Raw genomic sequence first — 57067 nt, 5'->3', positions numbered from 1 at the left:
CGCGCCGTACCTGACCGCCGAGGTGGAGTGGCTGCCCGAGCCGGCCGGCGCCGACGAGGTGGCCGACCTGCTGGCCGCCCGGGTGATCTCGGTCTTCCGGCAGTACCTGAGCCTGGTCCGGCCGGACCCGCAGGAGATCTCCGAGCAGCTCCCCGAGGACCCGACGGTGCTGTCGCACCTGGTCGCGGCCACCGCGGCGCTGACCGTCGACGACCGGCAGCGGCTGCTCGCCATCGACGACACCGCCGGCCGGCTCCGGGCCGAGCTGCGGCTGCTGCACCGGGAGACCACCCTGCTGCGCGAGGTCCGGGCCGTCCCGGTGCCGCTCAGCGAGCTGGCTGGTCCCCCGGCTCCGAACTGATCCCCGGCCCGCCGGGCGCCCAGCCGCCGTCCCACTGCGGCTCCGGCCGCAGCGACGGCCACCGCGACCAGCCGGCCAGCAGGGTGTACGTCACGGCCGCGCCGAACGCCGCGAGCAGCAGGTTGCCGTGCGGGACGGGCAGCGGCCCGTACCAGTCGATGCCGCCGGCGCGCAGGTCGGCGGGCTTGGTGAAGTCGGTGCCGGGCGGCGCGGTGTCCAGCAGCCGATGGAAGGTGCCGAGCCCGATCCGGCGGCCCACCTGCCAGGCCACGACCGCCGCGCCGAGCCCGCCGAGCGTGCCGGCGACCAGGCCGGCCGGGCCACGCCGGCGGCGCAGCACCACCCACAGGGTGATCGCGGCGAGCACCCCGAAGCCCAACGCGAGCAGGCTGAACCAGCCGTCCGCGGCGATCGGCTGCTCCGGTTGCGGGGTGGCGTAGACGGCCCCCTCGGCGGTCATCCGCACCGGCGTGCCGGGGGCCACCAGCGCCCAGAGCAGGCCCAGGGGCGCCCCGAGCACGGTCAGCAGCAGCGCCGCGCCGAGCGCGACGGCGGCGGCCCGGCCGCCGGCCCGCCGGGTGGCGGCCGGCACGCCGGGCACCTCCCCGACCACGCCGGGATAGCCGGCGAGCGGGTCCGCGCCGGGCGCGGTCACCGGGGTGCCGGCGGGCACCGGCAGGCCGCCGGGCCAGCCGGGCGGCTCGCTCTCGCCCGGGGACCGGGCGGGCAGGTGGCCCTCCGTCCCGGCGGTCGGGGAGCTTCCCGTGTCGCCGGTCGGGGCGTGCTCCGCGCCGGCGGGCGGGCGGGCGGCGGCGCCGGGCGCGCCGGGACCGTCGGCGACCCGCTCGGGATCAGAGGTGTCCGGACTCACCCGGTGATCCTCTCAGGCGGCGGGGCGGCGCGGGGCGGCGGTGGCGGCGGTGGCGGTGGCGGTGGCGGTGGCGGTCAGCGGGCGAACGGTTCCAGCATCACCGAGGCGGCCGTGAGCCAGCGCTGCCGGGTCTCCGCCTGGAGCTGGTGGTACTCGATCGAGGAGCCGGTCTCCAGCGCCGGGTCGTAGGGCACCACGGCCACCGACCGGGTGCGGGTGGCGAAGTGCCGCTCCAGGTCGTCCTGGAGCGGCGTGCGACCGGGGGTGGGGCAGGAGATCAGGGTGACCGCGTTGTCGGCCAGCTCGCCCATGCCCTCCTCGTGCAGCAGGTCGAGCATCCAGTCGGCGCTGAACGCGGCGTCCTCGCGGGGCACGGTGGTCACCACGAGCTGGTCGGCGGCCTGCATGACGGTGCGCCAGTTGGGGCTCTCCACGTTGTTGCCGGTGTCCACGCAGACCACGTCGTGGGTGCGGCGCAGCAGCTCCAGCACCCGTTTGACGGTGAACTGGTCCAGGCGCTGGGCGAAGCGCGGGCTCTCCTCGCCGGCCAGCACGTCGTACGAGCCGTCGGAGGCGTGCCGGAGGTAGTCGTCGAGATGCTCCAGCAGGGTGGCGCCCTCCAGGATCTCGATCTGCGCGAGGTCGTGGATCAGGTGCCGGATGGTGCGCGCGTGCCGGGCGCTGCCGGCGCGCAGGCCGAGGGTGCCGCGCAGCTCGTTGTCGTCCCAGGCGAGCACCCCGCGCCCGCGGACGCTGCCCACGGTGGCCGCGGCGAGCACGGTGGCGGTGGTCTTGTGCACGCCGCCCTTGGGGTTGGCGAAGGCGAGCACCCGGGGCGCGCCCAGCTCGCGGCGGAGCACCCCGGCCGCGCGCTCCAGCTCGGTCTCCGGCTCCGGGGCGCGCCACTCCACCCGCGCCGGCTCGATCCGGGGCGGCTCGATGCGGGCCGGCTCGGGAACGGGATGGGCCTCCGGGCGGTAGCGGCCCCGGTCCAGTAACGCGTAGCGGGACTCCGCCGGGGGCGGGTCGGGCTGGTAGCCGCCGTCGAGCAGGGCGTACCGGGACTCGACCGAGGCGGTGCCGCGGCCGCGCGGCGGAGGCTCGGGGTAGCCCGGCTCCGGCGGGCGGACCGGCTCGGCCCGCCAGGACGGCTCGGCGCGCGGCTCCGGCTCGGCGCGGTAGGCGGGCTCCGCCTGGTACGCCGGCTCGCCGCGGTAGGCGGGCTCCGCCTGGTACGCCGGCTCGCCGCGGTAGGCGGGCTCCGCCTGGTACGCCGGCTCGCCGCCGTAGCGCGGGTCGACCCGGTAGGTCGGCTCCACCCGGTAGGTCGCCTCGACCCGGTAGGCCGGTTCGGCCCCGAACGACGGGTCGGCGGGGCGGGCGACGGCCTGCGCCCGGCCCGTCCAACCGGTGCCGGCGGCGCGGCGGGGCAGCGTCTCCGGGGGCGGCGCCGGGGTCTCCTCGGCGCGGTGGTCGACGTCGTGGTGCTCGGCGCCGCGACCGGCGAGCCGGGCCCGGTCGAGCAGCGCCCGCCACCGTGGGGCGGGCTCAGCCTGCCGACCCCAACCGGTCTCGCTGCCGTCCACGGCCTCGCCCCTCCCCAGCCCATCGATCTCCGCCTGACAGGCTACGAACGAAACCCTATTCGGACCACACCCCGCTTGGCACATCCCCCGGTGGCCCTCCTCACCGCTGGCCGGGCCCCGACGCCGCCCACCAGCACGTCTCAGGAGGTGGGAGCGGGATTGGGCGGTCCCGCTCCGGCGCCGGGCCGGCCGGCGGTCGGTGAGGATCCGGTCACCGTCGGTGCGGCTTCCGACGAATCGCCCATACCGGCGCTCGGCGCGAGTCCGGTGTCGGCCGGCGGTCGGGCCACGTCCCGCTGCTCCGGCAGCGGCGGGGTGAACACCGTCCGGTCCAACCGGGTCACCTCCGGGGCGGGGTCGACCGCGCGGACGCCGGGTCGGGCGGCCAGCGCCCGCAGGGCGTCCGGGGCGTCCCGGACCACGGCGGCGTAGACGCACGCGCAGCCCGCCCGGTAGCCGGCCGCCTCCCGCGCCGCCACGGCGGCCCCGGTGTCGTACACCCGGCGCAGCTCGGGATCGGCGGTGGCGGCCGGGGCGGCGGCGCGCGCCCGGTAGTCGGCGGCCTCCCGGTCCTTGCGCCCGGCCACCTCGGCCATCCCGGCGACCACGTCGTCGGGCAGGCGCAGCGCGGCGATCCGGACGATCTCGGTCTGCCGCCCGGGCACCGGCACCCGGGCCACCACCGCGGAGACCGGGGCGCCGCCCAGCGCGGTCGCCACCTGCGCCGGCGTCAGGTACGCGGCGAACGAGACCAGGGCGTAGCCGCCGGGCGCCGGGGCGTCGAGGCGGGCCAGTTCGTCGCCGGCGGCGCGCAGGTAGGCCGGGACGGAGGCGCCGTCGGCCACCCCGACCCGGGTCACCTCGCCCACCGTGCGGTCCCCCACCGGCCGGTCCCCCCGCTGCGCGAGGGCGACCACCAGCACCACGAGCGCGCAGGCCAGGGCGAGCCAGGTGAGCGCGGCGGAGCGCGACCGGCGCGACGGCTCGGTGTCGGTGCTCATCGGCGGGTCAGTCGCGGAGGATCTCCAGCGCCCGGGCCAGGTCGTCCGGGTATTCGCTGACGAACGTGACCTCGTCACCGGTGCGCGGGTGCAGGAAGCTCAGCGAGCGCGCGTGCAGCCACTGCCGGCTCAGGCCGAGCCGGGCGGACAGGGTCGGGTCGGCGCCGTAGGTGAGGTCGCCCACGCAGGGGTGCCGCAGCGTGGAGAAGTGCACCCGGATCTGGTGGGTACGCCCGGTCTCCAGCCGCACGTCGAGCAGGCTGGCCGAGGGGAACGCCTCGAGGGTGTCGTAGTGGGTGATGCTCGGCTTGCCGCCGGAGACCACCGCCCAGCGGTAGTCGTGGTGCGGGTGCCGGTCGATCGGCGCGTCGATGGTGCCGCGTAGCGGGTCCGGGTGGCCCTGCACCACGGCGTGGTAGCGCTTCTCCACCTCGCGGTACTTGAACGCCCGCTTCAACGCGGTGTACGCCTGCTCGCTCTTGGCCACCACCATGACGCCGGTGGTGCCCACGTCGAGCCGGTGCACCACGCCCTGCCGCTCGGCGGCGCCGCTCGTGGAGATCCGGTGGCCGATCCCGGCCAGCCCGCCGATCACGGTCGGGCCGGTCCAGCCGGGGCTGGGGTGGGCGGCCACCCCGACCGGCTTGTCCACCACCACGATGTCGTCGTCGGCGTAGACCACGGTGAGGCCGGGCACCGCCTGCGGCACCACGGTCGGCGGGGCGGCCGGCGCGGGCAGCGTGACCTCCAGCCAGGAGCCCGCCTTGACCTTGTGCGAGTTGGGCCGGACCGCGCCGTCGACCAGCGCGTCGCCGGCGTCGACGAGCGCCGCGGCGGCCGTGCGCGACAGCCCGAAGAGCCGGGAGACGGCCTGGTCCAGCCGCATACCGTCGAGCCCGTCCGGGACGGGGAGGGACCGGTGATCGCCGCCCGCGGCGAAGGCGGAGGTCACGCGCGCTCCCGCTGCTCGGCGGGGGCCTCGTCGCCGGACCGCTCGGCGGGGGCCCGGGAGCCGTCCCGCTGCCGGCCGGTCAGCTCCAGGAACACCGCCAGCAGCACGCCGCAGACCAGCGAGCTGTCGGCCAGGTTGAACACCGGCCAGACCTGCCCGTACGGGTCGAAGAGGCTGACCATGTCGACCACGTGGCCGACGAAGTGCCCGGGGGCGCGGAAGATCCGGTCGGTGAGGTTGCCCAGCGCCCCGCCCAGGACCAGCCCGAGCGACACGGCCCAGGGCAGCGACCGCAGCCGCAGCGCCATCCAGGCGATCCAGGCGACCACGCCGATGGTGATCAGCGGGAAGACCCAGGTGTGGTCGGAGCCGATGCTCCACGCGGCGCCGCTGTTGCGGGTCAGGCTGAGGTAGACCGCGCCGCCGAGCAGCGACACCGGCCCCCGCCCGGTCAGCTCCGAGAGCGCGAGCTGCTTGGTGACCAGGTCGGCGACGAGCGAGGCCAGGGCCACGCCGAGCAGCAGGCCGGTCGCCTTGCGGCGGGGCGTGCCGGTGCCCGGGTCGGCCGTGCCGGACCCGGCGGGCGGTGCTGCGGTCATCTGCTCCCCATCGACGCTCGCGACGGTGGCGGTCACCGTCTGCCGTACGGCCGCCGGGGAACGGACGTCAGCGCCGCTCCTCCAGCTGCTTGCAGCTCACGCAGAGAGTGGCCGACGGGAAGGCGGCGAGCCGCTCCACCGGGATCGGGTTGCCGCACCGCTCGCACCAGCCGTAGCCACCCTCGTCGAGCCGCTCCAGCGCGCGCTCGACCTGCGTGATCCGCTCCTTGATGCTGTTGGCGAGTGAGATCTCCTGCTCGCGCTCGAACGTCTTGGTGCCGGTGTCGGCCTGGTCGTCCCCGGCCGAGTCGGTCAGCCGGTCGCGCTGCAGCTCGGTGATCTCGCTCAGCGTCTGATCGTACTCGGCGTTGAGCTCGTCCCGCCGTGCCGCCAGGGCGGCCCGGATCTTCTCGGTCTCCGCGGCGCTGCGGGTGGCCTTCGCCACCGGCTTGCGGCCGGCGGTCCTGGTGTCGGCTGGCTTCGCCATCGTCAGCTCCCTCAGCCGCGTGCCGCGGCGGTCAGCGTGCCTGGGCGGGGACGGCCGGCATCGGCGTCCCCCCTGTACAGAACGGGCGCGCGGCGACAAGGCCGCGCACTCCGGAGGGTGGCAAGAATACGGAACGTACAGGCGTCCGACAACGTGCCGCACCGTCGCACCGCGATTCAGCCCCGAACAGCCACCAATTGGGGCAAAAGGAACGCTAGCAGATCAGGTCGTCCGGTCCTCGCCGTACTCGCCAAACCACCGGGCCAGCCGACCCCGCCGGCTCACCGCCCGCAGCCGCCGCTCCGCCTCGTCCCGCACCTCCGCCGTGGCCACGATGAGCAGGCTGTCCCCGACCTTCAGCCGGGTGTCCGGGCCGGGCACGAAACCCACCCCGTCGCGCAGCACCAGGGTCACCGAGGCGCCCACCGGCAGCCGCAGCTCGTCCACGTGCACACCGCCCAGCCGGGAGCCCGGCGGCACCTCCAACTGGAGCAGGTCGGCCCGCATCCGCTCCAGCGGCGCCGTCTCCAGCAGGATCTCCGCCGCCTCGGCCGGCGCGGTCACGCCGAGCCGGCGGGCCGCCGGCGCCAGGGTCCCGGCCTGGAGCAGCGTGAAGATCACCACCAGCACGAACACCGCGTCGAAGAGCCGGTCGGCGCCCGGCACCCGCAGCGAGAGCGGGATGGTGGCCAGCACGATCGGCACCGCCCCGCGCAGCCCGGCCCAGGACAGGAAGAGCTGCTCGCGCAGCCGGAACCGGAACGGCAGCGCGGAGACCGCCACCGACAGCGGGCGGGCGAGCAGCAGCAGGGCCAGCCCGGTCACCACGGCCGGCAGCACCGCGGCGGCCAGCCGGCCCGGCGACACCAGCAGGCCGAGCAGCACGAACAGGCCGATCTGGGCCAGCCAGGCCAGCCCGTCGGCGAAACCCAGGATGGCCTGCCGGTGCGGCAGCCGGGCGTTGCCGAGCAGGACGCCGGCCACGTAGACGGCCAGGAACCCCGAGGCGTGCAGCACCGAGCCGGCCGCGTACGCCAGCACCGTGAAGCCGACCACCGCGATCGGGTAGAGGCCGGCGGACGGCAGGGCGGCCCGGCGCAGCGCGTACCGGCCGGCGATCCCGGCGGCCACCCCGACCGCCGCGCCGGCGCCCAGCTCGTAGGCGACCAGGAGCACCTCCTGCCACCACGGGTGGGCGGCCTCCACCCCGGCCCGGGACAGCAACAGCACCAGGATGACCACGGGGGCGTCGTTGATCCCGGACTCGGCCTCCAGCGTGGCCACCAGGCGGGGCGGCAGGCGCAGCCGGCGCAGGGTGGCGAAGACGGCCGCCGCGTCGGTGGACGAGAGCACCGCGCCGTAGAGCAGCGCGAGCCGCCAGTCGAGGCCGAGCAGCAGGTGCACCACCGCGCCGACGACCAGGATGCTCACCACCACGCCGACCGTGGAGAGCGCGGCGGCCAGACCGAGCACCGGCCGCAGGGTGCTCCACCGGGCGCTCAGCCCGCCCTCCGCGATGATCACGATGAGCGCGCAGAAGCCGAGCACCCGGGTCAGCTCGACGTCGTCGAAGCGGATGCCCAGGCCGGCTTCGCCGATGGCCACCCCGAGCGCCAGGTAGACCAGGAGACTCGGCACGCCGAGCCGGGTGGAGAACCGCACGGCCCCCACGGCGACGAGCAGGACGCCCGCACCGACCAGGAGCGCGACGTCGAGCCCCGGCGTCATGCGGGGCCGGTCCGGAGGGTCCTCACCCGGCCGATCCGTCGCGCAGACGCCGGAGCACGTCGGGCAGCCCGGGGGCCGGGTGCTCGACCAGGAAGAGCTTGTCCCGGCTGGCCGCGCCGGACCGCAGGGAGACCGCCGCCGGCCGGATGCCGAGCGCGTCGGCCAGGGCCCGGCGGGCCGCCTCCGTGGCCCGGCCGTCCACCGCGGGCGCGTTCACGGCGATGACCAGGGCCGGCCCGTGCGGGCCGTCGAACCGGCCGCCGACCCGCGCGCGGGAGGCCCCGGGTTTCACCCGTACGGCGACGGTGAGCGTGTCGTCCATGGTCACCATGATCAGTGCGGCCGGGCCTCGGCGAGCAGGGTGGTGGCCGGTGCGCAGCCGGCACACGGGGTGAAGCCCAGCCCGACCGCCTCGGCGACCGGCAGCGGCTCGTCGACCCGGCCCACCAGGTGGGGGCAGCCGGGCAGGTGGAAGCGGGGATGGCCGTCGACCACCCGGACCTCGCCGTCGAGCCGGACCAGTTGGGCGACCTCCCCGGGGGAGAGGAACTCGGCGGGCGGGTCCCCCTCGAACGGGCCGTCCGGCGCCGGCGAGGTGGGCGCCGGGGCGTCGAACGCCGTCTCGGTGCCCGACGGGCCGCGCGGTGCGGGAGGCGAGTAGGGCTCAGCCGGTGAGTAGGGCTCAGCCGGCGAGTAGGGCCGGGCCGGCGGGGCGAGCGGCGGATCCAACCGGTCGGCCGGCGGGGCGAACCCGGCGGTCGCCGGATCGATCGTGGTGGCCGGCGGGTCGAACGGGTCGGCTGCCGGTGGCTCGGGTGGTTGCCGCCACCCGGGTCCACCGGCGCCGACCGTCGACGGAACGTGCGGGACCGGAATTTCCGACCCGTCCGGGGACGGGCCGGTCGGCGCGGTCCGGCGGCGCGGCCCGGTCTCCCGGCCCGCCGTGGCCCGGGCGGCGGCCGCCTGGCGGGCGAACGCCACGAGGGCGACGGCGGCCAGCAGGCTGGCCGCGATGGAGGTGATCAGCAGCGGGCTGGACCCACCGGCCAGCCCGGCCACCAGGAGCACGACCGCGACGAGGATGAGCAGGATGCTGGCGGCTATCACGGCTCACCCCCGGCCGCGTCGTGTCGGTCTGCGCGGTCGGTGGCCGCCCCGGGGACGGCCACCGACGGCGGGATCAGCGGCCGGACTCGAGCGAGCCCGCGCGGCCGCCACCGTAGGAGCCGGCGAGGCCGGCGGCGGCGAGGCCGTTGCTGCCGCCCGCGGCACGGTTGCCCTCGGAGCGGGTCATCTCGGCCTCGAGGCCCTGGCCGCGACCGTCGAGGTCACGCAGCTGGCTCTCCAGGTACGCCTTGAGGCGGGTGCGGTACTCGCGCTCGAACTGCTTGAGCTCCTCGATGTGCTTCTGCAGCGCGGTGCGCTTGGCGTCCAGGCCGCCCATGGCCTCCTGGTGCCGCTGGCGGGCGTCCCGCTCGAGGGCGTCGGCCTTGGCGCGGGCCTCGCGGGTGACCTCCTCGGCCTTGGAACGGGCCTCGGAGAGCAGCTGGTCGGCCTCGCGGCGGGCGTCGGACACGTGGTCGTCGGCGGTGCGCTGGGCCATCATGAGCACCCGCAGCGCCTGCTGCTCGCCGTCGGCGGCGGAGGTCGCCGGGCCACCCTGGGCGCGGACCTGCTCCAGCTCGGACTGCATCGCCCGGGCCGCCTGCTCGGCGGCCGCCTTGTCGCGCTGCACCCGGTCGAGCTGGGCCTTGACGTCGTTGAGCTCCGCGGCGAGCCGGGCGTCGCCGCCGGGGCCGGAGGGAGCGCCACCCCGACCGCCGCGCTCCACCTGGGCGCGCAGCTCGTTGTTCTCCTCGATCAGACGGGCGAGCTCGCGCTCGACCTCGTCCAGGAAGGCGTCGACCTCCTCCTCGTCATACCCCCGCTTGCCGATCGGCGGCTTTTTGAAGGCGACGTTGTGGACGTCAGCCGGGGTCAGCGGCATCGAAACTCCTCGGGTCAGTTGCGGCCGCGAAAGCAGTCTGGTCAGGCGAAAGCTCTGATCAGTTGCCCTAGCACGAACTCCATCAGCACGAACAGGATAACCAGGAGCACAAGGGAGGCCAGGTCGATGCTCACGGTACCAATTCGCAGCGGTGGGATCACACGCCTCAACGCGCGCAGGGGCGGATCAGTGACGCTCCACACGACTTCCAGTCCCGCCGATGCGCCCCGGCCCGGTTGCCAGCGGCGACCATAGGCCAGAACAGCGCCAAGGACAAATCGGGCCAACAGGATGAGCAGGAAGAAATACAGGAGCAGATACAGCACCTGGAACAGGATCGACAACACGGCAGGCGATGTCCCTCGGTCGTGCGGGCTAGCTCAGGCTGAAGAAGCCGCCCTCAGCGATCTTGGCCTTGTCCTCCGCGGTGACCTGGACGTTGGCCGGTGAGAGCAGGAACACCCGGTTGGTCACGCGCTCGATCGTACCCCGCAGGCCGAACGCGAGTCCGGCGGCGAAGTCGACCAGCCGGCGGGCGTCCGCCTCGTCCATCTCGGTGAGGTTGATGATCACCGGTACGCCGTCGCGGAAGTGCTCACCGATGGTGCGCGCCTCCCGGTAGGTGGTCGGGTGCAGGGTGGTGATCTGGTAGCGCTGCTCGTCCTCGGGCGCCACGGCCCGCTCGCGCGGCTGGGCCTGCGGCGCCAGGGCGAGGTTGTCGCGGGTGTGGTAGGTCAGCGCGCCGGAGGTCTCCCCCGCGCCGGCACGGGTGATCGACCGGACGCTGGACCGCTCGGTCCGCTCCGGCCGCTCCACCTCGGTCCGGTCGGTGTCGACGGCGCGGCTCGACGCGCGCTCGCTCAGCCGGCCGCGGTCACCGACCCGGCCACGGGTCGCCGGCGGCTCCTCGGACTCGTCGTCCTCGTCGTCGGCGAACTCCTCCGAGTAGCGGCTCGACCGGTAGCGCGACTCGCGGTAGCCACCCTTGTCGTAGCCACCGTCCTCGTACGCCCGCTCATCGTCCTCCTCGACGAGACCGAGCCAGACCCCCGCCTTGCGCAGTGCACCCATCCCCGCGCCCTTCCGTCCGCCGTGCGGCACGCGCCCCCGTGCCGTGTCGCTTGATCACGAGTGGACAACTGCCCACCGGACCGGATCGGCAATCCCCCGGCGAGCGAATTCGCGGTCCGCTCGCCACGGCCCCCGGCTACGGGAACGCCGTTCCTGAACAACACTGATGTAATTTGCTTCTTTCGCGGTCAGGCTACCGCAGCGTGGAGCGCATTCCGAGCAACGCGCTGCCGACGCGGACATGTGTCGCGCCGTATTCGATCGCGATTTCCAGATCGCCGCTCATGCCCGCCGAGAGCACCGTGGCCTCGGGATGGTCGACGCGGAATCGCGCCACCACCTCGGCCAGGCGGGCGAACGCCCGATCCGGCTCCCAGCCGAGCGGGGCGACCGCCATGAGGCCGGCGAGCCGCAACCCGCCGGCGCCGGCCACCGCCGCGGCCACCGCACCGAGCCCGCGGTCCGGGTCGGCCGCGTCCGGCAGCGCCCCGCCCCGGGCCGGGTCGCCGTCGACGCTCACCTGCACCAGCACGTCCAGCGGCCGGTCCCGGGCGGCGGCCGCGGCACCGTCCAGGGCCACGGCCAGCCGCACGCTGTCGACCGACTGGACCACGTCGGCGTAGCGGACCACCGAACGGGCCTTGTTGCGCTGCAGCTGGCCGATGAAGTGCCAGCGCGGCGTGGCGCCGGCGGCGGCCGCCTCGACGGCCTTCGGGGCCGCCTCCTGGTCGCGGTTCTCCCCCACGTCGGTCACCCCGAGCCCGGCCAGCGCGACCACGTCGGCGGCCGGGTACGTCTTGGTGACCGCGACCAGGGTGACCTCGCCCCGGTCCCGGCCGGCCGCGGCGCAGGCGTCGGCGATACGGGCCCGGACCCGGGCGAGGCCGGCCGCGAGCTCGGCGCGACGGTCAGGTCGCACCGTGGTGGGTGAATCGGTCATCGGCGCGGCTCAGGACCCGTTCTTGAGGAAGTCCGGCACGTCGACGTCGTCGAAGAGCACCCGGCGCGGCGACTGCTGCGGGGCCGGCACGGCGGCCGGCGGCGTGACCGGCGGGTTCGGCGGCGACGGCTGGTTCTGGTTGCTCTTGCGGGGCGCATCCGCCGCCTTGTACGCCGGCATGCCACCGTCGAAGCCCGCCGCGATCACGGTCACCCGCACCTCGTCGCCGAGCGCGTCGTCGATGACCGCGCCGAAGATGATGTTGGCCTCCGGGTGGGCCGCGTCGGTGACCAGCTGGGCGGCGTCGTTGATCTCGAACAGGCCCAGGTCGGAGCCGCCGGCGATGGAGAGCAGCACGCCCCGCGCGCCGTCCATGCTCTGCTCCAGCAGCGGGCTGGAGATGGCGGCCTCGGCCGCCTCGACGGCGCGGTTCTCGCCGCGGGCGCTGCCGATGCCCATGAGCGCGCTGCCGGCGCCGCTCATGACGCTCTTCACGTCGGCGAAGTCGAGGTTGATCAGACCCGGCGTGGTGATCAGGTCGGTGATGCCCTGGACACCGGAGAGGAGCACCTGGTCCGCGGTGCGGAAGGCGTCCATCATGGAGATGTTCCGGTCGCCGAGCGCGAGCAGCCGGTCGTTCGGGATCACGATGAGCGTGTCGCACTGGTTGCGCAGCTCCTCGATGCCCGCCTCGGCCTGCACCTGGCGGCGCTTGCCCTCGAAGGAGAACGGCCGGGTGACCACGCCGATGGTGAGCGCGCCGAGCTTGCGGGCGATGTTCGCCACCACCGGCGCGCCGCCGGTGCCGGTGCCGCCGCCCTCGCCGCAGGTCACGAAGACCATGTCGGCGCCCTTGAGCACCTCCTCGATCTCGTCGCGGTGGTCCTCGGCGGCGTTCTTGCCGACGTCCGGATTGGCGCCGGCGCCCAGCCCCCGGGTCAGCTCCCGGCCGACGTCGAGCTTGACGTCGGCGTCGCTCATCAGCAGCGCCTGCGCATCGGTGTTGATCGCGATGAACTCGACGCCCTTGAGCCCAACCTCGATCATCCGGTTGACGGCGTTCACGCCACCGCCCCCGATGCCGACGACCTTGATGACCGCCAGGTAGTTGTGCGGAGGTGTCATCTCCGGTCCTTTCCCTTCGAGATTGGCATGGGCCGACCCCACACGGCTTGGCCAGACCAGCGGCGGATCATTTCCCAGCGATTCCGACGGCTGAAACCCTCACCCTCTACTAGAGGCTTAGAGCTATGTCAACCACTGATCTCTTCGGGGCAACGTATGCGCCGCCGCGCGCTGAGCCAAGGACCTTTCCGGCGTGTCGCGGGTGGAGCGGGCGGGCTCACGTCCGCTGACCGGCGGATCACCGGAGGGTGACCACGTCCGGGGCGCTGACGTCGATCGTGTCGGCCTTCCGACCGAGCAGGGCGGTGGCCACCGTGGACTTGTCCGGGCTGCGGGTCGCGTCGCCCCAGACCACCTTCCGGTCGCCGCGCAGCAGCAGGGTGATCCGGGCCAGCCCGGCCACGTCCACGGCGACCAGTTCGGCGCGCAGCTTCGGGCTGAGCGCGGCGAGCACGTCCAGCCCGGCGCGGGTGCCCGGGTCGTCGGGGGCCGGCCTGCCGACCTGGATGACCGGCAGCCCGCCGGGGGCCTGGTCGAGGTTGCGGAAGACCACGCCCGCGCGGTCGACGACGACCCACCGGTCGCCCTGCGGCACCGCGGCCACCGGGGTCCGCTCCACCACCCGGATCACCAGGGCGCCCGGCCAGTCCCGCTCCACCGTGGCCCGCTCCACCGGGGCGAGCAGGCCGACCCGGCGGGCGGTCGCGGCCAGGTCCACCCGGGCCAGCGGAGCCTCGTCGGGCACGGCCGCGGCGTCGCGTACCTCGACGGGGGTGACCAGCTCGGCGCCGACCACCCGCACCTCCCGCACGCCGAACAGGCCGGTGCCCAACACGGTCCAGGCGACCAGCCCGGCGACGGCCAGCACGGCGACGGTGACCGCCCAGGGCAGCGCCGCGCGCATCCGCCGCTGCCGGGCCCGGGCCATGAAGCGCCGGGTGGACGGGGGTACGGCGTCCGCGCCGGCCCGGACCAGCTGCCACCGCCGGACCGGGTTGCGCCGCCCGGCCCCGCCGTCCTGGCCGGGGGTGCGGCCGCGGGCCGGGCCGGGGCTCATCCGGCCGTGGCCGCCGCGCCGTCCGGGTCGACGCCGGTGCCGATCGCCGCGGCGTCGCCGGACCGGGCCAGCAGGGCGTCGAGCAGCTGGTCGCCCATGAGCGAGATCGGCGGCGCGCCCATGGTCACCACCACGTCGCCGGGCCGGGCCCGGCGGGCCACCTCGGCCGGCACGTCGTCCCACGCCTCGACGAAGACCTTCCGGTCCGCCGGCAGCGGCACCACCGACAGCAGCGCGGCCGAGCCCTCGCCGGGCTGGCGCAGCTCGCCGGGGCCGAAGACCTCCAGCAGCACCAGCTCGTCGGCGATGCCGAGGGCGGCGGCGATCTCCGCCTGGAGGTCGCGGGTGCGGTAGAGGCGGTAGGGCTGGAAGACCACGATGAGCCGGCCCTCGCCGGCCACCTCGCGCAGCGTCTGCAGGGCCAGCGTCATGGAGGTCGGGTGGTAGGCGTACTCGTCGTAGACCAGCACGCCGTCCGCCACGCCCTTGCGCTCGAAGCGCCGCCGCACGCCGGGGAACGCGCCGAGCGCGGCCTCCGCCGCCGCGACGGGCAGCCCCAGCAGGTACGCGGCGAGCACCGCGGAGGCGCTGTTCAGCCCCATGTGCCGCCCGGGCACCGGGAGCCGGATCTCGCCCAGCGACCGGCCCTCGATCTCGGCCAGGTAGCGCACCCCCTGCGCGGAGGAGGCCATCCCGCTGAGCTTCAGGTCGGCGTCGGCGGACTCGCCGTACGTCCACACCCGGCGCCCCTCGGCCCGCAGCGTCTCGGCCAGCCGCCGGCCACCCGGGTCGTCGGCGCAGGTGATGATGAAGCCCTCGGGGTCGGTGAGCCGGGCGAACTCGGCGAACGTCGCCTCCAGGTTCGCCAGGTCGCCGTACGTGTTGAGGTGGTCCGCCTCGATGTTCGTGATGATCGACACGTACGGGCGGTAGATGAGGAACGAGCGGTCGCTCTCGTCCGCCTCGACCACGAAGTGCTCGCCGGTGCCGTGGTGCGCGCCGGAGCCGACCTCGGAGATCTCGCCGCCGATCACGAAGGACGGGTCGGCGCCGGCCTGCTGGAGCACCATGGTGACCATCGAGGTGGTGGTGGTCTTGCCGTGGGTGCCGGCGACCGCCACGGTCCGGCGGCCGGTCATCGCCGCGGCGAGGGCCTCGGAGCGGTGCAGCACCCGCAGGCCGCGCCGGCGCGCCTCGACCATCTCCAGGTGGTCCTGCGGGATGGCCGACGAGTAGACGACCGTGTCCACCCCGTCGAGGTTGCTCGCCTCGTGGCTCATGTGGATGGTGCCGCCGAGCGCCCGCAGGCCGGCCAGCGAGGGCCACTCCCGCAGCTCGCTGCCGGAGACCGGCAGGCCCCGGGTGAGGAAGAGCCGGGCCAGGCCGCTCATGCCGACCCCGCCCACCCCGATCAGGTGGATCCGACCCAGGTCCTCCGCGGTCATCGTGCCGGCGGGGGTGAACTGCGCGGTGTTCATGCGACGTACCTTCCGGTCGCGGCGGCCGCCATCAGCGGCTCACCGCCTCGTAGACGAAGTTCAGCAGGGCGACGTCGCCGTCGCGCCGGCCGTACGCGGCCGCGGCCGCGCCCATCGCGGCGAGCCGCTGCGGGTCCCGGATCAGCGGGATCACCGTGCGCTCCACCCAGGCCGGGGTCACCTCGGCGTCGTCGACGAGCAGCCCGCCGCCGGCCTCCACCACGGGCAGCGCGTTGCGCTTCTGCTCCTGGTTGCTGTGCGGGTAGGGCACGTAGACGGTGGGCAGGCCGATGGCGGCCACCTCGGCGCAGGTCATGGCGCCGCCGCGGCCCAGCATCAGGTCGGCGGCCGCGTAGCCCAGCTCCATCTCGGACAGGTAGGGCAGGGTCACGTACGGCACCGGCAGGTCGGTGGGCACGGACACCGGCTCGTTGCGGGCGCCGATCACGTGCAGCACCTGCACGCCGTTGCGGGCCAGCTCCTTGGCCGCCCCGGAGACCGCCAGGTTGATCGAGCGGGCGCCCTGCGAGCCGCCGGCCACGAAGAGCACCGGCAGGTCGGGACGGAGTCCGAAGTGGGCGCGGGCGGCGTTGCGCACGGCGGCCCGGTCCAACCCGGCGATGCCCCGGCGCAGCGGCACCCCGACCACCCGCGCGTCGCGCAGCGACTCGGCCTGCGCCGGCTGGTGCGGGAAGCCGACCGCGACGTTCCTGGTGAACTTCATGCCGAGCCGGTTGGCCACCCCCGGCGGCACGTTCACCTCGTGGATGACGATGGGCAGCTCGCGCCGCCACGCGGCCAGGTAGCCGGGGACCGAGACGTACCCGCCGAAGCCGATCACGACGTCGGCGTGCACCTCGTCGAGGATCTTGCCGGCCGCGCGGGCCGCCTTCCACATCCGGTCCGGGGTGCGGACCAGGCTCATGTTGACCGAGCGGGGCAGCTGGTACGCCGGGATCTGGCGCAGGTCGTAGCCGGCCGGCGGGATCAGCTCGTTCTCCAGCCCCTTGGGTGTGCCGAGGCAGGTGATCCGGACGCTCGGGTCGTGTCGGCGCAGGCAGTCGGCGAAGGCGAGCAACGGGTAGATGTGCCCACCCGTGCCGCCTCCGCAGAGCACCACCGAACGCAGCGGACCCATCAGCGTCTCCTCTCGCTCGCCGTGCCGGCGCGCGCCCGGTCGGACCGGACGCCGCGGGCCGCGGCCTGGTCGTCCTGCCGCCGCGAACGGGACCGGGGCACGGACCCTCGGTCCGCCGGCGGTGGCGACGCCGGTCGGCGGCGCCGGCCGGGAAGCGGCGGCAACGGGGCCCACACTAGTCGGACCCATCGGGCCGGCGGACGGGCATGCAGGGCTCGGGCCGCGTCGGGCTCGGCGCGCGCGAAGGAGGCGAGCATCCCGACCGCGGCCAGGGTCACCACGAGGGCGCTGCCGCCGTCGGAGATGAACGGCAGGGGTACGCCGGTCAGCGGCAGCAGCCCGGTGACCCCGCCGACGTTGATCACGGCCTGGCCGACCAGCCAGGCGGTCACCCCGGCGGCGGCGAGCCGGCGGAACGGGTCCTCCACCCGGCGGGCGATCCGCAGCCCGGTGTAGGCCAGCACCGCGAAGAGCACCAGCACCACCGTGCAGCCGACCACCCCCAGCTCCTCGGCGATGATGGCGAAGATGAAGTCGTTGTGCGCCTCGGGCAGCCAGCCGAACTTGGCGCTGCTCTTGCCCAGCCCGACGCCGAACCAGCCGCCGTTCTCCACCGCGAAGCGGGCCTGGACGAGCTGGTAGCAGTTGGGCAGTTCCAGCTCGAAGCAGGTCTTCGGGTCGGGCGGGTCGAGCCACATGGTGAGCCGCCCGAGCCGGTAGTTGTCGGCGTCCCGCGACCCGGATCCGGCGCCGAGGGACGCGGCGGCGACCAGCAGGCCGATCCCGGCCAGACCGATCGCGGAGAGGGTGGCGAAGACCCGCTTCCGCACCCCGGCCGCCCAGAGCATCCCGACCACCAGCGCGAGCAGGCAGAGCATGCTGCCCAGGTCGTTGTAGCCGACCAGCACGAAGAGCAGGCCGACCACCGGGAACAGCGGGGTGGCCAGCTCCTTCCACCAGCCGAGCGCGGCGCCCTTGCGGGCCAGCACGTGCGCGCCCCAGAGCACCAGCGCGAACTTCGCCACCTCGACGGGCTGCACCGAGATCGGGCCGAGGTAGAGCCAGAGCAGCTGGGCCTTGAGCGGGCCGACCGACTGCACCCGGAACAGCGCCTCCAGCGCCACCAGCAGGTTGAGCACCAGCAGGAGCGCCACGGCCACCCCGAGGAAGGGCCGGGACACCGCCCGGAACGTCCGCCCGGGCAGCCGCTGGCACGCCCAGAAGGCCACGATCCCGATCACCGCGAAGATCGCCTGCTTGACCAGGGACGCGGTGGCGTCCCCCTCCTCGGCGAAGTCCTTGACGCTGGTGGCGGAGAAGACCATGGTCAGGCCGATCAGCAGCAGCAGGCCGGCGCTGGAGAGCAGCAGGTAGTAGGAGGCCAGCGGCCGGGCCAGCAGGCCGCGCAGCGCGGCCAGTCCGCCGGCCGCGTCCAGCCCGAGCAGCGGCGCCGGCGGGTCGGCCGGGCGGCTCGCGACGGGCGGACGTCTGGCCTGCGTGTCGGTCGTGCCCTCGGTGTCTCTTCCCTCCCCCACCCGCCCATCATGGCGGCTCGACCCGCCCGCCCGTGGCGCAACCGCCCGGTCGGCGTGTCGGAACGCGAAACGGCGGGACCCCTGGTGACACCGGGGGGTCCCGCCGTGACGCAGCGGCAGCGGAGTCAGCTCACCGCGGCGAGGAACTCGCTGTAGAACAGGCCCAGCGCGATGGCCACACCGATGCCGGCGATGATCCAGAACCGGACCACGATGTTGACCTCGCTCCAGCCGGCCAGCTCGAAGTGGTGCTGGAGCGGCGACATCCGGAACACCCGCTTGCCGGTGGTCCGGAACGAGATGATCTGGATCACGACGGACATCGTGATGATCACGAAGAGGCCGCCGATGATCGGCAGCAGCAGGATGGTCCGGGTGGACATCGCCATGCCGGCGATCAGGCCGCCCAGGCCCAGCGCGCCGGTGTCGCCCATGAAGATCCGGGCCGGCGAGGTGTTCCACCAGAGGAAGCCCACGCAGGCCCCGGCCGCCGCGCCGGCGATCAGCGCGATCTCCAGCGGGTCCCGGACCGAGTAGCAGTACGCCTCGGTGTAGTTCGGGTCGGCGCACCAGTGCCGGTACTGCCAGAACGCGATCAGCGCGTACGCGGCGAGCACCATCACCGAGGCGCCGGTGGCCAGGCCGTCCAGGCCGTCGGTGAGGTTCACCCCGTTGGTCGCCGCCATCACCACCAGGATGATGACGATCACCGCGCCGACCTTGCCGATCTCCAGGGCCGGGATGTCCCGGATGAAGCTCAGCATGGTGCTGCCGACGGTCTCGGTGTTGGTCGCGTTGCCGCTCACGTCGGTCATGCTGCTCGGGAAGTAGAGCGCCACGATCCCGAAGATCGCGCCGACCACGATCTGGCCGGCGAGCTTGCCGCGCTTGTTCAGGCCGCCGCTGTGCCGCTTGCGGACCTTCAGGAAGTCGTCGATGAAGCCGACCGCCCCGGAGAACACCATGAGCCCCAGCAGCACCAGCGCCGTGATGGTCGGCTCGACCTGGGCGATCTGCGCGTCCGGCAGGGTGGTCAGGGCCAGGTGGCCGGCGACGTACGCGATCACCGTGGCCAGGATGAAGACCACGCCGCCCATGGTCGGCGTGCCCTTCTTGCCCTGGTGCATGGCCGGGCCCTCGGCCCGGATCGGCTGGCCGGCCTTGAGCCGGGTGAACACCTTGATCGCGATCGGGGTGCAGAAGAGCGAGACCAGGAAGGCGACCCCGATGGCGACGATCACCGCCCTCATGCGGCCGGACCCTCCGCGGCGTCCGCGCGCAGCGCGTCCGCCACCTCCCAGGTGCGGTACCGGGAGCCCTTCACCAGCACCACGTCTCCCGGACGTAGCTCGCTCCGCAGCACCTCGACGGCCGCCGCCTGATCGGTGAGCAGCACCGACTCTCCTCCCCAGTTGCCTACCGCTGTCGCGCCTTCGTGGATCGGCGCCGCCGGCTCGCCCACCACGAGCAGCCGGTCGACCCCCAGTTCGGCCGCCAGCCGGCCGACCTGCTGGTGCCCCTCCCGTTCGAAGTCGCCCAACTCGGCCATGTAGCCGAGCACCGCGACGGTACGCCCCGTCCCCCGCATGCTGGCCAGCGCCCGCAGCGCCACGCCGGTGGAGGCCGGATTGGCGTTGTACGAGTCGTCGATCACGGTCACCCCGTCGGGGCGTTCGAACACGTCCATCCGGCGGGTGGAGACCAGGCCCAGCTCGCCCAGGGCCTCCGCCAGGTCGGCCAGGGGCAACCCCAGCTCCCGGGCGACCGCCGCGGCGGCCAGCGAGTTGGACACCTGGTGCCGGCCGGTCAGCCCGAGCCGCACCGGCGCGCTCCCCTCCGGCGTGACGAGGGTGTACGACGGCCGGCCCCGCCCGTCCACCGTCACGTCCACGGCCCGCACGTCGGCGCGCTCGGACTCGCCGTACCGGACCACCCGGGCCTCGGTGCGCGCCGCCATGGCGTCGACCCGCGGGTCGTCGGCGTTGAGCACGGCCAGGCCGTCGGCGGGCAGCGCCTCGACCAGCTCGCCCTTGGCCAGCGCGATGGTCTCCACCGAGCCGAACTCGCCGAGGTGGGCCACCCCGACGTTGAGCACCACGGAGATCCGCGGCGGCACCACGTCGCAGAGGTAGCGGATGTGGCCCACCCCGCGGGCGCCCTTCTCCATCACGAGGTAGCGGGTCTCCGGGCCGGCCTGCAACGCCGTGTACGGGTGCCCCAGCTCGTTGTTGAACGAGCCGGGCGGCGCCACGGTCGGGCCGAGCCGGACGGCGAGCTGGGCGATCAGGTCCTTGGTGGTGGTCTTGCCGGAGGAGCCGGTCAGCCCGATCACGGTCAGCCCGGGCAGCCGGTCGACCACGGCGCGGGCCAGCCGGCCCATCGCGTCGAGCGCGTCGCCGACCAGCACCATGGGCACACCGGGCACCTCGCGGGTGCCGAGCACGGCCACCGCGCCGGCGTCGACCGCGCCGGCCGCGTAGTCGTGCCCGTCCACCTTCTCGCCCGGGAAGGCCACGAAGAGGCCGCCGGGGGTGACCTTGCGGGAGTCGAACTCCACCGAGCCGGTCACCCGGGCGTCCGGGTCGGCGGCGACCAGCCGGCCGTCGACCGCGGCGGCCACCTCGGCCAGGGTCAGCGGGATCATCGCTGCCCCACCAGGTCGCCGAAGCGGGCGCGCAGCGCCTCCGCCAGCTCCACCCGGTCGTCGAACGGCAGCACCTCGCCGTTGACCTCCTGGCCGCGTTCCTGCCCCTTGCCCAGCAGCGCCACGATGTCCCCCGGTTCGGCCACCCGGACCGCCTCCTCGATGGCGGCCCGCCGGCCGGGCGCCTCGATGATCCGCGCGCCGGCGCCCGCCGCGTACGCGCCGGCCAGCACCTCGGCCCGGATCGCGGCCGGGTCCTCGGTGCGCGGGTTGTCGTCGGTCACCAGCACCACGTCGGCCCCCTGGGCGGCGGCGGCGCCCATCACCGGCCGCTTGCCCCGGTCCCGGTCGCCGCCGGCGCCCAGCACGCAGATGAGCCGGCCGTCGGTCAGGTCCCGCAGCGCCACGAGGACCGCCTCGATGGCGTTCGCCTTGTGCGCGTAGTCGACCACCCCGCGCACCGGGGCGTCGCCGCTGACGAGTTCCAGCCGGCCGGGCACCCCGCCGCAGGCGGCCACCCCGCGGGCCGCGGTGGCCGGGTCGACCCCGGCGGCCACCAGGGTGGCGACGGCGAGCAGCGCGTTGGCCACGTTGTGCCGGCCGGGCAGGGCCACGCCCGTGGGCAGGGTCATCCCGTCCGGGCCGTGCACGGTGAAGCGCTGCGCGTAGCCCTCGCCGCCGACGCAGTCGGCCCACCAGGTGGCGGTCGGGTCGCCGGCCGCCGAGTAGGTCACGGTCGCCGGCTTGCGCAGCGGCCGCAGCGCCCGGTCGTCGTGGTTGAGCACCTCGACTCGGCAGCGCCCGTCGAAGAGCTTCGCCTTGGCGGCGAAGTAGTCCGCCTCGTCGGCGTGGAAGTCCAGGTGGTCGGAGCCGAAGTTGGTGTAGCCGCCCACGTCGAACCGGACCCCGCCGACCCGGCCCATGGCCAGGGCGTGGCTGGAGACCTCCATGACCACGGTGTCCACCCCGCGCTCGCGGGCCACCGCCAGCATGGCGTGCAGGTCGGTCGCCTCGGGCGTGGTCCGGACGCTGTCGATCACGAGGTCGCCGAGCCGGGTCTCCACCGTGCCGATGAGGCCCGTGGTGCGCCCGGCGGCGCGCAGCCCGGACTCGATGAGGTAGCTGGTGGAGGTCTTGCCGGCGGTGCCGGTCACGCCGATCATGGTCAGCCCGGCGGTCGGGTCGCCGTAGACGGTGGCGGCGACCTCGCCGAGCACCGCCCGGGGGTCGTCGACCATCAGCACGGGCAGGCCCGCGTCGGCGGCCAGCGCGGCGCCGGCCGGGTCGGTCAGCAGGGCCACGGCGCCCGCTCCGGCCGCCGCGGCGGCGAACTCCGCGCCGTGCCGGCGGGCCCCGGGCAGGGCCGCGTACAGGTCGCCGGGGCGGACCTCCTGGCTGGCGTGGGTCACCCCGGTGACGGCCACCTCGGCGGCGCCCTCCGGCGGCGCGACGGCCAACCGGGCGGCGAGGTCGCCGAGCCGGACGGGATTCACGGTGGCGGGACGTGGATTGCCGGACACGGCGTCAGACCCTACCCGGTCGTCCGGTTCCGACCGCACAGCCGCCCCGGTGGTTCGTCGCCACTCACCGATGATGTCCCGCCGTGCCGGCTCAGTGCGGAAAGACCTCGAACTTCGGGGACCGGTCGGTCGCCGAGGGCGGCACCCGGTAGTGCCGGAGGGTGAAGCCCATGATCTCCCGGAAGGCCGGGGCGGCCACCGCCCCACCCTCGCCGCCGGGGCTCCAGACGAAGACCGCCACGACGTACCGCGGCTTCTCCGCCGGGGCCATTCCGATGAACGAGCCGACCTCGCCGGGCTGGAGCTTGCCGTTGTCGTAGCGCAGGCCGGTGCCGGTCTTGCCGGCCACCCGGTAGCCGGGCACCGCGGCGGCCAGCCCGGTGGCCCGCCCGTCCGGGCCGTCGACCGTGGTGACCGCCTCCAGCATCGTGCGCAGCGCGGCGGCGTTCTGCGGGCTCAGCACCGAGCGGGTCTTCGGCGCCGGGCCCGGCGTCCGCTTCCCGTCCGGCCCGATCACCTGCTTGATCAGGTGCGGCTGCACGTACGTGCCGTCGTTGGCGATGGCGGCGTACGCGGCGGCCATCTGCAACGGGGTGGCGTCCACGCTGTGCCCGATCGGCACCGACCCGTGCGACGAGTCGCTCCACTGGTCGGCCGGGAGCAGCCGGCCGCCGGCCTCCCCGGGCATCCCCTCGCCGGTGGGCTGTCCCAGCCCGAACCGCTTCTGGTAGTCGATCAGCCGGTCGGGGCCCAGCTTGTCGGCGATCTCGATGGTGCCGACGTTGGACGAGAAGGCGAGCATCCCCGGGATGCTCATTTTCTGCCCGTTGGCCGGGTGGGTGTCCCGGAAGGTGGTGTCGCCCTTGGTGATGGTGTTGGCCACCGGGAAGGCGGTGTCCGGCGTGATCACCCCCTCCTGGAGGGCGGCGCCGTAGGTGATCGCCTTGTGGATCGAGCCCGGGTCGACGATGAAGCTGGTGGCCGCGTCCTCGCGGTCGGCCGGGGAGTTGACCTTGGTGGGGTCGGCGGCGTTGTAGGTGGGGAAGCTGGCCTGGGCCAGCACGTCGCCGGTGCCGACCTCGATGACGACCGCGGCGCCGACGCTGCCCCGGGTCCGGGCCATCCCGTCGGAGAGGATCCGCTGCGTCTTGAACTGGAGGTCGCGGTCGATCGTCAGGCACAGGGAGCTGCCCGGTTGGGCCGGGGTGGTCTGGCTGTAGCCGCCGGGGATCGGCGCGGCCAGGTCGCCCTGGCCCACCTCGTACCGCTTCCGGCCGGCCTTGCCCTCGAGCACGTCGTCGTACTTCGCCTCCAGCCCCTCGAGGCCGTTCATGTCCTGGCTGACGAAGCCGAGCAGGTTGGCGGCCAGGTCGCCGCCGGGCACCTCGCGCCGCTCGTCGCGGTGCACGTCGATGCCGGCCAGGTCGAGCGCCATGATCTGCTTGGCCTTGGCGATCTCGACCCCACGGGCCAGGTAGACGAAGCGGGACGGGGTGGTGGTGCCGGGCAGGATGCGCGGCTTCATCCGGTCGGCCAGCTCGGAGGCCGGGATGCCCAGCAACGGGGAGAGCAGCCGGGCGGTGGCGGTGGGGTCCTTGACCAGTGTCGGGTCGGCGAAGACGTACCGCGCCTCGACGCTGTGCGCCAGCGGGGCGCCGGTGCGGTCGTAGATCGCCCCGCGCGGGGCGGGCAGCTCGACCACGGCGAGCCGGCTGGCGAGCCCGCCGTCGGCGTACGCCGGGGTGCTCATGGTCTGGAGGAAGACCAGCCGGATGCCGATGGCGGTGAAGAGCGCCAGCACGAGCAGCGTGCCGAGGCGCAGCCGGCGGCGCGGGTCGGCGAGCTTCGGCGGGCGGCGCGGCTTGCGGACCGGCCGCCGTGCGACGGCCGGCCGTGCGGGGCGCCGCGGCCCGGGCCGGCGCCGCGGCGCCGGCGGCTCGTCGTCGTCGAACGGCTCGCGCACCGGCCGGGCGGACACGGTCCGCACCACGCCGGCCCGGCCGCCGCCGGCGGCGGTTTCCCGGCGGCCGGCGCGGGTCGCCCCGGTCCGGCCGCCGTCGAGCACCTGCAGGGCCGGCCGGAACGGGTCGCCGGAGCGGCTGCTGCGCGGGGTACGCCGCTGCTCGGCGCCGCCACCCGTCCGGGCCGCGCCGCCACCCTCCCGGATGGTCCGGCCCCGCGGCGTGTACGCCCGGGCGTCGGAGATCCCGCCGACGCCCGGCTCCCGGCGGTCGGCGCCCCGCGACGAGCCGCGCCGGGAGCCCGTGGCGTCCCGGCGCGGTTCCTCCGATCTCGGCGGCACTGCTCAGCCCCCGTTGCCCTGCTGGCTGGTGATCGCCGGCGCGCCCTCCACGGGGTGCGGAACGCCGATCACCTTCCCGTCCGGCAGCCGGATGTAGGCCAGCTCGTCCGAGTCGACCAGGCCGAGCTTGCGGGCGTTGGCGGTCAGGTTGCCGGGCGCCTTCTGGTCGGCGATCTCCTTCTCCAGCTGCTGCTGGTCGACGTCGAGCTTGGCCTGCTGCTGCTGGAGCTTCTCCAGCTTGAACGCGTTCTCGTTGATCTTGGTGTTGACCGCCAGGATGCCGAGCACCCCGCCGACCACGAGCACCACGATGAGCCCGGCGAACGGCGCCCGCGGCACGCGGACCGGCGGCGGCGGGGCGACCCGCAGCCGCGGCGAGGTCGTGCCGGTGGCCTTCGTGCGCTCGGCCGGCCGCAGCGCGGCGTTGCCCTGGGTGGGGAACTCGCGCGCCCCCCGGGCGCGAGCCTCCCCCCGGCGGTCGGGCCGGTCGGCCGCCACCGTCGACGTGGTGCCGCGCGGGGCACGCTGCGCCGCGGTCCGGCCCCCCGACCGCGGTGCGCGCTGCCCGATGCCGGTGTCCCGGCCGTCGCGCTGGTTGACGTTCATGTCCCCTCCCCCTCTTCGTCCGTCCCGTTCCCGTCCCCCGGCGCCGACCGCGGGTCCGTTCCGGACCCCGGTGACCCCGTCCCCGGTTGGTGCATCGCCTTCACCCGGCGGCGGTACCGTTCGCGGTCGGTACGCCCCTGCCGGGCCGCCTCCGGGTCGAGCCGTTCCGCGGCCCGCAGCCGCACCGAGGCGGCGCGCGGGTTCGCAGCGACCTCGGCCTCCCCGGGCAGCTCCGCGCCCCGGCTGAGCAGCCGGAACGTCGGACCCGACCCGGGCAGTTCGACCGGGAGGTCGATCGGGCCCTTGCTGCGGACCCGGTCGGCGAGCGCCTGCTTGGTGAGCCGGTCCTCCAGCGAGTGGTAGGACAGGACCACCATGCGGCCGCCCACGGTGAGCTTGTCGAGAGCGGCCGGCAGCGCCGTCTCCAGCGCTGCCAGCTCCCTGTTTACCTCGATCCGTAAAGCCTGAAACGTTCTCTTTGCCGGGTGTCCCCCGGTTCGTCGGGCTGGTGCCGGAATGCTCTCCCTGACCAGCTCGGCCAGTCGCGCCGACGACGTGATCGGCGCGCGCTCGCGCTCGCGGATGATCGCCGAGGCGATCTTCCCGGCGAACTTCTCCTCGCCGTACACCCGCAGCACCCGGGCCAGATCCGGGTGGGAGTAGGTGTTGACCACCTCCTCGGCGGTCACCCCCCGGGTCTGGTCCATCCGCATGTCCAGCGGCGCGTCCTGCGCGTAGGCGAACCCGCGGTCGGGCGCGTCCAGTTGCAGGGACGAGACGCCGAGGTCGAACAGGATCCCGTCGATCGCCGCGTAGCCGAGCCGGTCGAGCACCTCGGGCAGCTCGTCGTAGACGGCGTGCTCCAGGTGGATCCGGTCGGCGAACCGAGCCAGCCGGACCCGCGCGTGGGCGAGGGCCTCGGTGTCCCGGTCCAAGCCGATCAGCACGGTGTCCGGGTGCGCCTCGAGAACCGCCTCGGCGTGCCCGGCCAGGCCGAGCGTGGCGTCGACATGGACGGTGCGGCCGGGCCGGCCCAGTGCGGGGGCCAGCAACTCGAGACACCGCTCGAGCAGCACCGGCACGTGCGTGCCGCGTAGCTCGCCCATCTCGACCCCCACTGGTGGAAACCCGTATCCGTCCCTGTGTCCGTCGTCGCCACGACGCCTCGCCATACCGCCAGATCCCCATCCGCTCCCCGCCCGCCGGAGGCCGCGGCCCTCCGTATCGGATCGTGCGCCTGGCACCGGGGAAGGGGTGCCAGGAACTCGAAAGCGGCTGGAGATCTCGCAGTACGTCGGGCGCCGTCACGCCCTACAGACCGCCGGGCAGCACCCCCTCCTCGATGTCGGCGAAGTCGTCTTCGCTCTCCGCGAGGTAGGCCTCCCAGGCCGCCCTGTCCCAGATCTCCACCCGGGTGCTCGCCCCGATCACGACCAGGTCGCGGTCGAGAGCGGCGTACGACCGGAGGTGCCCGGGGATGGTGACCCGTCCCTGCTTGTCCGGCACCTCGTCGTGCGCGCTGGCGAAGAAGACCCGGCTGTAGGCCCGGGCCGCCTTGCTCGTCATCGGCTGCGCGCGCAACTGGTCGGCGATCCGCTGGAACTCGGGCATCGGGAAGACGTAGAGGCAGCGCTCCTGCCCTTTGGTGATCACGACACCCCCCGCCAGCTCGTCCCGGAACTTCGCCGGAAGGATCAACCGGCCTTTGTCGTCCAGGCGCGGAGTGTGGGTGCCGAGGAACATCGGCCCAACCCCCTCGCCCTGAGCGGCGTTCGCGGCGCCGCTGACCCCCCGGGCCGGTGCGGCCCTCCCGGCCTCACCATCGCGCCCCACTCTACTCCACTTCCCTCCACCTGCAACCGGAAACGCCCGCGCGGCGTGGCGTTTCCGCGCGCAAAACAGCACGTCAGCGGGGGTGGGGCGGAGTGGAGGGGTGCGGCGCGCCCCGCCGGTGGTCCGCTTCCCGACATAGATCGACTCCGTCCGGCCGAACCCGCGCTGACCGTCCGCCGGCCATCCCCGGCCGAACGGATCGCCGTCGGCGGCGATCTGGTGGGCCCGGTGGTCCGGTAACCTCGCTCGGGTGACGGACGCGAAGATGCCCCTGCGGGCAAAGGTGGCCAGCTCCGTGTCGCGGACCGCCGCGGCGCTGTCGCGGGCCGCGGGCCGTGGCGACGGCTCGGTGATCGGCGGCTGGATCGGCCTCAAGATCGACCCGGACCTGCTGGCGCACCTCTCGGCCGGCCGCGCCATCGCCCTGGTGTCCGGCACCAACGGCAAGACCACCACCACCCGGCTCACCACCGCCGCCGTCGGGGTGCTCGGCCGGGTCGCCACCAACTCCTTCGGCGCCAACATGCCCACCGGGCACACCTCGGCGCTGGCCAAGGCCGGCAGCACCCCCTACGCGGTGCTGGAGGTGGACGAGCACTACCTCGCCCAGGTGCTGGACGCCACCGAGCCGCACGTGGTGGCGCTGCTCAACCTCTCCCGCGACCAGCTCGACCGGGCCAAGGAGGTCGCCATGATGGCGCAGCTCTGGCGCGCCGCGCTGGTCCGGCACCCCGACCTGCGGGTGGTCGCCAACGCCGACGACCCCATGGTGGTCTGGGCCGCCACCCCGCCCGCCGACCCGTCGCGCGGCCACGTCCCGCCGCAGGTCACCTGGTTCAGCGCCGGCCAGCGCTGGCACGACGACTCCTGGGTGTGCCCCGAGTGCGGCTCCCCCATCCAGCGCTCAGGCGAGCAGTGGTGGTGCACCGGCTGCCCGCTGCGCCGCCCCCAGCCGCAGTGGACGGTCGAGGACGACGGGGTGCTCGACCCCACCGGCGCCTGGCACAAGGTGCAGCTCCAGCTCCCCGGCAAGGTCAACCTCGGCAACGCGGCCACCGCCCTGGCGGTCGCCGCCGAGTTCGGGGTACGCCCCGTGGACGCGGTCTCCCGCCTCGGGGTGGTCACCTCGGTGGCCGGCCGCTACGCCCAGGTCGACCGGGACGGGCGCAACATCCGGCTGCTGCTGGCCAAGAACCCGGCCAGCTGGCTGGAGGCGTTCGACATGGCCGACGTCGCGCCCACACTGCTCTCCATCAACGCGCGCGACCCCGACGGGCTGGACACCTCCTGGCTCTTCGACGTCGACTTCTCCCCATTGCGCGGCCGGCAGGTGCTGATCACCGGCGACCGGGCGTACGACCTCGCCGTCCGCCTCGACGTCAACGGCGTGCCGTTCCAGCACGTGCGGAGCTTCGACGACGCGGTCCGGGCCGTGCCGCCGGGCCGGCTGGAGGTCATCGCCAACTACACCGCCTTCCAGGACATCCGAGCGGAGCTGGACCGTGTCAACTGAGAGCCTGCGCATCGTCTGGATCTACCCGGACCTGCTGTCCACCTACGGCGACCGGGGCAACGCGCTGATCCTGGCCCGCCGCGCCCAGCTGCGCGGAATGCCGGTCGAGGTGCTGGAGGTCCGCTCCGACCAGCGGCTGCCCGCCACCGCCGACATCTACCTGATCGGCGGCGGCGAGGACGGCCCGCAGGCGCTCGGCGCCCAGCGGCTCATCGCCGACGGCGGCCTGCACCGGGCGGTGGCCCAGGGCTCGGTGGTGTTCGGCGTCTGCGCCGGCTACCAGCTGCTCGGCACCTCCTTCTTCGCCAAGGGCACCCGCTGCACCGGCCTGGAGCTGCTGGACATCTCCTCCGACCGGGGTCCCACCCGGGCGGTCGGCGAGCTGGCCGGCGAGGTCGACCCGCGGCTGGGCATCCCGTACCTGACCGGGTTCGAGAACCACGGCGGCCGGACCCACCTCGGCCCCGGGGTGTCGCCGGTGGCCCGGGTGACCACCGGGGTCGGCAACGACGGGACCACCGAGGGCGCCTGGCGGGGCAAGCTGCTCGGCACCTACTCGCACGGCCCGGCGCTGGCCCGCAACCCCGCCCTCGCCGACCTCCTGCTGCGCTGGGCGACCGGCGTCCACCAGCTCCCCCCGCTCGACGACAGCTGGGCCGACCGGCTCCGGTCCGAGCGCCGCACCGCCGTGGCCGCCGCCGCGAGGGCATGACCGGCGCCGCCCGACCGTGGCGGCGAGGATCCCGACGGTTCGCCCGGTTGCTCCGGCAGCCGTCGGCGCGCCGGTTCGCGCTGCTGCTCCTGCTGCTCGCCGGGTTCGGCGTCACGCTGCTGCTGGTCCCCCACCCCGACCCGCGCGACCTGCCCCGGCTGGCGCACTCGCTCGGCGGGTACGCCCCGGCCGTCGCCGTGGTGGGCGGCGCGCTGCTGCTCGTGGCGCTGGTCCCGCGTACCTTCGTCACGCTGGCCGCCGGCGCGATCTTCGGCCCGGTGCAGGGCGCCGCGTACGCCCTCGGCGCGGCGCTGCTCGCGGCGGCCATCGGCTTCGCGGTCGGCCGCCTGCTCGGCCGGCAGTTCGTCGCCGAGCGGATCCGCGGCCGGCTGGCCCGGCTGGACGGCTGGTTCGCCCGGCAGAGCGTCTTCGGCGTGATCACCGTCCGGCTGCTCCCCATCGCCGGGTTCGGGCTGGTCAGCTACGGCTACGGCACCACCGGGGCGCGCCTGCTGCCGTTCCTGGCCGGCAGCGTGATCGCCTCCGCCCCCACCGCGATCGGCTACGCGGCCATCGGCGCGGCGGTCAGCTCCCCCGGCTCGATCAACTGGTACGCGGCCGCCCCGGCCAGCCTCGGCCTGATCGCCAGCGTGCTCATCATCCACCGCTGGTGGCGGGCGGAGCGGCAGCGCCGGCTGGGCCCGAGCTGAGATGGCCGCCGCGGAGGAGCGGCTGGGTCCGCAGCTGGCACCGATGGCTGCTCCGGCACCGCCCAAGGGTCGAGGCGGGGCTGGAAGCCGCTTGAGGCGCGCCCCCGAGCAGGGGACGCGCCTCAGACGCGGGCGTGGTCAGGCGACGACCGAGACCATCCGGCCCTTCACCACGATGACCTTGCGCGGCTCCCTGCCGGCCAGCGCCCCGGCGACCGCCTCCAGCGCAGCCGACCGGACGTCGTCCTCGGCCGCGTCGGCGGCCACCTCGACCCGGCCCCGGACCTTGCCGTTGACCTGCACCGGGTAGGTCACCGTCTCGGCGACCAGCAGCGCCGGATCGGCGGTCGGGAAGTCCGCGTACGCCAGCGAGGTGTCGTGGCCCAGCCGCCGCCACAGCTCCTCGGCGATGTGCGGGGCGAACGGCGCCACCATCAGCACCAGCGGCTCGGCCACCTCGCGCGGGGTCTCCGCCAGCCGGGTCAGCCCGTTGGTCAGCTCGATCAGCTTGGCGATCGCGGTGTTGAACCGGATCCCCTCCATGTCCGCGCGGACCCCGTCGATCACCTTGTGCAGCAGCCGCCGGGTGGCCTCGTCGGCCGGCGCGTCGGTGACCCGCAGCGCGCCGGTCTGCTCGTCGACGACCGCCCGCCAGACCCGCTGCAGGAACCGGTACGAGCCGACCACGGCCCGGGTCTCCCACGGGCGGGACACCTCCAGCGGGCCCATCGACATCTCGTAGACCCGGAACGTGTCCGCGCCGTACGCCGCGCACATGTCGTCCGGGGTGACGACGTTCTTCAGGGACTTGCCCATCTTGCCGTACTCGCGGGTGACCTCGGTGTCGCCGTGGAACCACCGGCCGTCGACCTCGACGACCTCCTCCGCCGGCACGTAGGCGCCGCGCGGGTCGGTGAACGCGTACGCCTGGATCATGCCCTGGTTGAACAGCCGGCGGAACGGCTCGAACGAGGAGACGTGGCCCAGGTCGTACAGCACCTTGTGCCAGAAGCGGGCGTACAGCAGGTGCAGCACGGCGTGCTCCGCGCCGCCGACGTACAGGTCGGTGCCCCCGCAGTCGCCGGCCGAGCGCGGGCCCATCCAGTACGCCTCGTTCTCCGGGTCGGCGAAGCGCTCGGCGTTGGTCGGGTCCAGGTAGCGCAGCTCGTACCAGCAGGAGCCGGCCCACTGCGGCATCACGTTGGTCTCCCGGGTGTAGCGCTTCGGCCCGTCACCCAGGTCCAGCTCCACCTCCACCCAGTCGCGTCGCCGGGACAGCGGGGTCTCCGGGTTGCTCCCGGCGTCCTCCGGGTCGAAGGTCTTCGGCGAGAAGTCCTCCACCTCGGGCAGCTCGACCGGCAGCATCGACTCGGGCAGCGCGATCGGCGCGCCGGTCTCGTCGTAGACGATCGGGAAGGGCTCGCCCCAGTAGCGCTGCCGGGAGAACAGCCAGTCCCGCAGCCGCCAGGTGACCGCGCCGGCGCCGTACCCGTTGGCCTCCAGCCACTCGATGATCCGCGCCTTGGCGTCGGCCACCCCCAGGCCGTTCAGGTCCAGGCCGCGCTCGGGCGCGGCGCTGTTGATCGCCGGGCCGTCCCCGGTCCACGCCTTGCCGGCGAAGCCCTCCGGCGGCTGCACCGTGCGCACGATCGGCAGGTCGAACACCTCGGCGAAGTCCCAGTCCCGCTCGTCCTGGGCCGGCACCGCCATGATCGCGCCGGTGCCGTAGCCGGCCAGCACGTAGTCGGCGATGAAGATCGGGACCTGCCCGCCGGTGACCGGGTTGGTCGCCCAGGCGCCGACGAAGACGCCGGTCTTCTCCTTGGTCTCCGCCTGCCGCTCCACGTCCGTCTTGGCCGCGGCGGCCTTCCGGTACGCCTCCACGGCCTCCCGCGGGCTGGCGTGCCCGCCGGTCCAGGCGTCCTTGGTTCCCTCCGGCCAGGCGGCCGGCACCAGCACGTCGACCAGCTCGTGCTCGGGGGCCAGCACCATGTAGGTGGCGCCGAAGACGGTGTCCGGCCGGGTCGTGAACACCCGGATCGGCTCGACGGTGGTCGGGAAATCGATGTGCGCGCCCTGGGAGCGGCCGATCCAGTTGCGCTGCTGCAGCTTGATCGGCTCCGGCCAGTCCAGCGTGTCCAGGTCCTCCAGCAGCCGGTCCCCGTACGCGGTGATCCGCATCATCCACTGCTTCAGGTTCCGCTTGAAGACCGGGAAGTTGCCCCGCTCGGAGCGGCCGTCGGCGGTGACCTCCTCGTTGGCCAGCACGGTGCCCAGCCCCGGGCACCAGTTGACCGGCGCCTCCGAGACGTACGCCAGCCGGTGGTCGTCGACGATCCTCCGCCGCTCGCCCACGGTCAGCTCGGCCCACGGCCGGCCGTCCGGGGTGGGGCGGGTGCCGCCCTCGAACTCGGAGATCAGCTCGGCGACCGGGCGGGCCTTGCGCGCGTCCGCGTCGTACCAGGAGTTGAAGATCTGCAGGAAGATCCACTGGGTCCAGCGGTAGAAGTCGGTGTCGATGGTGGCGACCGAGCGTCGCTCGTCGTGGCCCAGCCCCAGCCGGCGCAGCTGCGCCTTGTACCGCTCGATGTTGGCCTCGGTGGTGGTCCGCGGGTGGGTGCCGGTCTGCACCGCGTACTGCTCGGCGGGCAGGCCGAACGCGTCGAAGCCCATGGCGTGCAGCACGTTGCGCCCCGCCATCCGCTGGTAGCGGGCGTAGCAGTCGGTGCCGATGTAGCCCAGCGGGTGGCCGACGTGCAGGCCGGCGCCGGACGGGTAGGGGAACATGTCCAGCACGTACAGCTTCTCGGCGCCCGCCCGCGGGTGGTCCGGGTCGGCCAGCGGACCGACCGGGTTCGGCGCGTGGAAGATGCCCTCCCGCTCCCAGGTGTCCTGCCAGCGGTGCTCGATCTCGTCGGCCAGGGCGGCGGTGTACCGGAACGGGGGGATGTCGGTCGCCGGTGCGGCTGCCTCACTCATGGCGTCTCCTCGGCGCGGGTCATGTCGGATATGGGAGGTCTGCTGCGGGCACAAAAAAGCCCCTCGCGCAGGAGGGGCCGCCGTGCTGTCGCGCGCTCAGCGCATCAGCACGGCTCGGTAAGAAGCAGGAAGACTCCGGCCATGACCGGCAGTGTACCCCGCCGGCCGGTCGCGCCTCGCGCCCGTTGCCCTCGAGACAGGAACCGGGACCCGGCTACCCGCCGGCGAGCCGGTCACGCGTCCCCCGGTCCGGCGAATATTCCGGGCGTAACCGGCCGACCGCCTGCGGGGGTCGGCGGCAACGAGAAACATGGTTAGCCTGAGAGGCCAGTGAGATTTCTGCGGCAGACGAGGCTCGGCGTCGCGAACCCAACGGCGGGTCCAGGTGCTCTATACAGAGCTGCCGTCCGGCGACGAGGAGGAGGCCCGTGACACAACAGACCTGGGACGAGGTGGGCGGTCTGCTGCCGCACGACGAGTTCCGCGCCGCCAGCGAGGCCATCGTGGCCAACATCGAGCAGGTCATCGAGGGCAAGACGGCCACCGTCCGGCTCGCCCTCGCGGTGCTGCTCGCCGAGGGCCACCTGCTGATCGAGGACGTCCCCGGCGTCGGCAAGACCAAGCTGGCCAAGGCCATGGCGCGGTCCATCGACTGCTCGGTGCGCCGGATCCAGTTCACCCCGGACCTGCTGCCCAGCGACGTCACCGGGGTCAGCGTCTACAACCAGGAGACGCACGACTTCGAGTTCCGCCCCGGCGCGGTCTTCGCCAACCTGGTGGTCGGCGACGAGATCAACCGGGCCTCGCCGAAGACCCAGTCGGCGCTGCTGGAGTGCATGGAGGAGCGGCAGGTCACCGTCGACGGCGTGACCTACCAGCTCCAGACCCCGTTCATGGTGGTCGCGACGCAGAACCCGATCGAGATGGAGGGGACCTACCCGCTGCCGGAGGCGCAGCGCGACCGGTTCACCGCCCGGATCGCGATGGGCTACCCGGACCCGAACGCCGAGCTGGCCATGCTGGACGGCCACGGCGCCACCGACCCGCTGCACGAGCTGCGGCCGGTCTCCGACGCGGCCACCGTCCGCCGGCTGATCGGCCACGTCCGGCAGGTGCACGTCGCCGACGCCGTCAAGCAGTACGCCATCGACCTGGTGACCGCCACCCGGGAGGCGCCCGACCTGCGGCTCGGCGCGTCCCCGCGGGCCACCCTCCAGCTGCTGCGCACCGCCCGCGCGGTGGCCGCCCTGGAGGGCCGCGACTACGTCCTCCCGGACGACCTCCAGGCCCTCGCGGTGCCGGTGCTGGCGCACCGCATCATCCCGACCGCCGACGCGCAGCTGGCCCGGCGCACCACCGACGCGATCGTCGCCGAGCTGGTGCACCGCCTCCCGCTCCCGCACGACCGCAAGCGCTCCCCGTACGACACCCGGCCCGGCGGCACGGGCAACGGTCGCGGGCCGTACGAGCCGCGGAGGCCGTGAGGTGCGCGACGGGCTGCGAGGGCTGACCACCCGCGGCCGCTCCTTCCTGGCGGCCGCGGTCGCCGCCGCGATCTCCGCCGCCATCCTGGGCGAGAAGGACCTGCTCCGCGTGGCCGTCCTGCTCGCCATCCTGCCGCTGCTCGCGGCGGCCTACGTCGGGCGCAGCCGCTACAAGCTCGCCTGCAACCGGTCGCTGGAGCCGCACCGGGTGCCGGTCGGGGCCAGCTCCCGGGTGGTGCTGCGGCTGCAGAACCTGTCCCGGCTGCCCACCGGCACGCTGCTGCTGGAGGACCGGCTGCCCTACGCGCTCGGCAGCCGGCCGCGGGTGGTGCTGGAGCGCCTCGGCGCCCACCAGGCCAGCTCGGTGGCGTACACGGTCCGCGCCGACGTGCGCGGCCGCTACGAGGTCGGCCCGCTGGTGATCCGGCTGACCGACCCGTTCGGCCTGTGCGAGCTGAGCCGGGCCTTCCCCAGCACCGACCACCTCACGGTGATCCCGCAGGTCACCCCGCTGCCCTCGGTCCGCCTCCCCGGCGAGTACGCGGGCAGCGGCGACAGCCGGGCCCGGTCGGTGGCGGTGCACGGCGAGGACGACGCGGCCACCCGGGAGTACCGGATGGGCGACGACCTGCGCCGGGTGCACTGGAAGTCGACGGCCCGCACCGGCGAGCTCATGGTGCGCCGGGAGGAACAGCCCTGGGAGAGCCGGGCCACCGTGGTGCTGGACACCCGCGCCGCCGGGCACCGGGGCGAGGGGCCCACGGCGAGCTTCGAGTGGGCCGTCTCCACCGCCGCCAGCGTCGCCGTGCACCTGCGCCAGGCCGGCTACAAGTTGCGCCTGGTCACCGGCAACGGCGCGGACGTGGACGCCACCGAGGCCGGCGGCGAGGGCGTGCTCCTCGACCACCTCGCCGAGGTGCACCTGGACAAGCGCGGTGAGCTGACCACGCTGGTGCAGCAGGTCCGGCAGCGGGCCGACGGCGGCCTGATCATCGCGCTGCTCGGCACGTTGAGCACCGCCGAGGCGGAGCTGCTGGCCGGGCTGCGCACCAGCGGCGCGACCTGCGTGGGCTTCCTGCTCGACAGCAACACCTGGCTGAACCTGCCGCCGAAGGCCCGGGCCGAGGCGGAGCACGCGCACGGCGCCGCCGCGCTCGCCCTGCTGCAGAGCGGCTGGCGGGTGATCGGCGTGGAGCACGGCAACCGGCTGCCGGTGCTCTGGCCGCAGGCGGCCCGCGGTTCGCAGGGCTTCGCGCTGCGGGCGGCGCTGGCCGAGACGGTCGCCGGAGGCGTGCGATGACCGAAAGGAAGGACGCGTGACCGCCCACCGCAACCTCGGCTTCGTCGCCGCGGCGGCGACTTTGCTGGCGGCGGCCCCGCTGTCGGTGATCTTCGAGCGCTGGACGTGGCTCATCCAGGCGGCCATCGTGGTGGCCGTGGTGGCCGGCGCGGCCGCGCTGAGCCGGTTGGCCCGGGCGCCGCTGTGGGGCCAGGTGCTGGCCATGCTGGCCGGTCTCACGCTCGCCCTGACCTGGGTCTTCCCGGGCGGCACCGAGTTCTTCGCGTTCGTGCCCACCCCGGCCACCTTCGCCCACTTCGGCGACCTGCTGAACGCCTCGCTGCCCGACATGCGCTCGTACGGCGTGCAGGTGCCCGACGTCGACTCGCTGCTCTTCCTCGCCGTGCTGGGCATCGGCGCGGTGGCCATCGTGGTGGACGTGCTCACCGTCGGGCTGCGCCGGCCCGCGCTGGCCGGGCTGCCCATGCTGGCCATCTACTCGGTGCCGGTGGCGATCTACGTGGACAGCGTCCCCGCCACCCCGTTCGTGGTGGGCGCCTGCGGCTACCTGTGGCTGCTGGTCACCGACAACGTCGACCGCGTACGCCGGTTCGGCCGGCGGTTCACCGGCGAGGGGCGCGACGTCGACGTCTGGGAGGCGTCGCCGCTGGCCGCGGCGGGCCGGCGGCTGGCCGTGGTCGGGGTGGCCCTCGCGGTGGCCCTGCCGCTGGTCGTGCCCGGGATGACCGGCGGGCTGATGGACGCCGTCGGCAACGGCACGGGCACCGGCGACGGGCGGCCGGGCCAGGGGGGAAGCCCCGGCCGGATCGACCTGTTCGCCGCGCTCAGCGGCCAGCTCAACCAGTCCGAGGTGACCGAGCTGGTCAAGGTCAGCACCAACGAGCCGGCTCCGTTCTACCTGCGCTTCGGGGTCGCCGACGAGCTGCGGCCGGACGGCTTCCGGGTTCGGGTGCCCACCGGCAAGCCGGCCAACCGGAACCTGCCCGACCCGGTGGAGCGCGGTGGGCGGGGCGTGGAACGGCAGCGCTACCGGGCCAGCGTCGAGGTGAGCAAGAACCTCAACATGCCGCTGCTGCCCATCTACGCCGAGCCGGTGAAGACCGCGGACGTGAGCGGCAACTGGCTCTACGACACGAACCTCCAGATCGTCTTCTCCAACCGGGACAACGCCCGGGGCAAGCGCTACTCGTTCGACTACGTCCGCTCGACGTTCAGCCCGGCGGCGCTGCGGGCGGCGCCGTCGCTGCTGGCCGACGACCCGGTGCGGCGGCAGCAGACCGTCACGCCGTCCGTCCGGGCCGTCGACCGGCTGGTCGAACAGCTCGTCAAGGGCCGGACGAACGACTACGACAAGGTCCGGGCGATCTACGACTACTTCTCGGTGGAGAACGGGTTCACCTACTCGCTGTCCACCCGGGGCGGCACCAGCGGGGACGACATCACCGACTTCCTCGCCACCAAGGTGGGCTACTGCCAGCAGTACGCCGCAGCGATGGCCTGGCTGGTCCGGTCGGCCGGCATCCCGGCCCGGGTGGCGTTCGGCTTCAGCAACGGCAGCAACTCCGGCAATGGCACGTACGTGCTGACCAACCGGAACCTGCATGCCTGGACCGAGGTCTTCTTCGGCGACGGGATCGGCTGGGTGCCGTTCGACGCGACCCCGGCGGCGAGCGTCGTGGGGTCCGTCCGCTCGGCCTGGGCCCCGGACACCGACGCCCCCGAGGAGGTCACCCCCCTGCCGGGCAGCACCGCCGCCCCCGACGGCGCCGACCCGTCGGCCAGCGCGGAGGACCCGGACCGCCTCGACAAGGACGCCGACCAGGGCCTGGCCGTCGGCGACAACGGCCCGACCCGGCAGAACCCGGTGTGGCCGTGGTGGGTGGCCGGGGCGCTCGCCCTGCTGGCGCTGCTCGCGGTGCCGGCCCTGCGCCGCTCCGCGCTGCGCCGGCGCCGGCGCGCCCGGGCGACCGTGCCCGCGGCCACCACCCTGGCCGCCGTGCCCGGGCAGCGGGGCGAGGCGCGCGAGATCGTGGTCGGCGTGGACGCCGACCAGGCCCGCGCGGACGCGCACGCCGCCTGGGACGAGCTGATCGACACCCTTGTCGACTTCCACGTCCGGGTGGACCGGACGGAGACACCCCGCACGACCGCCGAGCGGCTGGCCCGGGAGGCGCTGGTCGAGGACGCCGGGGCGATCACCGGGGTCCGGCTGCTGGGCCGGGCGGAGGAGCGGGCCCGCTACGCCCGCGACCCGCTGACCGGCGAGGAGCTGCACCCGGCCCTGCGGTCGGTGCGCGGCGCCCTCGCGGCCCGGGCGGACCGGCGTACCCGGCTGCTGGCGGCCCTGTTGCCGCCGTCGGTGCTGCTGCGCTGGCGGACCGCCCTGACCGACCGCTCGACCCGACTGGTCACCACGACCGGGCAGGTGCGGCAGCGACTGCTGCGCTGGAACCCGCGTCGTCTCCTGGCGGGCCGCCCGGCCCGCTGACCCGGTTCCGCCCGCCGGCGCTCCCCCGCCGACGGGCCGGACCGGGTCCCAACGACGTCCCGTCCCCGGCGCCACGCGCGAGCGCGGAGTGAGGCGTGAGGGCACGGAGTGGGGCGCGGGCGCGGCGTAGACGCACGGATCGGGGAGGATCAGGGCGCGCGGAAGCGGCCACGGTCGCCGGGCGTGCCGGCGACCCGTCGTCGCGCTAGGCCCCGCCCGTCACAGGCGGGAGGTGCTCAGCGGTGGCCCTCCGGGCGCTGCCGCCAGCGGTCCTCCATCCGGTCGAGGAAGGAGCCCCGGCGGCCGCTGCGGCCACGGGGACGACGGCTCGTCGTGCCGCCGACCACGTGCAGGTCGGGCGACTGGGATCGGCGGTGCGACTGCACCGCGTAACCCAACGAGGCCAGCATGACGACGAAGCCCGCCACGGCCAGCGGGGGCGTCTTGATCACGGCACCGTAGATCAACAGGGCCAGACCAGCGATGACCACGCCGGCAGCGACGAGCACGCGACGCCGCGCGTGGAAACGCGGGTCGCTGGCGCGCACGGCCGAGGCGAATTTGGGGTCCTCGGCAAGCGACCGCTCGATCTGCTCGAACAGCCGCTGCTCGTGCTCCGAGAGCGGCACGGCACTCCTCCCCGGTCACGTTGGTCGGCCCGGTCGGGCCGACAGACCGTGGCAGCCATCCGGCTGCTTACCCGCAAGTCTACGAGGGGGCTCGCGCGTCGGAAAGCGGGACGACCTACGGCCGGGTCGGTTTTTCGCCGCGCCGGGTGTCACGCCTGCCGAGAAGACTGGCCGGACCTATGACGGACCGCCCGAATCGGGCGGCCGCCGCGTCGGCCGCCGCCTCCGCCTCCCGCCAGCCGCGCTCCGGCGCGCCCAGGGTGAGCTGCTGCGGCGTCTCCTCCGCCGCGGCGAGCCCCTCCATCCGGACGCCGACCAGACGGACCGGCTCGCCCGGAGCGAGGGCGGTCCAGAGCGCCCAGGCCGTGTCGAACATCTCCCGGGCCGTGTCGGTGGGCACACCGAGGGTGCGGGAGCGGCTGACCGTGCGGAAGTCGGCCAACCGGACCTTGAGCGACACGGTCCGCCCCACCTGACCGGCCGCCCGCAGCCGGGCGCCGGCCTTCTCGGCGAGGGCGAGCAGCGCGCGGCGGATCTCCGCCGGGTCGGTGACGTCGGTGTCGAAGGTGACCTCGGCGCCGATCGACTTCTCCACGTGCTCCGGGGAGACCCGGCGCGGGTCCCGCCCCCAGGCCAGCTCGTGCAGGTGCCCGGCGGACGCCTCCCCCACCGCTCGGCGGAGCAGGCCCGGCGGCGCCTCGGCCAGGTCGCCCACGGTGCGCAGGCCGAGCCGTTGCAGCGCCTCCGCGGACCGCTCACCCACCCCCCACAGTGCCGCCACCGGCAGCGGGTGCAGGAACTCCAGCACCCGGGCGGCGGGCACCACGAGCAGGCCGTCCGGCTTGGCGCGGGTGGAGCCGAGCTTGGCCACGAACTTGCTCGGCGCCACCCCGACCGAACAGGTCAGCTCCTGCTCCTCGGCCACCCGGCGGCGGATCAGCCGGGCGATCTCGGTGGGGGCGCCGAAGAGCCGCCGGGCGCCGGCCACGTCGAGGAACGCCTCGTCCAGGGAGAGCGGCTCGACCAGCGGGGTGACGTCGCGGAAGATCCGCATCACCGCCCGCGAGGCGGCCGAGTAGGCGGTGAAGTCCGGTGGCAGGTAGACGGCCTGCGGGCAGAGCGCCCGGGCCCGGGCCGTGGGCATGGCGCTGCGGACGCCGTAGCGGCGGGCCTCGTAGCTGGCCGAGCTGACCACCCCGCGCGGACCGATCCCGCCCACCACGACCGGCTGGCCGCGCAGCTCGGGGCGGCGGCGCACCTCCACCGAGGCGAAGAAGGCGTCCATGTCGACGTGCAGGATCGGGCAGCCGGTGTCGTCGGCGTCCGGCCCGAAGCGCGGATCACCGCCCCGGGGCAACGACTGGCTGCGGCCCATCCCCGCAGGCTAGCCGCCCGGTCCGACAGTCCCGCCGCCCGACCGGCCCGGATCGCGTCAGCCGCGGACCACCAGCAGCGGGATGGTCATCTCGGCGGCGGTGTCCGCGCCGTGGTACGCGACCAGCCGGGACTCCATCGGCTTCTCCGAGCGGGTGGCGACCACCGCGTACGTGTCGCGGCAGACCACCACCACGTCGCCGATCCGGCCCAGGTGCGCCTCCGGCACCGGCCCGAACCAGCCGGTCGCCACCGCCTCCGCCCGGGTCAGCACCCGGGCGGCGCCGTCCAGCACCGCCGACCAGGCGGCCACCACGTCGGCGGTGGCGCCCGGCTCGACGTGCAGGTAGCGGGCCCGGGGCTCGCCGGCCACCACCCGGACGCCGGCCCGCAGCCGGGGATCGGTGTCGAGGTCGATCCGGTGCTCGTCGGGCACGTTGAGCTGCCCGTGGTCGGCGGTCACCAGCAGCGCGGCGTCCGGCGGCAGCCCGTCGACCAGCCGGGCGAGCAGCCGGTCCACCTCGGCGGCGGCCAGCCGCCAGGGCGCGGAGTCCACGCCGGTGAGGTGCCCGTGCCGGTCCAGGTCGGGGTGGTAGCCGGAGACCAGGGTCGGCCCGGGACCGGCCGCCAGGGCGGCGAGCATCCGCTCCGCGAGCGGGTCGACACCGGCCGCGCCCCGGTAGTCGGCGCCCCGGTTCGCGGCCAGGGTGAGGCCGCTGCCGGCGTACTCCGGGCGGCTGACCACGGTGACCGCCACCCCGGCGGCGCGGGCCCGCTCGTACCAGGTGGCGACGGGCTGCCAGCGCAGCGGCTCCGGGTCGCCGGCCCACTCGATGTGGCTGAGCACCCGGTCGGTGCCGGGCACCCGGACCTTGAAGCCGAGCACCCCGTGCGGCCCGGACGGGGTGCCGGTGCCGAGGCTGACCAGGCTGGTCGGGGTGGTGGAGGGGAAGCCCGAGGTGAGCGGGACGCCGACCGTGGCGGCCAGCCCGGCGAGGGTCGGCGCGTACGGGGCCGCGGTGGGAATCTGGTACCAGCCGAGCCCGTCGACCAGCAGCACGGCGACCCGGCGCACCCCGGCCAGCCGGGGCGCCAGGCCGAGCAGGTCGGCGGCGCCGGGCACGCCGAGCAGCGCCAGCGCGCTGGGCAGCACGTCGACCAGGCTGCCGCCGCCGTAGCGGGGCGCGACCCGGTCGAGCGGACCCACCGCCGGGCCGGTCATGCCGGGCGGCGGGCGAACAGGTGCAGCTGGGCGGCGAGGTCGCGGTAGGGCGGCCGGGCGGCGAGGGCCCGTTCCAGCTCGACCAGGGCGGCCGCCTGGCCGTCGGCCACGGCGGCCGGGAGCAGGTCGGCGAGCACGCGTACGCCGTGGATCTCCTCGACGGTGAGCCCGGCGGCGGCGAGCAGGGCGGTGGCGCCGTCGGCGTCGTAGCGGCGGCGCAGGGTGTCCCGGGGGCCGGCGGCGCCGGCCGGGTCGGCGGCGAGCGCGGCGGCCACGTCCAGGTGGCCGTTCATGGCCCGGGCCAGCACGGCGGCGGCCCGGCCGGCGACCAGCACGCTGGCCGCGCCACCGGGGCGCAGGGCGGCGGCGAGCGCGGCGACCACCGGGGCGGGATCGTCCACCACCTCCAGCACCGAGTGGCAGAGCACCAGGTCGACGGTGGCCGGCTCGACCAGCCCGGCGAGCGCGTCGCCGTCGCCCTGCACCGCGCGTACCCGCTCGGCGACCCCGGCCTCGGCGGCCCGGCGGGTCAGCGCGGCGAGCGCGTCGGGGCTGGCGTCGACCACGGTGACCCGGTGGCCGGCGTCGGCGAGCGGGACGGCGAAGCCGCCGGTCCCGCCGCCGACGTCGAGCACGGTGAGCCGCTCGCCGGCCCGCCGGTCCAGCTCGGCCCGGAGCACCGCCCAGATCACGGCGGTGCGGGGGGTCAGGGTTCGGGTGCGCTCCACGCCGCCGAGCCTAGTCACCCCCGGGCCCGGGGTCAGGACTCGCCACCGCCGGCGGGGTCCTCCTCGGCGCGGGACCGCTGGGCGTTGGCCACCGGCCCGTCGGTCACCTGGTATTCCCGGGGCTCCACCTCGTGGGTGGGCGCCCAGCCGGCGCCCAGCCGGGTCCGTCGGGCGTTCGCCACGCCACCGGGGTACGTGCTGTGAAAGGTCATCGGTTCATCCCCCACTACGCGGGTGGGCCACTCTGCCCATCCGTGCCCGGGAGTCTCCCGCGTCCGGGGCCGGGAAACCGTAATGTGGATCACTGATCTCAACGGAAATCCCGGGACGCCGGCGTGACGGGCGGCTCGATCGCGTCCAGCCGGTCCGCGGTGAGGCTGGTGACGCCCTCGTGCCGCTGCAACCGGCCCCGCACCACCAGCGCGCCGCTGGTGCGGGCGATTCGACGGTAGCGCTGCCAGAGCCCCGGGGAGCAAGTGACATTCAGCATGCCGGTCTCGTCCTCCAGGTTGAGGAAGGTGACCCCGCCGGCGGTCGCCGGGCGCTGCCGGTGGGTGACGATCCCGCCGACCCGGATCCGCTGCCCGGGCTCCACCCGGCCCAGCCGGGCGATCGGCACCGCGCCCAGGGCGTCCAGCCGGTCCCGGATGAACCGGGCCGGGTGGCTCTCCGGGGACAGGCCGGTGGCCCAGACGTCGGCGACCAGGCGGTCCACCGCCTCCATCCCGGGCAGGGTGGGCGGGGTCGTGCCGGTCACCGTGCCGGGCAGCCGGCCCGGCCGGTCCTGGGCGGCCGCGCCGGCGGCCCAGAGGGCCTGCCGCCGGGTCAGCCCGAAACAGGCGAAGGCGTCGGCGGTGGCCAGCGCCTCCAGGTGCGCCGCCGTCAGGCCGGCCCGGCGGGCCAGGTCCGGCATGTCCCGGTACGGCCCGTGGGCGGTCCGCTCCGCCTCGATCCGCTCGGCCACGTCGTCGCCGAGGGTGCGTACGCTGCCCAGCCCCAGCCGGACCGCCGGGCCGCCCAGCCCCCAGGCGTGCGGCGGCTCGCCCGGCTGGCTCCCCCACCGGGTCTCCGGGGTGGACTCCAGCACCGCCTTCGCGCCGCTGGCGTTGATGTCCGGCCGGCGGACCTCGACGCCGTGCCGGCGGGCGTCGTCGACCAGGGTCTGGGGCGAGTAGAAGCCCATCGGCTGGGCGTTGAGCAGCGCGGCCAGGAACGGGCCCGGGTGGTAGCGCTTCAGCCAGGAGCTCGCGTACACGAGGTAGGCGAAGCTCATGGCGTGGCTCTCCGGGAAGCCGTAGCTGGCGAACGCGGTGAGCTTGCGGTAGACGTCGTCGGCCAGCTCGCCGGTGATGCCCCGCTCGGCCATCCCGGCGTAGAGCCGGTCGGCGATCTGCGCCATCCGCTCCACCGAGCGCTTCGCCCCCATGGCCCGGCGCAGCTGGTCGGCACCGGCCGCGTCGAAGCCGGCCAGGTCGATGGCGAGCTGCATGAGCTGCTCCTGGAACAGCGGCACGCCGAGGGTCTTCTCCAGCGCGTTGCGCATCAGCGGGTGCGCGAACGTCACCGGCTCCTGGCCGTTCTTGCGCCGGATGTAGGGGTGCACCGAGCCGCCCTGGATGGGGCCGGGACGGATCAGCGCCACCTCCACCACCAGGTCGTAGAACTCGCGGGGCTTGAGCCGGGGCAGGGTGGCCATCTGGGCGCGGCTCTCCACCTGGAACACCCCGACCGAGTCGGCCCGGCAGAGCATGTCGTAGACCTCGGGGTCGTCCAGGGTCATGTCGCCCAGGTCCAGGCTCATCCCGATCAGGTCGTAGCCGTAGTGCAGCGCGGAGAGCATGCCGAGGCCGAGCAGGTCGAACTTGACCAGGCCGACGGCGGCGCAGTCGTCCTTGTCCCACTGGAGCACGCTGCGGCCGGGCATCCGGCCCCACTCCACCGGGCAGACCTCGATCACCGGCCGGTCGCAGATCACCATGCCGCCGGAGTGGATGCCCAGGTGCCGGGGGAACGTCTGGAGCTCGTTGGCGTACGCCACCACCTGCTCGGGGATGTCCTCGACGTCGACCGCCGCGACCGAGCCCCAGCGGTCGATCTGCTTGCTCCAGGCGTCCTGCTGCCCGGGCGAGAAGCCGAACGCCTTGGCCACGTCCCGCACCGCCGACCGCGGCCGGTAGGAGATGACGTTGGCGACCTGGGCGGTGTGCTCCCGGCCGTACCGGGCGTAGACGTGCTGGATCACCTCCTCCCGGCGGTCGGACTCGATGTCCACGTCGATGTCGGGCGGGCCGTCCCGCTCCGGCGCGAGGAACCGCTCGAAGAGCAGCCGGTGGCGCACCGCGTCCACGTTGGTGATCCGCAGCGCGTAGCAGACCGCCGAGTTGGCCGCCGAGCCCCGGCCCTGGCAGTAGATGTCCTGCTCGCGGCAGAACGCGACGATGTCGTAGACCACCAGGAAGTAGCCGGGGAAGCCCAGGTCCTCGATCATCCGCAGCTCGTGCTCCAGCTGCGCGTACGCCTCCGGGTGCGCCTCGGGCGGCCCGTACCGCTCCCGGGCCCCCTGCATCGTCAGGTGCCGCAGCCAGGTCATCTCGGTGTGCCCCGGCGGCACCGGGTACGCCGGCAGCTGCGGCGCCACCAGTTGCAGGTCGAAGGCGAGTTCCGCGCCGAACTCGGCGGCCCGGGCCACCGCCCCCGGGTACGCGGCGAACCGCGCCGCCATCTCCGCGCCGCTGCGCAGGTGGGCGGTGGCGGCGGCGGGCAGCCAGCCGTCGATCTCGTCCAGGCTGCGCCGGGCCCGCACCGCCGCCACCGTGGTGGCCAGCCGGCGCCGGCCGGGGGTGGCGTAGTGCACGTTGTTGGTGGCCACCGTGGGCAGCCCCGCCGCCGCGGCCAGCTCGGCCAGCGCGTCGTTGCGGTCGGCGTCGAGCGGGTGGCCGTGGTCGGTCAGCTCCACCGCCACCGTCTCGGCGCCGAAAAGTTCGGTGAGCCGGTCCAGCTCCCGGGCCGCCGCGTCGACTCCCTCGGTGAGCAGCGCGGCGGGCACGTGCCCCTTGCGGCAGCCGGTGAGCACCAGCACGTGGTCGCGCAGCTCGGCGGCCACCTCCTCCAGTTCGCCGTAGACCGGGCGGCCCTTCTCGCCGCCGCGCAGCTGGGCCCGGGCGATGGTGGCGGCGAGCCGGGCGTACCCCTCGTGGCCGTGGGCCAGCACCAGCAGGTGCGCGCCGCGCGGGTCCGGCTCGCCGTTCTGCGGGCCGGGCAGCCCGAGGGAGAGCTCCGCGCCGAAGACCGTCGGCAGGTGCAGCGCGCGGGCCGCCTCGGCGAAGCGCACCACGCCGTAGAAGCCGTCGTGGTCGGTGACGGCGAGCGCGGTGAGCCCCAGCCGGGCGGCCTCCTCGGCCAGCTCCTCGGGGTGGCTGGCGCCGTCGAGAAAGCTGAAGTTGGAGTGCGCGTGCAGCTCCGCGTAGGGCACCGCGTCGTCCGGGCGGGACAGCTCCGGCGGCGCGTACTCCTGGCGCTTGCGGCTCCACGCCGGGGAGTCGCCGCCGTCGGCGTCGACCGCGAGCGGGTCCACCACGTGCAGGTGCCGCTCGCCCCTGGGCCGCCCCTTGCCGGATCGCCCGCCGGGCCGGCCGGAGAGCACCTGCTCCAGCTCCGACCAGGGCATCTTCGGGTTGTGGAAGCTCACCGGCCGCCTCCCCGGCGGTTCCGCGTCGAGATCTTGGCACCTCGCGGCCCCTGGAGGGGCCGAATTCCTCCAAGATCTGATTCCGCCCCGGCCAGGAGGCGGATGACCCTTGGCCGGCTACGAACTTGATGATGCGAATGAATCACGGGAGCGGGCGCGGAAGCGGGCGCGGGAGCGGAAGCGGGCGCGGGAGCGGGAGCGGATGGCGATCCGTTCACGTCATCAAGTTCGTAGCCTCCGACGGGTGGAAGCCGGGGTGGCAGGTCGGCGTGCCGCGCGGCCGGGGCACGGCCCCCGGCCAGAGCAGGGCGCGTGGCCAGCGCAGGGCGCGTGGCTGAGGCACGGCCCATGGTCCAGGCACGCCGCTCAGTCATAGATCGCCTCCACCAGCCACTGGCCGCCCTCGACGGCGAGCAGCAGGGCGGCCCCGTCGGCCAGGCAGACCTGGAACCGGGCCCGGCGGCGGGCCTCGGCCGGCGCCCACCAGCGCTCGTCCACCGGCCACGGGCCGGCCCACCCGGCAATGTCGGCCGGCCGGCCGGCGCCGACGGTCAGCCGGGCCGGCGCGGCGCTGACCGCCAGCCGGGCGCTGACCACGACCGGCTCACCGGCGGCATCGTGCACGGCGGCGGGCAGCGGGGTGGGCAGCACCACGGCCGGCGCGGGTGGCGGGATCCGCCCCGGCCACGGCGGCACCGGCGTCGACGCCGCCGCCCGGGAACGGGTGGACACGGCCCGTTCCGGTGCGGCGGCGGGCGGCGGAGGCTCGGCGGCCGGCAGGGGTGGTGGGCCGGGGCGGGCGGGCAGGCGCTCGTCGCCCCACGGGACCAGACGCACCTGGTCGGCCGGGGAACGCCCGCCGCCGAGCACGGCGGTGACCACCGCCTCGGGGCCGAGGATGCCCTGCACCCGGCTCAACGCGCGGTGCGCCCGCTCCCGCTCCTCGCCGGTCTCCCCCCACAGGCCGGGTTGCAGGCCGGCCTGGGCGAGCACCCCGTCCGGCACCAGCCGCAGCCGGATGATCCCGGCGGTGGGGCGGGCCGGGCGCGCGCCGCCCCGGCCGTTGCTGCCGGAGAGCCAGCCGTCGAGCTGCCAGCGGACCCGGTCGGCGATGGCCGCGGCGGTGAGCAGGCCGTCGTGCCGCCAGACCCGGTGCAGCTCCTGGCCGTGCGCGGTGACCGCCTCGATGCCGAGCCGGGTGCAGGCCAGCCCGTGCGCGGCGAGCCGCTCGTGCAGTTGCTCGGCCAACGTGCGGGCGGCGAACGCCGCGGCGTCGACCCGGTCGATCGGCTCGTCGTGGTCGGCGGTGACGGTCAGGTCGGCGGGCGGCTGCCGGACCGCGAGCGGCCGGTGGTCCCGGCCGGCGGCCAGCCGGTGGGCCAGCGCCCCGTCGAAGCCGAACCGGGCCAGCACGTCCCCGGCGGGCAGGGCGGCGAAGTCGCCGAGGGTGCGTACGCCCAGCCGGCGCAGCAGGTCGGTCAGGGTGGGCCGGCCGAGCGCCTCGACGGGCAGGCCGGCCAGGAACTCCGGGGTCCCGCCGGGGGGCACGATCCGCCCGTCCCGGGCGGCCAGCCCGGCCGCGAAGACCCCGTCGGCGATGCCGACCTGGCTCTCCACCGCGCAGGTCTGTGCGACGTGCTCGACGATCCGCTCGGCCGCCGCCTCCTCGCCGCCGAGATAGCGGCTGGGGCCCCGGGCGGCCAGCGCGCAGGCCCCGGGGCGGATCACCTCGACCCCGGCGACCACCTCCTCGACGGCGGCCACCACCGGCTCGAACGCCCGGGCGTCCCGGGCGGGGTCGTGGTCGACGACGGTGAGCTGCGGGCAGCGCCCCTGCGCCTCCCGCCGGCGCAGCCCCCGGCGGACACCCTCGGCGCGGGCCCGCTCGGAGCAGGCGACCACCCGGTTGGCGTGCAGCACCGCGACCGGGTCGGTGGCCGGCACCCCGTCGACGATCTCGGCGGCGAGGACCGGCCAGTCGGGGCACCAGAGCAGCAGGGTCCGCGCCGGAGCGCCGCTCATGCCGACCCGACCACGGTGAGCGGCCGGACGGCGGCGGCCGGGGCCACGACGCGGAGCCGACGGGGCGCGGCGGCACCGACGGCGCCGGCGCCGGTCGAGCGGGGGATCACCCGGGTCAGCTCGTCGCCGGGCAGCCAGACCTTGATCTCCTTGGGGCGGGCTGCCGCGCCCCGGCCGCGGGCCGAGACGGTCACCTCCCGGCGGCGCAGCCGGCCCCGGCCCGGCCCGAGCCCCTCCCAGACCCCGCGGACCACCTGGAGCGTCACGTCCGCGCCGTCCCACCGGCCGTACGGGACGAGCACGCTGCCGCGCTGCCGGGCCCGGGCGGCCAGCCGGGTGGCGACCGAGGCGGAGACCGTGGTCGGCACGGCGGTGACCACCACGTCGACCCCGTCGATGAGCGCGGCGACGACGGTGGGCCACTCCGGTCCGGGGTTCGGCACGAGGGCGAGCCGGTCCAGGGCGATGCCGGCCTCGGCCGCCGCGCCGGCCCCGAAGGTGGGTACGCCCACCACGGCGCACCACGAGCCGGCCCGGGACGCCTCGGCGAGCAGGGCGAGGATCAGGGAGGTGGCGCCGCTGCGCCGGGGCTGGCCGGCGCCGACCGCGATGGTGCTGCCGCGCCGCAGACCGCGGTTGGGCAGCAGCCCGGTCAGCTCGGCCCGGACGGGGAGCACCCGGTGGCCGCCGGCCGGGTCGGGCGCGCTCGCCGGGCGTACCAGCTCGGCCAGGGCGGCGGAACCGACCACCATGCGGCCCGCCATCGGACCAACCCCCCGTCGTGTGTTCACCACGGGCGCCGGCCCGTGGATGGTGCTGTGGATCGTGCGGTGCGGGACGCGCTCAGCGGTCCGGCGGCGGCGTGCTCGCCGTCGCCGGGGTGCGGCGCCCGGCCACCCGGGGTCCCGCCGGTGGTGGCCGGGCGCCGCGGCTCAGGCGGCGGCCGCTCCGGGCCGGGGCGTGGCGTCGGACCTGCCGAGCCGGGTGGGCTGTTGCAGCCCGTCGAGCGCCGGTTGGTGTGCCAGGCCGAGCGCGGTCTCCACCACGGTCACGAACTCCTCGGCGGCGCGGAGCAGGTCGTCGGCTTCCCGGGCGGTGACCACCCGGGGGATGCCGGCCTCGGCGGCGGCCCGCTTGCCGGCGCCGGCGGCGAAGTAGGCCGCCCACTCGTCCAGCTCGGGGGCGACGGCGGCGAGCAGCACCCAGACGCTGGTGATCCGGTTGCGCCGGGTGGGCGCGGGGCGGGCGCGGGCGGCCAGCAGGGCGGCGGCGGCGCGCAGCGCGGCGAGGTGGGCGGCGGCGTACCGGAGGCCGTCGGGGCGGGTCCGGGCGGCCTCGGCCAGCCCGTGGCGGGCCACCACGAGCAGCTGGGCGGGGGTGCGGTGCGGCAGCACGTGCGCGGGCACCGTGGGCGCCTGGGCCGGACTGGTCGGCATGGTCTCTCCTCCGCGTGGGCCGGGGCGGGGCGGCCGCGCGACGGGGAGCCGTCGCCCGGGACGCCCGGAACGGGCGGTGCGGAGGAAGACGCACCAGGTGGGGGCCGGCCGGGTGTGGACGCTTCCCCACACCACACCCGGCCGGCGTACCGGCGGGTCCGTCGCCCGCCGCCCGGGGGTCGTGGGCGGCGGGCGACGATCCTGCCTTGACGGGTCCGGACTCGCGACTGTCCGGAGCCCGGTGCGGTCCGCGGAACCGCACCTCCCGGGAGCCGGAGCCGCGAAACACCGCTCCCGGACGTTGGAACGAGCGTACGAGCGAATCGAACACTCGTTCTAACTGCTCTGACAGTACACCCCCCCTCCGACGAAAATGCAACGTGTGACGCACCGGCGCGTCGATGCGCCGGCCGGTGGATTCCCAGCGCGCGCACAGCGTCGGCAAAGGAGCCGCCGAGTTCCGGCTCGCAGGGTTGACGACATGAACGTCAGCCGTACCGAGAAGACACCCCGGTGAGCGCCGCCGTCGCCGGCCGGCGGACACCACGCCGGACCCTGCCGGCCGCCCCGGCCTGGTGGGCCGACGTGGCCGGCGCCGCCGCGGCGCTCAGCCTGCTGGTGGTCACCGCGCTCTGGACCGCCGACCGCGGCGTGCAGGAGCTGCTGGGCGGCGCGGCCACCGGCCTCACCTCGCTCGGCCGGCTCGCCGGCCTGCTCAGCGCCGACCTCATGCTCATCCAGGTGGTGCTCATGGCCCGGGTGCCGCTGATCGAGCGGCGCTTCGGCCAGGACCGGATCGCCCGCTGGCACCGGCTCACCGGCTTCACCTCGTTCCACCTGCTCCTGGCGCACGTCCTGCTGACCGTCCTCGGGTACGCCGGCACCGCCCGCCGGGAAGTGCTCGCCGAAACCTGGGACCTGGTCGTCACGTACCCGGGGATGCTGCTGGCCACCGCGGCGCTGGCCCTGCTCGTGCTGGTCGTGGTGACCTCGGTCCGCGCGGCCCGGCGCCGGCTGCGCTACGAGTCGTGGCACCTGCTGCACCTGTACGCGTACCTGGGCGTCGCCCTGGCGCTGCCGCACCAGCTCTGGACCGGCGCCGACTTCGTCGCCTCGCCGCTCGCCCGCGCCTACTGGTGGACCGTCTACCTGCTGGCGCTGGCCAGCGTGCTGGTCTGGCGGCTGGGCCTGCCCGCCTGGCGCTCGTTGCGGCACCGGATCGAGGTGGCCGCCGTGGTCACCGAGGCGCCCGGCGTCACCTCGGTCTGGCTGCGCGGGCGCCACCTGCACCGGCTGCCCGTCCGGGCCGGGCAGTTCCTGCTCTGGCGGTTCCTGGACGGCCCCGGCTGGTCCCGGGCCCACCCGTACTCGCTGTCCGCGCCGCCGAACGGCGACCTCATGCGGATCACGGTCAAGGACCTGGGCGACGGCAGCGCCCGGGTGGCCGGCCTGCGCCCCGGCACGCGGGTGCTCGTCGAGGGGCCGTACGGGCGGCTCACCGGGGAGCCCTGGCGCGGCGGCGGGATCACCATGCTGGCCTGCGGTGTCGGCATCACCCCGCTGCTGGCCCTGCTCTGGGAGCTGCCGTACGCGTCCGGCCAGGCGGTGCTGCTCTACCGCGCGCGTACCCCCGAGGACCTGGCCTTCCGGGCGGAGCTGGACCGGCTCGTCGCGGAGCGCGGGCTGGTCGTGCACCACCTGGTCGGCCCCCGGGCGGCGCGCCCGTCCTGGCTGCCGGCCTACGCCGAAGGGCTCTCCGACGCGGAGGCGCTGCGCCGGCTCTCCCCCGGCGTGGCCGGCCACGACGTCTTCCTCTGCGGACCCGACGGCTGGGTCGACGCCGCGCGCGCCGCGATCCGCGCGGCCGGGGTCCCCGAGGCGCACCTCCATCACGAACGTTTCGCCTGGTGACAGGCGCGAAGGGAGGATCCGTGCGACGGATCACCATCTGGCTGCTCTCCACGGTGGCCGCGCTGGTGCTGCTGTTCAGCTACAAGACCAGCACCATGGGCGCGGGCGGGGAGACCAGCGCGATCGCCTCCGGCTCGGACGGCCCGGCCGGCAGCTCCTGGACCGGCACGGACGACGGATCCGGCTCGTCGAGCGGCGACACGTCGAGCGGCGGCGGCACGGCCACCGGGTCGGTGGCCCAGACCCGGTGGGGGCCGGTGCAGGTGCGGATCACCGTCTCCGGCGGGAAGATCACCGATGTCACCGCGGTGCAGGTGCCCGACGGCAACCACCGGGACCAGGAGATCAACGACTACGCGGTGCCGATCCTGCGGCAGGCGGCCCTCGCGGCGCAGAGCGCGCGGATCGACACCGTCTCCGGGGCCACCGTGACCAGCGACGGCTACCGCGAGTCCCTGCAGTCCGCGATCGACGCGGCGCACCTGAAGTGAGGACGCGATGAACCCGACCAGGGAACCCGACCGGCGCGCCTGGGTGGTCCAGGTGATGGGGCTGCCGGTCAGCGTGCACCTGCGCGGCCCCGAGGTGCGCACCGACGCGGTGGCCGAGCGGGTGGAGCGGGTCTTCGCCGAGCTGCGCACGGTGGACGCGACGTTCAGCACGTACCGCCCGGACAGCGTGCTGGGCCGGCTCGGCGGGGCGATGCCCGACCCGGCCGCCGCGGAGCCGCTGGTGCGCGAGGTGGTCGAGCGGTGCGAGGCGGCCCGCGTCCGCACCGGCGGGTGGTTCGACGCCCGGCGGCTGCCGCTGCCCGGCGGAGGCACCGGCTTCGACCCGTCCGGCCTGGTCAAGGGGTGGGCGGTGGAGCGGGCCGCGCGCTGGTTGGCGCTGCCCGACCACGACCTGTGCCTCAACGCCGGCGGGGACGTGCTGCTGCGCACCGCGCCGGGCCGGCCCGCCTGGCGGGTCGGGATCGAGGACCCGGACCACCCCGAGCGGCTGCTCGACGTCGTCACCCGCGCGCACGGCGCGGTCGCCACGTCGGGCACCGCGCGGCGCGGCGCGCACATCACCGACCCGCGCGCCGGCCGACCGGCCGAGGCCGTCCGGTCGGTCACCGTGGTCGGCCCCGAGCTGCTCTGGGCCGACGTGTACGCCACCGCGGCCGTCGCCCGCGGCGCGGACGCGCTGGACTGGCTGGCCACCCTGGACGGGTACGCGGCCCTGCTGGTGAACGCCGCCGGCGAGGTCCGGGCCACCCCGGACTGGCCCGGCTCCCGGGCGGCGGCTCAGACCCGCGCCGCGTAGTCGGGCAGGTCGGCCTCGGTGGCCAGCGACCCGGTGCTCCGCACCAGCAGCGACTGGACCGGGCGCGCGGCCAGCAGCCGGTCGCGCAGCCACAGCCCCCAGCCGGTGGCCGGGGCGAGGAACCGGCCGGGGCTGGCGCCGCGCTGCCAGCGGCCGGCGTAGGCCCGCATCCGCCGCTCGTACGCGGGCAGCGCCACCCGGTGGTCGCCGCCGGCCAGGGCCAGCTCGCCGGCGAGCACGTACGCCCCGACCAGGCCGGTGCCCACCCCCATCCCGCCGAGGGTCACCCCCCAGGCCGCGTCGCCGAGCAGCACGGCCCGGCCGGCGTGCCAGCGGGGCACGCCGACCCGGGCGATCGCGTCGAAGTAGAGCTCGGGCGCGTCCCGCAGGGCGGCCAGCAGCCGGGGCACGTGCCAGCCCAGCCCGGCGAAGGCGTCGGCGACCAGCGCCTTCTGCCGGTCGAGGTCGAGCCGGTCGTGGTCCTGCCGGGGCGAGGCGAACACCACCAGTGCGGTGGCCCGATCCGGCTCGCGCTGGTCGGCGGCCACGCTGGCCATCCGGCCGGGCACGTTGTACTGCCGCGGGACCGGGCCCGCCCCGAGGTCGTTGGGCAGGTCCCAGCCGGCCAGGTGATAGCCGAGGTGGGTGACGTACGCCGACTCCGGCCCGAACGCCAGCCGGCGCACCCCGGAGTGCAGCCCGTCCGCACCGACCACCAGGTCGACGGTGCGGGAGGCGCCCCGGGCGAGGTCGACCCGCACCCCGTCGGCGGTCTCGGTGAGCGCCGTGATCCGCTCGCCGAACAGGTGGTCGACCCGGTCGGCGCCGCGCTCGTGGAGGATCCGGGACAGGTCCCGGCGGCGGACCTCCAGCTCGCCGCCGGCGAACTCGGCGGGCAGCCGGAAGACCTCCCGGTCGTGGTCGTCCACCCGGCTCATCGCGCCGGCGTGGGTCTGCACCGCGCGCAACTCGTCGAGCACGCCCATGGCGGCGAGCACGCCGAGGTGGGTCGGCCCGCGGAAGTCGACCGCGAAGCCGCTGGTCCGCAGCGCGGGAGCGACCTCGACGACGGTGACCTCGGCGCCGTGCCGGGCCAGCCACCAGGCCACCGCCGGGCCGGCCACCCCGGCGCCGGAGACGAGCACGCGGAAACCGCGCAGTGGAGTGGGCATGTCCTCCCCCGTTCCTAAACTGTGTCCCTCGGATACAGAGTACTGTAGACACAGTTTCGGCCCGAGAACAAGAGAGGTGACCGTGGAGACCGGTGGCGTCGACCAACGCCGGCTGTACGAGCTGCTGTGGGGCGCCCCGACCGGGCCCCGGCGCGGGCCGCGCCCCACCCTCACCCTCGCCGCGATCGCCCGGGCCGGCATCACCATCGCCGACGCCGACGGGCTCGACGGGCTGACCATGCAGCGCGTCGCCGAGTCGCTGGACGTCACCAAGATGGCGCTCTACCGCTACGTGCCCGGCCGCGCCGAACTGGTGGCGCTCATGCTGGAGGCGGCGGTCGGCGAGCCGCCCGCGCCGCCGCCCGGGGCCGACTGGCGCGGCCGGCTCGACGACTGGGCCCGGCAGCTGTTCGACCGGTTCCGCCGGCACCCGTGGGCCCAGGCGGCCACCGTCGGCCCCCGGGTGCCCGGCCCGAACGAGCTGGCCTGGCTGGAACAGGTGGTGGCCGCCCTCGCCGGCACCGGGCTGACCGGCGCCGAGCAGCTCGACGTCGCGGTGCTCCTGGTCGGGCACGCCCGCAACCTGGCCCAACACGCCGCGCCGGACGACGCGCCCGGCGGGAGCCGGGAGGCCGCCTTCGGCGTCCTCGTCCGCGGCCGGGAGGAACGGTTCCCGGCCCTGGAGGCCGCCCTGCGCGGCATCGACCCGGACACCCCCGACCAGGCCCTCGACTTCGGCCTGGCCCGCATCCTCGACGGCGTCGAGGCGCTCATCACCACCCGCGCCGCCGCCGGCCCCCGACACCCGGGCGGGGTGGACGGCCGCGGCCCGGACGGCCGGGGAGAATGAGGGACATGCAGCCACACCCGAACGTGCAGGCGGTGCAGCGGACGCTCGACGACGCGGGCGCGCGGGACTCCTCCGGCGGGCCCAGCCAGGTCCGCCTGCTGCCCGAGGCCGTGCACACCGCCGCCGCGGCGGCCGCGGCGCTCGGCGTCGAGGTCGGCGCCATCGCCAACTCGCTCGTCTTCGACGCCGACGACGCGCCGCTGCTGGTGCTCACCTCCGGCGCGCACCGGGTGGACACCGCCGAGCTGGCCGCGTCCCTCGGCGTCACCCACCTGCGCCGGGCCACCCCGGACTTCGTGAAGCGGCACACCGGGCAGGTGATCGGCGGGGTCGCCCCGGTCGGCCACCCCCAGCCGCTGCGCACCCTCGTGGACACCGCGCTCGAGGCGTACCACGAGGTGTGGGCGGCCGGCGGCGTGCCGCAGGCGGTCTTCCCCACCACGTACGCGGAGCTGCTGCGGCTCACCTCCGGCGCCCCGACCGAGGTGGCGTGACTCCCGAACTCGTCACGCTGCACGTGTGGCGGATCCCCCGGACGGCCGTCCCCCGGGCGCTGGCCCGGATGGCGACCCACCCGGCGCGGTTGCGCCGGATGCCCGGCGTCCGGTTCGCCAAGCTGCTCGGCACCGGGACCGGCACCGGCTTCGGCCCCGGCGACACCGACCTGACCCGGTGGGCCGCCCTCGTGGTGTGGGACTCCCCCGCCGCGGCGGCCGGCTTCGACGCCTCCCCGGTCGGCCGCTCCTGGGCCCGGCTGGCGCGGGCCGGCGTCCGGGTGGAGCTGCGCCCGCTGACCAGCCGGGGCGAGTGGTCCGGCCGCCGGCCGTTCGGCGAGCCGTCCGGCGGGCGGGTCACCGGGCCGGTGCTGGCGCTGACCCGGGCCCGGCTGCGGGCCCGTAGGGCGGTCACCTTCTGGCGGGCGATCCCGCCGGTCGCCGCCGCCCTGCACGACGCGCCCGGGCTGCTCGCCCGGTTCGGCGTGGGCGAGGCCCCGCTGGGCTGGCAGGGCACGGTGAGCGTGTGGCAGGACCCGGCGGACCTGGTCACGTTCGCGTACCGTCACCCGGAGCACCGCGCCGCGATCACCCGCACCCCCACCGAGGGCTGGTACGCGGAGGAACTGTTCGCGCGGTTCGCGGTGGGCGACGTGGTCGGCGACCGCACGGTGCTGGGGTGGGCCGCCCCCGCAGGCGACCCGGAAACGGCGAGAGGGAACGCATGAGGTTGGTGCGGTGGACGCCGGACGATCTGGTCCGGCGGCTGGACGACGTGGTGGCCGTCTACGGCGAGGCGATGGGCTACCGCGCCGACCTGCTGGAGGCCCGGCGTGGCTACATCGCCACCCACGTCCGCCGGCCCGGCTTCCGCGCCGTCGCCAGCCTCACCACCGAGGGCCACCTGGCCGGCTTCGGGTACGGCTACCTCGGCGCCGCCGGCCAGTGGTGGCACGACCAGGTGCACCGGGCCCTCGACGGCGAGGCCCGGCAGCGCTGGCTGACCCACTGCTTCGAGGTGGTCGAACTGCACGTCCGCCCGCCCGCGCAGGGCCACGGCCTGGGCGCCGGCCAGCTGCGCGCCCTGCTCACCATGGCCGAGGGCAGCACCACCCTGCTCTCCACGCCGGAGGCCGACGAGCAGCGGTCCCGGGCCTGGCGGCTCTACCGCCGGTTCGGCTTCGTCGACATCCTGCGCCACTTCCACTTCCCCGGCGACGAGCGGCCGTTCGGCGTGCTCGGCCGGGACCTGCCGCTGCCCCCGCCGGGCGCGGGCGGCGCCCCGGCCCCGGAAAAGCCGTGAGGCGGGGCCGGCTGCCCTGGGCGCTGCTGGCCGTCCTGGTCCTGGCCCAGATCTGCTACCCGCTCACCGGCGGCGCGACCCGGGCCGGGCTGACCGTGGCCACCGTCGTGCTCGGCTGGCTGCTCTCCGTGGGGCACGCCCTGCTCAGCCGGGGCACGCGCACCGCGCTCGCCCTGGTCGCCGTGGCCACCGGCGGCGGGTTCGCCATCGAGGCGCTCGGCGTGGCCACCGGCTTCCCGTTCGGCAGCTACGACTACTCCGGCGAGCTGGGCCCGAAGCTGGCCGGGGTGCCGCTGATCATCCCGCTGGCCTGGACCTGGATGGCCTGGCCGGCCTGGCTCACCGCGGTCCGGCTCACCGGCTCCCGCCCGGGCCGGATCGCCCTGGCCGCGGTCGGGCTGGCCGCCTGGGACCTCTTCCTCGACCCCCAGATGGTGGGCGAGGGCTACTGGCGCTGGCGGGACGCCACCCCGGCCCTGCCCGGCCTGCCCGGCATCCCGGTCAGCAACTACCTGGGCTGGCTGCTCTTCGCGGTGCTGCTCATGACCGCGCTGCGCCCGCTCGCCGGGCCGGCCGTCGACCACGCCGACGGGCGGGACGCCCCGATGTTCGCGCTCTACCTGTGGACGTACGCCTCCAGCGTGCTGGCGCACGCGGTCTTCCTCCGGCTGCCCGCCTCGGCGCTCTGGGGCGCGGCCGGGATGGCGGTGGCCGCCGTGCCGCTGGCGGTGACGCTGCTGCACGCGCGCCGGGACGGGGCCGGTCGCGGGGCGGCGCAACCCGCGCCCCGCGTCGACGCGCCGGCATGATCCCGGCGCTCGTCCTGGTCGCGGCGGTCGCCGCGCTCACCGCGCACACGCTGGTCAACGCCACCGCGTGGCTGCGCCGCCCCGGCGCCGGCCCGGTCGAGGTCACCGAGGCGG

General features: G+C 75.4%; 52 protein-coding genes (2 of these 52 only partly in view). 16 read left to right on the top strand and 36 right to left on the bottom strand.

Features of this window, described 5'->3' with window-relative positions; genetic code table 11:
• Positions 1 to 361 carry the 3' portion of an LON peptidase substrate-binding domain-containing protein gene (locus tag FXF50_RS18585; RefSeq protein WP_148429523.1) on the top strand. It extends 344 nt beyond the left edge of the window, so the window shows 361 of its 705 coding nt (coding positions 345-705); its start codon lies off the left edge, out of view; its stop codon occupies positions 359 to 361.
• Here the strand turns inward: FXF50_RS18585 and FXF50_RS18580 are convergent.
• The 25 genes from FXF50_RS18580 to mraZ form a co-directional block, all read right to left on the bottom strand.
• On the bottom strand, positions 327 to 1232 hold the full coding sequence (locus FXF50_RS18580; protein ID WP_370464130.1) for a DUF2567 domain-containing protein: 906 nt from the start codon (positions 1230 to 1232) through the stop codon (positions 327 to 329). The two genes, FXF50_RS18585 and FXF50_RS18580, sit on opposite strands and share 35 nt — an antisense overlap.
• Positions 1233 to 1306: 74 nt before the next feature.
• Positions 1307 to 2818, bottom strand: a complete 1512-nt coding sequence (locus tag FXF50_RS18575) for an AAA family ATPase (RefSeq protein WP_148429521.1) — start codon at positions 2816 to 2818, stop codon at positions 1307 to 1309.
• A 140-nt stretch (positions 2819 to 2958) separates the two neighbouring features.
• Entirely contained in the window at positions 2959 to 3819 is an 861-nt protein-coding gene (locus tag FXF50_RS18570; RefSeq protein ID WP_148429519.1) for a hypothetical protein, read from the bottom strand.
• A 7-nt stretch (positions 3820 to 3826) separates the two neighbouring features.
• The gene (locus tag FXF50_RS18565; RefSeq protein ID WP_091320389.1) at positions 3827 to 4771 is read right to left on the bottom strand and encodes an RluA family pseudouridine synthase; all 945 of its coding nucleotides are present in this window, start codon (positions 4769 to 4771) and stop codon (positions 3827 to 3829) included.
• The gene (gene lspA, locus FXF50_RS18560; RefSeq protein ID WP_148429517.1) at positions 4768 to 5370 is read right to left on the bottom strand and encodes a signal peptidase II; all 603 of its coding nucleotides are present in this window, start codon (positions 5368 to 5370) and stop codon (positions 4768 to 4770) included. The genes FXF50_RS18565 and lspA overlap by 4 nt, the downstream gene beginning before the upstream one ends.
• Positions 5371 to 5437: 67 nt before the next feature.
• Entirely contained in the window at positions 5438 to 5857 is a 420-nt protein-coding gene (locus tag FXF50_RS18555; protein ID WP_091268039.1) for a TraR/DksA C4-type zinc finger protein, read from the bottom strand.
• A 222-nt stretch (positions 5858 to 6079) separates the two neighbouring features.
• Positions 6080 to 7585 (bottom strand): potassium/proton antiporter, encoded by a 1506-nt coding sequence (locus FXF50_RS18550; RefSeq protein ID WP_148429515.1) that lies wholly within the window; start codon positions 7583 to 7585, stop codon positions 6080 to 6082.
• Positions 7586 to 7607: 22 nt separating this feature from the next.
• Positions 7608 to 7916: a DUF167 domain-containing protein gene (locus tag FXF50_RS18545; protein WP_370464129.1), complete on the bottom strand. Its 309-nt coding sequence runs from the start codon at positions 7914 to 7916 to the stop codon at positions 7608 to 7610.
• A 2-nt stretch (positions 7917 to 7918) separates the two neighbouring features.
• A complete protein-coding gene (locus FXF50_RS18540) occupies positions 7919 to 8461 on the bottom strand; it encodes a hypothetical protein (RefSeq protein WP_255510111.1) in 543 nt (180 codons plus the stop codon).
• A gap of 304 nt (positions 8462 to 8765) precedes the next feature.
• A complete protein-coding gene (locus tag FXF50_RS18535; RefSeq protein ID WP_148429509.1) occupies positions 8766 to 9572 on the bottom strand; it encodes a DivIVA domain-containing protein in 807 nt (268 codons plus the stop codon).
• Between the two features lie 41 nt (positions 9573 to 9613).
• On the bottom strand, positions 9614 to 9919 hold the full coding sequence (locus tag FXF50_RS18530; RefSeq protein WP_091320368.1) for a YggT family protein: 306 nt from the start codon (positions 9917 to 9919) through the stop codon (positions 9614 to 9616).
• 28 nt (positions 9920 to 9947) lie between these two features.
• Positions 9948 to 10643 carry a cell division protein SepF gene (locus tag FXF50_RS18525; RefSeq protein ID WP_148429505.1) on the bottom strand — a complete coding sequence of 232 codons (696 nt, stop codon included), beginning with the start codon at positions 10641 to 10643 and terminating at the stop codon, positions 9948 to 9950.
• 193 nt (positions 10644 to 10836) lie between these two features.
• A complete protein-coding gene (locus FXF50_RS18520; protein WP_148429502.1) occupies positions 10837 to 11583 on the bottom strand; it encodes a YggS family pyridoxal phosphate-dependent enzyme in 747 nt (248 codons plus the stop codon).
• 9 nt (positions 11584 to 11592) lie between these two features.
• On the bottom strand, positions 11593 to 12708 hold the full coding sequence (ftsZ, locus tag FXF50_RS18515) for a cell division protein FtsZ (RefSeq protein WP_148429499.1): 1116 nt from the start codon (positions 12706 to 12708) through the stop codon (positions 11593 to 11595).
• A gap of 238 nt (positions 12709 to 12946) precedes the next feature.
• Positions 12947 to 13765, bottom strand: coding sequence for a cell division protein FtsQ/DivIB (locus FXF50_RS18510; protein WP_148429497.1), 819 nt, complete (start codon positions 13763 to 13765; stop codon positions 12947 to 12949).
• Positions 13762 to 15243, bottom strand: coding sequence for a UDP-N-acetylmuramate--L-alanine ligase (gene murC / locus FXF50_RS18505; protein WP_091320350.1), 1482 nt, complete (start codon positions 15241 to 15243; stop codon positions 13762 to 13764). Before murC ends, FXF50_RS18510 begins: the two co-directional genes overlap by 4 nt.
• A gap of 31 nt (positions 15244 to 15274) precedes the next feature.
• On the bottom strand, positions 15275 to 16381 hold the full coding sequence (murG, locus tag FXF50_RS18500; protein ID WP_148429495.1) for an undecaprenyldiphospho-muramoylpentapeptide beta-N-acetylglucosaminyltransferase: 1107 nt from the start codon (positions 16379 to 16381) through the stop codon (positions 15275 to 15277).
• Entirely contained in the window at positions 16381 to 17799 is a 1419-nt protein-coding gene (locus FXF50_RS18495) for an FtsW/RodA/SpoVE family cell cycle protein (RefSeq protein ID WP_255510110.1), read from the bottom strand. Before FXF50_RS18495 ends, murG begins: the two co-directional genes overlap by 1 nt.
• Positions 17800 to 18041: 242 nt before the next feature.
• Complete coding sequence (mraY, locus tag FXF50_RS18490) at positions 18042 to 19166, bottom strand: phospho-N-acetylmuramoyl-pentapeptide-transferase (RefSeq protein ID WP_091320337.1); 1125 nt, start codon at positions 19164 to 19166, stop codon at positions 18042 to 18044.
• Complete coding sequence (gene murF, locus FXF50_RS18485; protein WP_148429490.1) at positions 19163 to 20560, bottom strand: UDP-N-acetylmuramoyl-tripeptide--D-alanyl-D-alanine ligase; 1398 nt, start codon at positions 20558 to 20560, stop codon at positions 19163 to 19165. The genes mraY and murF overlap by 4 nt, the downstream gene beginning before the upstream one ends.
• A complete protein-coding gene (locus FXF50_RS18480) occupies positions 20557 to 22119 on the bottom strand; it encodes a UDP-N-acetylmuramoyl-L-alanyl-D-glutamate--2,6-diaminopimelate ligase (protein ID WP_187399725.1) in 1563 nt (520 codons plus the stop codon). The genes murF and FXF50_RS18480 overlap by 4 nt, the downstream gene beginning before the upstream one ends.
• Before the next feature lie 52 nt (positions 22120 to 22171).
• Entirely contained in the window at positions 22172 to 24382 is a 2211-nt protein-coding gene (locus FXF50_RS18475) for a penicillin-binding protein 2 (RefSeq protein WP_148429485.1), read from the bottom strand.
• 3 nt (positions 24383 to 24385) lie between these two features.
• Positions 24386 to 24988, bottom strand: a complete 603-nt coding sequence (locus FXF50_RS18470) for a hypothetical protein (RefSeq protein WP_148429483.1) — start codon at positions 24986 to 24988, stop codon at positions 24386 to 24388.
• Positions 24985 to 26094 carry a 16S rRNA (cytosine(1402)-N(4))-methyltransferase RsmH gene (rsmH, locus tag FXF50_RS18465; protein ID WP_148429480.1) on the bottom strand — a complete coding sequence of 370 codons (1110 nt, stop codon included), beginning with the start codon at positions 26092 to 26094 and terminating at the stop codon, positions 24985 to 24987. The genes FXF50_RS18470 and rsmH overlap by 4 nt, the downstream gene beginning before the upstream one ends.
• 205 nt (positions 26095 to 26299) lie before the next feature.
• Positions 26300 to 26731 (bottom strand): division/cell wall cluster transcriptional repressor MraZ, encoded by a 432-nt coding sequence (gene mraZ, locus FXF50_RS18460; RefSeq protein WP_073831045.1) that lies wholly within the window; start codon positions 26729 to 26731, stop codon positions 26300 to 26302.
• Between the two features lie 355 nt (positions 26732 to 27086).
• Between mraZ and FXF50_RS18455 the strand changes: the two genes are divergently transcribed.
• Genes FXF50_RS18455 through FXF50_RS18445 form a run of 3 tightly spaced genes read left to right on the top strand, consistent with a single transcriptional unit; the run spans position 27087 to position 29756 of the window.
• The gene (locus FXF50_RS18455; RefSeq protein ID WP_148429739.1) at positions 27087 to 28334 is read left to right on the top strand and encodes a MurT ligase domain-containing protein; all 1248 of its coding nucleotides are present in this window, start codon (positions 27087 to 27089) and stop codon (positions 28332 to 28334) included.
• Positions 28324 to 29046 (top strand): type 1 glutamine amidotransferase, encoded by a 723-nt coding sequence (locus FXF50_RS18450; RefSeq protein ID WP_148429478.1) that lies wholly within the window; start codon positions 28324 to 28326, stop codon positions 29044 to 29046. Before FXF50_RS18455 ends, FXF50_RS18450 begins: the two co-directional genes overlap by 11 nt.
• The gene (locus tag FXF50_RS18445; protein ID WP_148429476.1) at positions 29043 to 29756 is read left to right on the top strand and encodes a TVP38/TMEM64 family protein; all 714 of its coding nucleotides are present in this window, start codon (positions 29043 to 29045) and stop codon (positions 29754 to 29756) included. Before FXF50_RS18450 ends, FXF50_RS18445 begins: the two co-directional genes overlap by 4 nt.
• 138 nt (positions 29757 to 29894) lie before the next feature.
• On the opposite strand, the gene leuS is transcribed toward FXF50_RS18445, so the two are convergent.
• Positions 29895 to 32735, bottom strand: coding sequence for a leucine--tRNA ligase (gene leuS / locus FXF50_RS18440; protein ID WP_148429474.1), 2841 nt, complete (start codon positions 32733 to 32735; stop codon positions 29895 to 29897).
• A gap of 428 nt (positions 32736 to 33163) precedes the next feature.
• Here leuS and FXF50_RS18435 point away from each other — a divergent pair, with 428 nt between their 5' ends.
• The 3 genes from FXF50_RS18435 to FXF50_RS18425 are packed head-to-tail and all read left to right on the top strand — an operon-like array spanning position 33164 to position 38007.
• Positions 33164 to 34219 (top strand): MoxR family ATPase, encoded by a 1056-nt coding sequence (locus tag FXF50_RS18435; RefSeq protein ID WP_091320301.1) that lies wholly within the window; start codon positions 33164 to 33166, stop codon positions 34217 to 34219.
• Between the two features lies 1 nt (position 34220).
• Complete coding sequence (locus FXF50_RS18430; protein ID WP_148429472.1) at positions 34221 to 35519, top strand: DUF58 domain-containing protein; 1299 nt, start codon at positions 34221 to 34223, stop codon at positions 35517 to 35519.
• Positions 35520 to 35535: 16 nt separating this feature from the next.
• Positions 35536 to 38007, top strand: a complete 2472-nt coding sequence (locus FXF50_RS18425) for a DUF3488 and transglutaminase-like domain-containing protein (RefSeq protein WP_148429469.1) — start codon at positions 35536 to 35538, stop codon at positions 38005 to 38007.
• A 236-nt stretch (positions 38008 to 38243) separates the two neighbouring features.
• On the opposite strand, the gene FXF50_RS18420 is transcribed toward FXF50_RS18425, so the two are convergent.
• The 9 genes from FXF50_RS18420 to FXF50_RS18375 all read right to left on the bottom strand — a co-directional run bounded on the left by FXF50_RS18420 (position 38244) and on the right by FXF50_RS18375 (position 49106).
• Positions 38244 to 38636, bottom strand: coding sequence for a DUF3040 domain-containing protein (locus FXF50_RS18420; RefSeq protein WP_148429467.1), 393 nt, complete (start codon positions 38634 to 38636; stop codon positions 38244 to 38246).
• Positions 38637 to 38751: 115 nt separating this feature from the next.
• Positions 38752 to 40011: a DNA polymerase IV gene (locus FXF50_RS18415; RefSeq protein WP_148429464.1), complete on the bottom strand. Its 1260-nt coding sequence runs from the start codon at positions 40009 to 40011 to the stop codon at positions 38752 to 38754.
• A 57-nt stretch (positions 40012 to 40068) separates the two neighbouring features.
• Positions 40069 to 41232: an alkaline phosphatase family protein gene (locus FXF50_RS18410; protein WP_148429462.1), complete on the bottom strand. Its 1164-nt coding sequence runs from the start codon at positions 41230 to 41232 to the stop codon at positions 40069 to 40071.
• Positions 41229 to 41978 (bottom strand): methyltransferase domain-containing protein, encoded by a 750-nt coding sequence (locus FXF50_RS18405; RefSeq protein ID WP_187399724.1) that lies wholly within the window; start codon positions 41976 to 41978, stop codon positions 41229 to 41231. The genes FXF50_RS18410 and FXF50_RS18405 overlap by 4 nt, the downstream gene beginning before the upstream one ends.
• Before the next feature lie 14 nt (positions 41979 to 41992).
• Positions 41993 to 42172 (bottom strand): hypothetical protein, encoded by a 180-nt coding sequence (locus tag FXF50_RS18400; protein WP_091268414.1) that lies wholly within the window; start codon positions 42170 to 42172, stop codon positions 41993 to 41995.
• Positions 42173 to 42270: 98 nt separating this feature from the next.
• On the bottom strand, positions 42271 to 45648 hold the full coding sequence (locus tag FXF50_RS18395) for an error-prone DNA polymerase (protein WP_148429459.1): 3378 nt from the start codon (positions 45646 to 45648) through the stop codon (positions 42271 to 42273).
• A 366-nt stretch (positions 45649 to 46014) separates the two neighbouring features.
• Entirely contained in the window at positions 46015 to 47670 is a 1656-nt protein-coding gene (locus FXF50_RS18385) for a DNA polymerase Y family protein (protein ID WP_148429456.1), read from the bottom strand.
• Positions 47667 to 48434, bottom strand: a complete 768-nt coding sequence (locus FXF50_RS18380; protein WP_148429454.1) for a hypothetical protein — start codon at positions 48432 to 48434, stop codon at positions 47667 to 47669. Before FXF50_RS18380 ends, FXF50_RS18385 begins: the two co-directional genes overlap by 4 nt.
• A gap of 168 nt (positions 48435 to 48602) precedes the next feature.
• Positions 48603 to 49106, bottom strand: coding sequence for an SAV_6107 family HEPN domain-containing protein (locus tag FXF50_RS18375; RefSeq protein WP_148429451.1), 504 nt, complete (start codon positions 49104 to 49106; stop codon positions 48603 to 48605).
• A gap of 513 nt (positions 49107 to 49619) precedes the next feature.
• Between FXF50_RS18375 and FXF50_RS18370 the strand changes: the two genes are divergently transcribed.
• The 3 genes from FXF50_RS18370 to FXF50_RS18360 are packed head-to-tail and all read left to right on the top strand — an operon-like array spanning position 49620 to position 52325.
• The gene (locus FXF50_RS18370) at positions 49620 to 51017 is read left to right on the top strand and encodes a ferric reductase-like transmembrane domain-containing protein (RefSeq protein ID WP_255510101.1); all 1398 of its coding nucleotides are present in this window, start codon (positions 49620 to 49622) and stop codon (positions 51015 to 51017) included.
• 20 nt (positions 51018 to 51037) lie between these two features.
• Entirely contained in the window at positions 51038 to 51508 is a 471-nt protein-coding gene (locus FXF50_RS18365) for an FMN-binding protein (protein WP_148429448.1), read from the top strand.
• A 7-nt stretch (positions 51509 to 51515) separates the two neighbouring features.
• Positions 51516 to 52325 (top strand): FAD:protein FMN transferase, encoded by an 810-nt coding sequence (locus FXF50_RS18360; RefSeq protein ID WP_148429434.1) that lies wholly within the window; start codon positions 51516 to 51518, stop codon positions 52323 to 52325.
• Here the strand turns inward: FXF50_RS18360 and FXF50_RS18355 are convergent.
• Positions 52307 to 53497 carry an FAD-dependent monooxygenase gene (locus FXF50_RS18355; protein WP_148429431.1) on the bottom strand — a complete coding sequence of 397 codons (1191 nt, stop codon included), beginning with the start codon at positions 53495 to 53497 and terminating at the stop codon, positions 52307 to 52309. The two genes, FXF50_RS18360 and FXF50_RS18355, sit on opposite strands and share 19 nt — an antisense overlap.
• A 76-nt stretch (positions 53498 to 53573) precedes the next feature.
• On the opposite strand from FXF50_RS18355, the gene FXF50_RS18350 reads away from it, so the two are divergent.
• The 6 genes in view from FXF50_RS18350 to FXF50_RS18325 are tightly spaced (at most 5 nt apart) and all read left to right on the top strand, a layout consistent with a single transcriptional unit that may run on beyond the window.
• The gene (locus FXF50_RS18350) at positions 53574 to 54347 is read left to right on the top strand and encodes a TetR/AcrR family transcriptional regulator (RefSeq protein ID WP_255510100.1); all 774 of its coding nucleotides are present in this window, start codon (positions 53574 to 53576) and stop codon (positions 54345 to 54347) included.
• Positions 54348 to 54352: 5 nt separating this feature from the next.
• Entirely contained in the window at positions 54353 to 54841 is a 489-nt protein-coding gene (locus tag FXF50_RS18345; protein ID WP_148429426.1) for a YbaK/EbsC family protein, read from the top strand.
• Positions 54838 to 55569: a monooxygenase gene (locus tag FXF50_RS18340; protein WP_148429423.1), complete on the top strand. Its 732-nt coding sequence runs from the start codon at positions 54838 to 54840 to the stop codon at positions 55567 to 55569. Before FXF50_RS18345 ends, FXF50_RS18340 begins: the two co-directional genes overlap by 4 nt.
• Positions 55566 to 56144 (top strand): GNAT family N-acetyltransferase, encoded by a 579-nt coding sequence (locus FXF50_RS18335; protein WP_148429421.1) that lies wholly within the window; start codon positions 55566 to 55568, stop codon positions 56142 to 56144. Before FXF50_RS18340 ends, FXF50_RS18335 begins: the two co-directional genes overlap by 4 nt.
• Positions 56141 to 56953 carry a carotenoid biosynthesis protein gene (locus FXF50_RS18330; protein ID WP_148429418.1) on the top strand — a complete coding sequence of 271 codons (813 nt, stop codon included), beginning with the start codon at positions 56141 to 56143 and terminating at the stop codon, positions 56951 to 56953. Before FXF50_RS18335 ends, FXF50_RS18330 begins: the two co-directional genes overlap by 4 nt.
• Positions 56950 to 57067, top strand: the 5' end (the start) of a protein-coding gene (locus FXF50_RS18325; protein WP_148429416.1) for a glycosyltransferase family 2 protein. The gene runs 1010 nt beyond the window's last position; the window shows 118 of its 1128 coding nt (coding positions 1-118); it begins with the start codon at positions 56950 to 56952; the stop codon falls past the right edge of the window. Before FXF50_RS18330 ends, FXF50_RS18325 begins: the two co-directional genes overlap by 4 nt.

Source organism: Micromonospora sp. AP08, assembly GCF_008085935.1.
Lineage (GTDB): Bacteria > Actinomycetota > Actinomycetes > Mycobacteriales > Micromonosporaceae > Micromonospora > Micromonospora chersina.
Note: the sequence above shows the minus strand (reverse complement) of the source record. Positions and strands in the feature narration are given on the sequence as shown.

Coding starts and splice junctions, on each gene's coding strand:
- FXF50_RS18570 (WP_148429519.1), bottom strand. CDS start 3,819: ATGAGCACCGACACCGAGCCGTCGCGCCGGTCGCGCTCCGCCGCGCTC.
- lspA (WP_148429517.1), bottom strand. CDS start 5,370: ATGACCGCAGCACCGCCCGCCGGGTCCGGCACGGCCGACCCGGGCACC.
- FXF50_RS18555 (WP_091268039.1), bottom strand. CDS start 5,857: ATGGCGAAGCCAGCCGACACCAGGACCGCCGGCCGCAAGCCGGTGGCG.
- FXF50_RS18550 (WP_148429515.1), bottom strand. CDS start 7,585: ATGACGCCGGGGCTCGACGTCGCGCTCCTGGTCGGTGCGGGCGTCCTG.
- FXF50_RS18545 (WP_370464129.1), bottom strand. CDS start 7,916: ATGGTGACCATGGACGACACGCTCACCGTCGCCGTACGGGTGAAACCC.
- FXF50_RS18535 (WP_148429509.1), bottom strand. CDS start 9,572: ATGCCGCTGACCCCGGCTGACGTCCACAACGTCGCCTTCAAAAAGCCG.
- FXF50_RS18525 (WP_148429505.1), bottom strand. CDS start 10,643: ATGGGTGCACTGCGCAAGGCGGGGGTCTGGCTCGGTCTCGTCGAGGAG.
- FXF50_RS18520 (WP_148429502.1), bottom strand. CDS start 11,583: ATGACCGATTCACCCACCACGGTGCGACCTGACCGTCGCGCCGAGCTC.
- ftsZ (WP_148429499.1), bottom strand. CDS start 12,708: ATGACACCTCCGCACAACTACCTGGCGGTCATCAAGGTCGTCGGCATC.
- FXF50_RS18510 (WP_148429497.1), bottom strand. CDS start 13,765: ATGAGCCCCGGCCCGGCCCGCGGCCGCACCCCCGGCCAGGACGGCGGG.
- murC (WP_091320350.1), bottom strand. CDS start 15,243: ATGAACACCGCGCAGTTCACCCCCGCCGGCACGATGACCGCGGAGGAC.
- murG (WP_148429495.1), bottom strand. CDS start 16,381: ATGGGTCCGCTGCGTTCGGTGGTGCTCTGCGGAGGCGGCACGGGTGGG.
- mraY (WP_091320337.1), bottom strand. CDS start 19,166: ATGAGGGCGGTGATCGTCGCCATCGGGGTCGCCTTCCTGGTCTCGCTC.
- murF (WP_148429490.1), bottom strand. CDS start 20,560: ATGATCCCGCTGACCCTGGCCGAGGTGGCCGCCGCGGTCGACGGCCGG.
- FXF50_RS18470 (WP_148429483.1), bottom strand. CDS start 24,988: ATGAACGTCAACCAGCGCGACGGCCGGGACACCGGCATCGGGCAGCGC.
- rsmH (WP_148429480.1), bottom strand. CDS start 26,094: ATGGGCGAGCTACGCGGCACGCACGTGCCGGTGCTGCTCGAGCGGTGT.
- mraZ (WP_073831045.1), bottom strand. CDS start 26,731: ATGTTCCTCGGCACCCACACTCCGCGCCTGGACGACAAAGGCCGGTTG.
- FXF50_RS18455 (WP_148429739.1), top strand. CDS start 27,087: ATGCCCCTGCGGGCAAAGGTGGCCAGCTCCGTGTCGCGGACCGCCGCG.
- FXF50_RS18445 (WP_148429476.1), top strand. CDS start 29,043: ATGACCGGCGCCGCCCGACCGTGGCGGCGAGGATCCCGACGGTTCGCC.
- leuS (WP_148429474.1), bottom strand. CDS start 32,735: ATGAGTGAGGCAGCCGCACCGGCGACCGACATCCCCCCGTTCCGGTAC.
- FXF50_RS18415 (WP_148429464.1), bottom strand. CDS start 40,011: ATGGGCCGCAGCCAGTCGTTGCCCCGGGGCGGTGATCCGCGCTTCGGG.
- FXF50_RS18410 (WP_148429462.1), bottom strand. CDS start 41,232: ATGACCGGCCCGGCGGTGGGTCCGCTCGACCGGGTCGCGCCCCGCTAC.
- FXF50_RS18400 (WP_091268414.1), bottom strand. CDS start 42,172: ATGACCTTTCACAGCACGTACCCCGGTGGCGTGGCGAACGCCCGACGG.
- FXF50_RS18385 (WP_148429456.1), bottom strand. CDS start 47,670: ATGAGCGGCGCTCCGGCGCGGACCCTGCTGCTCTGGTGCCCCGACTGG.
- FXF50_RS18380 (WP_148429454.1), bottom strand. CDS start 48,434: ATGGCGGGCCGCATGGTGGTCGGTTCCGCCGCCCTGGCCGAGCTGGTA.
- FXF50_RS18375 (WP_148429451.1), bottom strand. CDS start 49,106: ATGCCGACCAGTCCGGCCCAGGCGCCCACGGTGCCCGCGCACGTGCTG.
- FXF50_RS18360 (WP_148429434.1), top strand. CDS start 51,516: ATGAACCCGACCAGGGAACCCGACCGGCGCGCCTGGGTGGTCCAGGTG.
- FXF50_RS18355 (WP_148429431.1), bottom strand. CDS start 53,497: ATGCCCACTCCACTGCGCGGTTTCCGCGTGCTCGTCTCCGGCGCCGGG.
- FXF50_RS18345 (WP_148429426.1), top strand. CDS start 54,353: ATGCAGCCACACCCGAACGTGCAGGCGGTGCAGCGGACGCTCGACGAC.
- FXF50_RS18335 (WP_148429421.1), top strand. CDS start 55,566: ATGAGGTTGGTGCGGTGGACGCCGGACGATCTGGTCCGGCGGCTGGAC.